Consider the following 55,371-nt stretch of genomic DNA (forward strand, 5'->3'; position numbering starts at 1 on the left):
GACCCGGTCGGGGATCAGCTGATCCCCGACCGGGTCTTCGTGTTTTCCGCCCCCGACGGCGGGTTCCAGGGACTTCACCGGCCCGCGCCCCGGTCGGCCCCGACGCTTTTCAGGGTTAATTTACCGATTGAGGCTTTTGGTAAATATGGAGGGGTTTCATGTTTTATTAACCGGTGGATTCGGTGTCCACTGCTAATTTGCGAAGAAAATTAGTAATCAGTGGTCCGGGTTTCGGTCCTCAATTCAGAGGGTTCTTTGAGCAATGCGGGCCATGGCCTCTTTGGTGCCCCTGTTGCCATGTAGGGTCGTTCTGACTAGGGGAAAGATGGAAGCTCCAGCCGTTAAGCGGCAACCGTCCAGCTTTCGAGGGGATTTGAACAAAAATTCCCGACGTCCCACAGAAAGCTGCTAGCGTTGCGGACCGTCAGCAAATGAGAGCGCAACGTTGCGTTATCTCCGGCGACTCGTACCGGTAATCGGTCGGTTGGCTGCTGTCATAAGAAAAAGGCTAAATCCCCCAGGCTTCCAGTATTGGGTTTGCGATTCACGATCCCGCTCGTGGTGACGCTATGCCCTCAAGTGGTTACGTCTCGTAACGCAGTCAGCGAAAGGCCATGCCTGAACATGCGTAAGAAAATGCTCGCCACCGCCTCCACCGCCCTGCTCACCGCAGGTCTGGTCGGTGGCTTTGCCCCCTTCGCCCTCGCCGACCAGGTGACCAGCGGTTCCGGCAGCATCGCCGGTGGCAACCAGGTCAACGTCCCGGTGGACATCGAAGCCGCGATCTGCGGAAACTCCTTGGCGGTCCTGGGAATCTCCCAGGCCCAGTGCACCAAGGTCTCCCGGGTCGTCTACGCCGCCAGCGACGAGGGCAAGAGCGCCCAGAAGACCAGCGGTTCGGGCAGCATCGCCGGCGGCAACCAGATCAACATCCCGGTCGACACCGCCGTGGACGTCTGCGGCAACTCCATCGCCGTGGCCGGCCTGTCCCAGGCCAAGTGCACCAAGGTGGTCGAGGAGATCGCCGAGAGCTCCACCACCACGCAGCAGACCAGCGGTTCGGGCAGCATCGCCGGCGGCAACCAGGTCAACATCCCGATCAACGTCGCCCTCGACATCTGCGGCAACTCGGTGTCGGTCCTGGGGGTCTCCAAGGCCGAGTGCACCACCATCGTCAACATCATCCACGCCGCGCCGGAGAACGAGGGCGGCGCCGGTGAAGGGTCCGAGGGCGGTCAGCAGACCGACGGTTCGGGCAGCATCGGCGGCGGCAACCAGGTGAACATCCCCGTGGACACCGCCGTCAAGGTCTGCGGCAACGCCATCAGCGTGCTGGGCATCGGCGAGTCCGAGTGCGTCGAGAAGATCAGTCAGGGCAAGCCCGAGAAGCCCGAGAAGCCCGAGGAGCCCAAGCCCTCCGAGACCCCGGAGAAGCCCAAGCCCTCCGAGAAGCCCGAAGACCCCGACGGCGAGCGCGAGGAGCCCGAGGGCCCCGGTGAGCCCGAGGGACCGGGGGACACCGACAAGCCCGAGCCCCCGGCCGACGAGAAGCCCGTCGCCTCCGGTGGTCTTCCGGTGACCGGAGCCGCCCTCGGCGGCCTGGTGGCAGCCGCGGTCGCGGCCGTCGGCGGTGGCGGTGCGGCGATGTACCTCAGCCGTAAGAAGAAGGCCGCCGCCGCGGCCTCCGAGAGCTAGCCCGTACTCCTGCCTCCCATCTCATCTCGCGCGTAGCGTGTGCCCCCCGACAAACCGGTCGGGGGGCACACGCGCGTTGCAGGAAGGTGTCATGCGCATGTGACGCCGTGGTTCACCGCCTCCGCCTTCGGAGGGGGTGCTGCGCAGGGGGCGGAGGAGTCTCATAGCCTCAAGGGGTGCTCCGCGTTCTGATCTCACCCCGGATGCTGGCGTTCCACGCGCTGGTTCTGCTGGTCATTCCCTCTTTCATCGTGCTCGGCCAGTGGCAGTACGACCGCTCGGTGCTCAAGTCCGAGGCGGTCGCGTTGCAGGAGGCCAACCTGAGCGCCGCTCCGGTCCCGGTGGAGGAGTTGGCCCAGGTCGGTGCCGGCTTGCCGCGTGAGGACCGGTGGCGTTCGGTCACCGCCACCGGAACCTTCGATTCCGAGCACGAACTCCTGGTCCGCAACCGCGACGGTGCGCGCGGGGTCGGTCTCTACGTCGTCACGCCGCTGGTCACGTCCGAAGGCACCGGGCTGCTGGTCAACCGGGGGTGGGTGCCCCAGCCCCCCACGTCGACGGAACAGCCGGAGGTCCCTGCGCCGCCCGCCGGTGAAGTGACCGTCACCGGGCGGCTCCAGTTCTCCGAGACGCCCGAGAACACCGGGATCCGGGTTCGGGACGGGCTGCCCGAAGGGCAGATCATGCTCATCGACGTGGACGCCATCGCCGGGACGGTCCCTTATCCGCTCTACGGTGGCTTCGCCGAATTGACCGATCAGGAGCCGGTCTCCGATCCGGCACCCGAGCGGGTCCCGGTGCCGGAGGTCGACACCGGTATGAACTTCTCCTACGCGGTCCAATGGTGGGTGTTCTCGTTGATCGCGGTCGTGGGCTGGGTCTTTCTGGTCCGGCGCGAACTCAAGGATGCCGAGAACGGCACCGCCGGTCCGCCCGCGTCGGGCTCCGGCCCCGATCCCGGACCGCCTCCGAGCACCGGTCCGCGGACGGGGCCGCCTGCCAAGATGGGCGCATGACCGATGACCTGATGGACGCCGCCGTCGAACGGATCGCACGCCGCGCACCCGGCGCGGGGGAGAGTGCCAGCGCAAGCCGGGTGTGGTGGGAACGTGAGGCTGACGATTACCAGGCCGAGCACGGTGCGTTCCTCGGCGACGCCGAATTCGTATGGGGTCCGGAAGGTCTGACCGAGTCCGCGGCCCGACTCCTGGGCGACCCCGCGGACCTGGCCGGCGGCCGGGTGTTGGAGATCGGCTGCGGGGCCGGGCAGTGCGGGCGGTGGTTGCGCGGACAGGGAGCGACCGAGGTGGTCGGCATCGATGTCTCTCTGCGCCAGCTCCACCATTCCCGCCGTATCGACGAGGCGACCGGGTGCCGGTTGGCAACGGCCCAGGCCGATGCCCAGTTGTTGCCCTTCGCCGACGCCGCCTTCGATGCGGTGTGCTCTTCCTACGGGGCGTTTCCCTTCATTCCCGACGCCGCCGCCGCGCTTCGCGAGACGGCCCGGGTGCTGCGCCCCGGTGGCCGACTGGCTTTCTCCGTCAGCCATCCCGTCCGCTGGTGCTTTCCGGACTCGCCCGGTGAGGAAGGGTTGCGGGTGCGCGACTCCTACTTCGACCGCCGCGCCTATGTCGAGGAGGACGAACAGGGGCGCGCGCTGTACGTGGAGTCGCACCAGACGGTCGGCGACTGGGTGCGGGCGATCAGTGGGGCGGGGCTGTTCCTGACCGATCTCGTCGAGCCTGAATGGCCTGCGGACAACACCGAGGTCTGGGGTGGCTGGAGTCCACTCAGGGGGAAACTGATCCCTGGAACCGCGATCTTCGCAGCCCGCAAACCGGAAGGGGCCTAGCCCGGTGAAACTCAAGCTCGACCTGCACGACGTCTACAACCGGGGCTCCGACATCGATCGTGCTCTGCGCGATGTCATCAACGAAGCCGTGCGCACCAAGGCCAAGACGGTGGAGATCATTCCGGGAAAGGGCTCCGGGCAGCTGAAGAAGCGGGTGCTGCGCTTCCTGGAATCCAAGGAGATCAAGCCGCTCTACCACCGGGTGGAGAAAGACTCCAAGAACTTCGGCCGGCTGTTCGTGCACTTCAAGCACTGAGAAAGCCGGCTGGTCCGGGCGTGGCCGCTTGCTGGTCGGGGTGGCGTCGACGCTTTGATGGCCCGGTCCTTCTGCTCGACGCGGCCCGAATGCAGCGACTGCCCCGGGGGGTTTCCCGCCGGGGCAGTCGCTATTGACAGCGGGAAAACGCTGTGACTATCGTCACGGGAAGCGCTTTCCGGGAAAGTCTGCCCCCCTCTTCCCCCATAGCGAGGACCGCGCACGTCATGCCCTCGGCCGGGGCGAGGACGGGTGCGCTCCCGCGGCAAGGAGCCCTGATGCGACGGACGATCGGCTACGGCCTCGCCCTGTCGATGCCTGTACTCCTCCTGGCGGCCGGTGCCGTCGCGGCCGACGAGAGGCCCGCGCCGGACGTCTCGCCCAGCGCCGAGCGGGTTGCCCGCCAGGTACTGGGACCCGACGACGGCTGGGCCTCCGCAGGAGCCGGGACCACCGGCGGCTCCGCTGCCACCGCGGACCAGGTGCACGTCGTCAGCGACTACGCCCAACTGCAGGCCGCGCTGGCCGGCGGACGCGCCAACGACACCCCCAAGATCGTCTTCATCGACGGCACCATCGACGCCAACACCGACGAGCAGGGCCGACCGGTCAGCTGCGACCACTACGCCGACCCCGATTACGACTTCGCCGCCTACCTCGCCGAGTACGGTCCCGAGAACTGGGGGACCGACGAAGAGCCGCACGGCCCCCTTGAGGACGCCCGCGCCAGGTCCCAGGACAATCAGGGCGAGCAGATCATCTTCGAGATCGGTTCCAACACCACCCTCATCGGCCTGGGTGACGACGCCCGGCTGCTCGGCGCGCAGATGATGGTCGAGAGCGTCCACAACGTCATCATCCGCAACATCTCCTTCGAGAACGCCTACGACTGCTTCCCGCAGTGGGATCCCACCGACACCGCCGTGGGCAACTGGAACTCCGAGTTCGACAACGTCTCGGTGCGCCGTTCGACCAACGTCTGGATCGACCACAACGAGTTCAGCGACGGCGACCTGCTCGACCGGGACCTCCCGGAGTACCTCGGCCGCGAGTACCAGCAGCACGACGGGCTCCTGGACATCACGCACGGGGCCGACCTGGTCACCGTGTCCTACAACCATCTGTACGACCACGACAAGACCATGCTCATCGGAAGTACCGACTCGCCCACCCACGACGTCGGCAAACTCCGGGTCACCCTGCACCACAACAAATGGGAGGACATCCTCCAGCGCGCGCCCCGAGTGCGCTACGGCCAGGTCCACATCTACAACAACCATTACGTGATTCCCCGGACCCCGCCGGGCGAGAAGGTCTACGAGTACTCCTGGGGCGTCGGCGTGGAGTCCCAGATCTACGCGGAGAACAACTACTTCGAGGCCTACCGCGAGTTCGACCCGGCCGAGGTCATCGCGCACTGGAAGGGCACCGCGATGCATGAGTCGGGGACCTACCTCAACGGCAGCGCGCCCAGGCACCGGGTGAGCCTGCTCGACGCCTACAACGCGGCCCGAGAGCCCGTCATCGGTTCCGGGGTCTCCTGGACGCCGGCCCATCACAACCGGATCGACCCGACGCGATCGGTGCCGGCCACGGTCCGCAAGGCGGGGACCGGCCAGATCCTCTGAGGCCGGCCGAGCGGCTTCGCCCCTGACGATTCCCCTGAGCAGCGCCCCTGGTGTCTCCCCTCCGCCGGGGGCGCTCGCACGTCGTACACGCGAACCGGCCCCGTCGCCTATGGGGTCGGGGCCGGTTCGGCCACAGGTCAGTCCAGCGGTTTGCGCAGGTGAAAGATCCACGCGGGCGGCAGGTTGAGCAGGATGCGGTCCGTGCCGATCCCGTAGCGGTTCACCCACTCCTCGACGACCCAGCTCGACTGGGCCTGGCGCAGGTACTGCTCGCGCGGCGCGATGACCGCCTTGATCTCCTTGGTGTAGAGGTAACCGAAGAAGGACAGGCGTCCGCCGGGACGAAGCACGGTGAAGTAATAGTCCAGGATCGTGCGGACCTCATCGGCGGTGAAGTTGGCGAAAGGCAGTCCGGAGATGATCGTGTCGAAGCGGCGGTCGGTTCCCAGGTCGTTCACCAGGGCGGTGTGCACGGTCGTACGGTCGCTGGCGTTGCTGAAGACCGGGTCGGTCTTCACCATTTCCTCAAGGTGCCGGGTGAAGCGCGGGTTCGCCTCCACCATGTCGAGGGTGTCGCCCTCGCGCATGTGCGCGGCGATAGCCCGGGACACCGGCCCGGTTCCCGAACCGGCCTCCAGGATGTTGATCGGGGCGGTCGGGTCGTCCCGTTGGGTGACGAAGCGGGTCAGTGCAGTGGACAGTGCCGTTCCACTGGGTGCGATCGCACCCGTCGCGCGAAACGTCTGAAATGCCTGCTGGATGAATAATCCGGCGTCACGCAGTCGGTGGTCGAGGCGCAGGGGCTCAAAAGGGCTCTGGGTCGCTGCCATAGAAGAACGCTACTGCCTGTCCCGTTAAGACGGTGGTTAGTTGATCGTCCGTTTTTCTCCCACTGCGTCGATACGGGCTGGTGGGGCTGTTCCCATCTCCCCACCGAACAGAAGGCGGCAACGGTCCTGTTCGGGCGCGTCGAGAAAACCGTCGTGGGCGGGACCTGCCGGATGGGGGCGGACACGGACGTGCCCCGGCCGCCAGGGCATGAGGATCCCGTGGTTTCGGGACCGTGCAACCGATGGCCAAGCGGATAGCATTGCCGACTATGAGTGACCACCGGACCCATCCCCGTACCGCTCTGATCACCGGTGCCTCCACCGGTATCGGGGAGGAGTACGCTCGCCAACTCGCCGAGCGCGGCTTCGCGCTCGTACTGGTCGCACGCCGCGCCGAGGCCCTCTCCGCGCTCGCGGCCGAGCTCTCTGCGCAATACGGCGTGGTGGTCGAGGAGATCCCCGCGGACCTCACCGACCCCGACTCCCTGGCCGTGGTCGAGGAGCGGCTGCGTGTCGGGGAGGGAGGCGAGCTCACGCCGATCGACCTGCTGGTCAACAACGCAGGACAGGGCCACGGAGGCGAGTTCGCCAGGCAGGACCCCGCGGACGTGCAGAGCACGATCGCGCTCAACATCACCGCCCTGACCAAGCTCGCGCACGCGGTGCTCCCCGTTCAGATCGAGCGCTCGAACGCCACGAGCGGCCGACGGCCGCTCGGGGGCCCCAACCGGTCGTCGGCCGTGGAGGGGCGGCAGCTGCTCGGGATCATCAACGTCGCCTCGATCGCCGGACTGATGCCGTCCTCGCCGGGCGGTGCGATCTACGCGGCCACCAAGGCGTACGTCCTCTCGTTCTCCGAGACGGTGGCCGTCGAGGCCAGTCGCAACGGAGTCCGGGTCACCGCCGTGGTCCCCGGTTACGTGCGCACCGACATGAGCCGGTACGCCCAGGAGGCCGGTGTCCCCGACATCGGCTTCGTCGCCAAGGACCACGTGGTCTCCGAGTCGCTGCGCGCGTGGGCGGCCGGCCGTTCCCGTGTGGTTCCGGGGCCGCAGTACAAGGTCGCCAGTGGTCTGCTCGGGGTGTTTCCCCGCGGACTTTTCAGCGCGGTCGCCGACCGGTTCACCCGGTAACGGTCTCCGACCCGCGGGCGGGGGCCAGAAGCGGGTGATGGAGTGTGGGCGTATCCCCCTGAACATGCCTTTTTCGTTCTCCGATGTGACACCGGTTCAGTTCCTATCGGACGGTCCGGGTCACGCCGGGGGACGGCTGCGCCTAATGTAGAAGGGCACGTAGTCGAGGAAAGTGATCATGAAGACCTTCGAAGAGCTGTTCGCCGAGCTGTCCGAGAAGGCGCGCACCCGACCCGAGAACTCGGGCACGGTCGCCCAGCTCGACGCCGGCGTGCACGCGATCGGAAAGAAGGTCGTCGAGGAGGCCGCAGAGGTCTGGATGGCCGCCGAGTACCAATCGGACGACGAAGCCGCCGAAGAGATCTCCCAGCTCCTCTACCACCTCCAGGTTCTGATGCTGGCGCGCGGGTTGCGCCTTGAGGACGTCTACAAGCATCTGTAGGCCGGCCTCGCGCTTTGCCCGCGCAGACCGGCCCCGCCGTGGCGTCCGTCCAGCAGGCTTTGAACCAGGAAGCAGAGGAACACCTCCAATGCCCGATCAGCTCCGTATCGCCGTGCCCAACAAGGGGCAGCTCTCCGAACCCGCGAGCGCCATGCTGCGCGAGGCGGGTTACCGCCAGCGCAAGGACTCCCGCGAGCTCGTCCTCATCGATCCCGAGAACCGCACCGAGTTCTTCTTCCTGCGCCCCAAGGACATCGCCGTCTATGTCGGCGAAGGCATCCTGCAGGCCGGGATCACCGGTCGCGACATGCTTCTGGACTCCGGTGCGCCGGCAGAGGAGATCCTGCCGCTGGGCTTCGGGCACTCGACCTTCCGGTTCGCCGCACGCGGCGGAGCCTCGATGAAGGTCGAGGACCTCGCCGGCAAACGCATCGCCACCTCGTTCGAAGGACTGCTGGAGGGATACCTTCGGCAGCGCGGAATCGACGCCCGGGTGATCCACCTGGACGGCGCGGTCGAGAGTTCCATCCAGTTGGGTGTGGCCGACGCGGTCGCCGACGTCGTCTCCACCGGCACCACGTTGCGTCAGGCGGGGCTGGAGATCTTCGGGGACCCGATCCTGGAGTCCGAGGCCGTCGTCATCGGCAGGCAGGGCATCGAGGACGATCCTGGTGTGCAGCAGTTGCTGCGCCGGTTGCGCGGGGTGCTGGTGGCCCGCGACTACGTGATGATGGACTACGACGTGAACGCCGAGCGCCTCGACGACGCGTCCGCGCTCACCCCCGGTATGGAGGGTCCCACGGTCTCCCCGCTGCACCGGGAGGGCTGGGTCGCCGTCCGTGCCATGGTTCCGCGGCGCGACGCCCAGCGCATCATGGACGACCTCTGGCAGATCGGCGCCCGCGCGATCCTGGTCACCGATATTTACGCCTGCCGTCTGTAGGCCGTCGAAAGGTCCTGCGCCTGATGCGGTTCCCCGCCCAGCCCCCCGAGCCCGCCATTGTCGAGCGCGCGACGGGGGTGACGGGCGGGGAGCTGGTCTTGCGGAGAGTCGGTGACCACTACGAGATCATCAGCAACGGCGTTTTCCTCATGGACACCCGTGACGGTTCCTCCGAGCGTGCGCTGGTGCGCGCCTCGCTGGCAGTGCTGCCCCCCGATCGGGTCGACCTGACGGTGCTGGTCGGGGGGCTGGGCGTGGGCTTCTCCGCCGCCGAGGCCCTGGCCTGCGACCGGGTCGCGCACGTGCAGGTGGTCGAGCTGGAGCCGCAGGTCATCGCCTGGCACTCCGGACCGCTCGGTGCGGTGGCGGGGCACCTGCCCGAGGAGCCTCGGTGTCGCATCACCCGCGCGGACCTGGTCGAGTGGCTGTCCGCGGCCGAGGGATCCTTCGACGCGATCTGCCTGGACATCGACAACGGCCCGGACTGGACCGTCGTCGAGAGCAACGGACTGCTCTACGAGCCGGCCGCACTTGACCGGCTGGCCGCCATCACCGCGCCGCAAGGCGTCGTGGCGTTCTGGAGTGCGATGCCCGCCCCCGGGTTCGCCCGGCTGCTGCGCGAGCGCTTCGGTGCGGTCGAGGCGATCGAGGTTCCGGCCCCCAGGGGTACCCCCGACCTGGTCTACCTGGCCCGTTCCGAGGACTGAGGGCATCGTCGGGCTCCCCGGCAGGGCTGCGGACGAAGGTTCCGGGCGCGGGTGGCCGTCCTGCGAACCGGTTCGCAGGACGGCCACCCGACGGCGGGGCACAAGCCGACGGGTCCGGCTCCGTGGAGTGCTGTGTCAGGACGTACGGGACAGGACCGCCGGAGAATTTGCGGCCGGACCGTCCCGGCGCGAGCAGAAGGGGTCGTCGTCCGCGTGGGACGGCGACCCCTTCAGGGCTCTTTGGGGTCAGACCGGCGCGTCGGTCTCGCCCTCTTCCTTGTCCTTGGCGATCTGGGCGCGGACCTCGTCCATGTCCAGATCGCGGGCCTGCTTGATCAGGTCCTCAAGAGCAGCCTCGGGCAGCGCGCCCGGCTGCGAGTAGATGACCGTCTTCTCGCGCACGATCATCAGGGTCGGGATCGACCGGATGTCGAAGCTTGCGGCGAGCTCCTGCTCCGCTTCGGTGTCGATCTTGGCGAAGGTGAGGTCGTCGTGCTTCTCGGCGGCCTTCTGGAAGGTCGGGGCGAACGCCTTGCACGGCCCGCACCAGGACGCCCAGAAGTCGATGAGGACGAAGTCCTTCTGCTCCAACGTCTCGTTGAAGTTTTCCTTGGTCAGCTCGATGGTGCCCACAAAATCTCCTGCGCTCGGGTCTCTGCTCTCTTCTAGAGCGGTCCTGCCCCCAGTTTTGTTCCACAAGCCCCCTGCGCGAAGGAAAGCGCGCGAGGCGCGGCGGACTGCGGTGGGTCGTCCCCGGGAAAACGCCCTAACACCACCGAGTTGGGAGGAAAACCCGTTCGTGCGTACATTCGAGCACAGAGGGGGCAGGTCAGTGCGCCCACGAGGCGAGAGCAGGGAGGTGGATCCGGTGTCGCATCCGCCGCCGTCGGGGGGAGAAGAGAACGGCGGCAGCGAACCCGACTACCGATTCACCCTTGCCAACGAGCGGACGTTCCTCGCCTGGATCCGCACCGCCCTGGCCCTGATCGCCGGAGCCGTCGCGGTACTGCACCTGGTGCCATTGGAGTGGAACACCTCGCTCCAGCTCACGCTTGGTCTGGCCCTTGCCGGACTGGCGGTGGTCATCACCGCCTACGCGCCCCTGCGCTGGCTGCGGGTGCAACGCGCCATGCGTATGGACCGTCCGCTGCCCACCAGTCCGCTGCCGTTGATCACCGCGGTCGGGGTCGCCCTGGTCTGTGTGGTCGTCATCGCCGGGAACTACTGGCCGTGAGAACCCGGCCGGATCGCGACCGTGGGTTGCAGCCCGAACGCACGCTGCTGTCCTGGCAGCGCACGGTCTTCTTGCTGGTCGGTGTCGCGTTGCTCTATCTGCGCGGGCCGTTGGTGGCGACCGGCGAGGCGTTCACCGCGCAACTGGTGAGCCGGGCGTTACCGGTTCTGGCCGTCGCCCTGGTGGCCGTCGTGGTCATCGTGCACCTGCGGCGGCGGTGGCGCCGGACCGATCACGGACTGCTCGACGACGCCACCGGATCGCCGCCGGCCCCGCTGGCGCGGCCCTGGGCGATTCTGCTCATCAGTGGTTCGGTGATCCTGCTCAGCACCGCGGTCGTGCTGACCGCGGTGCCGGGATGACGGGCCGGCCCGGTTGCGGCGGCGCCGACCCGTGGATCAGGCCACCGCAACCTCGGGGGAGGGGGCGGGTGAGGCGACGGGTACGGCGGGCTGCCCGTGCGCGATGATCGAGGTGATGATGTCGTCCAGTCTGCGGCTCGGACGGTAGTCGATCAGTTTTCCGGCCAGCGTCGTGTCGGGCATGCGCCGTCGCATGTCCTCGTACCCCTCTCCGTACGCCTCGTCGTAGGGAACGTACTCGATGGTGCTGGTCGAACCGGTCAGTTCGATCACGCGCTCGGCGAGGCCGCGGATCGAGATCTCTTCCAACCCGCCCAGATTGACCGCCTGGTTGTAGGCCGCAGGGGTCTCCATGAGCTGTACGACGGCCGGGACGACGTCGAAGACCGACCCGAAGCAGCGTCGCTGCGCACCGTCGCCGTAAACGGTGATGGGCTCGCCGGCGAGTGCCTGGGAGACGAAGCGCGGTACGACCATGCCGTAGCGGCCGGTCTGGCGCGGACCGACGATGTTGAAGAACCGGGTGATGACCGTGGGCAGACCGGTCTCCTGGCCGTAGACGTAGGCCACGAGCTCGTCGAGGCCTTTGGCCGCGGCGTAGGACCAGCGGCTCTTCAGTGCGGACCCCAGGATGCGGTCCGAGTCCTCGGTCAGGCCGTCGGCGTCGTTCTTGCCGTAGACCTCGCTGGTGGAGGCCACCATGACCCGCGCACCGTGCGCGGCGGCCGCCTCCACCACGTTCTCCGTCCCGTGCAGGTTGGTGCGCAACGACTGCAGCGGCCGGTCCACGATGGTGTGGACCCCGACCGCCGCCGCCAGGTGGAACACGGTGTCGCAATCGCTGATGAGGTCGTCGACCAGTCCCTTGTCCAGGATCGAGCCCTTGACCAGTTCGAAGGAACTGTTGTCCCGGAGCTGCTTGAGGTTCGTCTCGGAACCGGTCGACAGGTCGTCCAGCACCACGATCCGGTGTCCGCGGGCGACCAGGTAGTCGCTCAGGTGCGAGCCGATGAATCCGGCGCCGCCGGTGACCACTGCTTTCACGTGCATCCCTCCAAGGGAGCTGGTGGAATTTCTGGGACTTCTCGAACTTCGCCGAATCGGGCAGAGGTCCGTGGTGATGCGCGACCGGGAGTTCAGGTCAGCAACCGGAGCGTGTGGTAGCCCTCGGCGAGGGCCACCCCCGTCTGCATGCCGCGTAGGGCGGCCAGGCTGCGCAGGGTCGTCTCGGATCGGGTGTGCGGGTGCTGGTGGGCCTGGGTGCAGTAGAGCCCCATGGCTTTGACCTTCGCCGAGAGGTGTTCCTCGGTCAGTTCCACGAGGAGGTTCGGCGACGGGACGGCGTCGTAACGCCACTGGTCGGCAGCCTCCTCATAGGCCAGTACGACCCGGGGGTGGTGGCGGAGGCTGTTATTGGAGGGGCGCAGCGCGGTGTGCGCGGCCTCGGCTGTGACCTGGTGATCCTGGTTGTAGCTCGTCCAATGCGGTGTGATCACGACGGTCGGCCGCAGCGTCGCGATGGACAACGGACTGTGCTGCTCGATCGTGTTGGCGAGTTCGAACCGGGGAATACGGTCCAGTTTCAGGTGGTATTCGTCGCCCGGGAAGGCGATCTCCCAACCGTCCCACTCGAAGAAGTCCGCTACCTGCTTGATCTCGCTGTACCGCTCCTGGGCCGTCGAGATGCCCCTCGCCGAGTTGTCGGCGGTGTCCCCGACCGTCATGAATTGGACGTAGACCTCTGCTCCAGCCTCTTTGGCCTTGGCCATCAGGCCCCCGCACCCAAGTGTCTCGTCGTCTGGATGAGGGGCGAGGATAAGGAGGCGTTCCCGCTGCCAGTCGATCGTCATTCCACGTCCTTCACGGTTGTCGAACTCGGGGGATGGTCGGTCGGGCGCGTGCGGTGGGGGACACGAGAACCTGCGGTTGCGAGGGCGGACAGGTGTCAGGCGCCGGCCCCGCACGAACGGGCGGCCCGGACCAGCTCCATGCCTTCGGGTCCGGCGTTGAAGAGCAGGTCCAGCGCGGCCATCCGCGGCAGGAACGCCCGGTTGTGCCGGTTGGCTTGGTGATATTCGGGGTGGTTGAAGTTCTGCCACTCGACGGCCACCCCGTGGTGTTCGAAGACCGCGGGGTCGACGTAGCCTTTGGCGCCGTCGCCCGACAGCATGGTCGTGGCCCCGACCTTCGTGCTGATCTGGGCGAGGAGCTCGCTCTTTTGGCCTGGGAATTCGCCCAGTTCACTGGAACGCATCACGGGGGTCGCGATGTCGAACGCGTCCAGGACGAAGCGGGTGGTGGTCAGGGACAGGTCGACCAGGTTCTTCCACTCCGTGGTGTACACGTCTGCGAATGCCTCTCCGAAGTCGCCGTGAAATGGGGCGCTTCGATAGCAGTGCTCGACCAGGGTGCGCCGGTGTTTTTCGCGCCAATCGGAGTCATTATTGATAGATTTGTCCATTATTCGCTCGTCCCGGCTGCGTTGGATTACCGGGACGGTGAGCAGTAGTGGACCATTCTTTGACGCCACATAGTTGCGATGCTGCCACCCTTTGCGTTCGAACTGGACGTGGTCCAGGACGATGAACAGATCGCACCGGTCGATCTTGTCCAGGAGTCCCAGCCAGGGCAGATAGTGAGGCTGGTGCATGGCGACGCGCACGGTGGTTCCCTTTCGCGGCGGTGTCTGTGACGCACTGTGTCCGGTGGCGGGGGTGCCGGGCCGGCCCGGCACGTGGCCGTCTCCATCCTCACGCCGGGCAAGGTTATTTAGTTCTCAAGTCATATCTTTGTGACTTTTGGCTCCGACTCATCATCAAATACGAGGAAAAATCGTGCAGCTCCACCTGCGGCGAAGAAAGGTCCTTCGGATATTGGATCAATGGGGCAGACTGGTCGCAAGCCCGATGCTTGCGATTCCCGTGGCCTGATCAGGTCGCAAAGTCCGGTGAACTAACACCTTGGGCGAAACGTCAACTTAACGACCACTTGTCGATTATTGCTGGCCCGAAACCTGTTACCACCGGAGGTTCTCCAGTGCGCACCGCGCGTTTCCTCGGAAGTTGGCTGGCCGGTCTGACGGCGCTCTCCACCGGAGTTCTCCTCTTCTTATGGTGGCTGGACTTCGTGCTCGGAGCCGGCGCCGCAGGCACGCCTGCCGTCCTGCTGCTGTGGATCGCCTTCGGCGTCAACCTGTTGGTCTGGTCCCTGATCGGCCTGCTGCGCCTGGGCGACGAGGCGATCCATCGGGTCAGGGGCGGTGGGGGAGCCCCGGCCCGTCACCGGGCCTCGGTCCGTCGTACCGATGCGGCGCGGGAGCGGGTGCTGGTGGGGACGGGCGGTGGTACGCACCGTGGCCAGCACGTTTTTGCCACCGGGGGCGAGGCCGGTGTCGCCGGCGAGTGGCCGGGAACCGATGGTCGGGCCGCGGCCGCGGCCGCACACCAGACGATCTCGCTGGCCGTCGTCATCCCCGCGCACAACGAGGAACCCGTCATCGACGGCGCGATCAAGTCGGCCCTGCGGCTGTTCAACCGCTGGGACATCTACGTCGTGTCCGACAGTTCCAGGGACGCCACCGCCGACATCGCCGCGGAGACCGGTGTCAACGTCCTCGAACTCCTCACCAACCGCGGGAAAGCCGGAGCCATCGAGGCGGTCATCCAGGAATTCGACCTGACCGAAAACTACGACGGTGTAGTGATCTTGGACGCCGACACCGTGCTGGACGAGAACTACGTCAAGGGCGCGCGCCGCCAGCTCGCCGACCCCACGGTGGCCGCAGTGGCCGGATTCGTCGTCGCCGAGTGGAAGCCACAGGAGAGAAGCGTCGTCGGCCGGCTCATCTCGGCCTACCGGGACCGCCTCTACTGGCTCTTGCAATACTTGATCCGGTTCGGGCAGACCTGGCGTTTCACCAGCGCGACCTTCATCGTTCCGGGGTTTGCCAGCGTCTACCGCAGCAGCGTGCTCAAACAATTGGAGATCAACCCCAAGGGGTTGGTCATCGAAGACTTCAACATGACGTTCGAGGTGCATCACAAACGCTTGGGGCGTATCTCGATGCGTCCGGACACCAAGGCCTACTCCCAGGACCCGTTCAGTCTCGGCGACTACACCAGCCAGGTCCGCCGTTGGAGCCTGGGGTTCTGGCAGACGGTCCGGCGCCACGGGATCTGGCCGAGCCTGTTCTGGTTCGCGCTGTTCTTCTACATCCTCGAAGTGGTGTTCGTCGCGCTCGCCCTCATCGCCACCGCACTGGTCGGCCTGTTCGTGCTGCTTCCGATGCTCACCGGCAGTGCGGTTCTGGGTATCGACTGGTACGCCGACAGTTACGCGACGGTGACCGCCGTACTGCCGCTGAGCGCCATCGCGGTCGGTCTGTTCGTGCCCGACTACATCCTGACCTGCGTCATCGCGACGGTTCGTCGCCGTCCCAGCTACCTCTTCTACGGGCTGTTCTTCCTGCCCGTCCGGTTGCTGGATTCCTGGTTGACCCTGCGCACCATCCCCCAGGCGTGGACCGCGCGATCGGACGGTCGGTGGAAGAGCCCCACGCGCAAGGCACTCAATAGCTGATCGGACGCCCCGATCAGGGGGCACCCGGAACGACGCTTAGGCTCAGTGGGCAAGAGGTCTCGCGGTCGGGTCCCAGCAGGTGACCGCCGCGAGGCCGTATCCGTTTCCGATTGCCGCAAGTGTCGAGGTGTCCCCGTTGGGCAAGAAACGTCTTCCCTTCACGCTGTACCGCGTGTTGGCCTACATCACGTCGGTCTGGCTGCTGCTCCTGACCTTCCTGGCGATGCCGGCCAAATACCTTGTCGGCGAGAGCGCGCGCTTCTCGCTCGTGGGAGCCCCCGCAGGAACGGAGCGGTGGTTCGGCGACGACACCCCGCTGATGATGTTCATCGCGGTCCCGCACGGCTACATCTACATGGCCTTCGTGCTGGTCGTGCTCTGGTTGTCGCTGAACCGCCGGTGGAGCGCACCCAAGACCGTCGGCGTGATGCTCTCGGGGACCATTCCGGTGGTCGGTTTCTTCGTCGAGCGGCGGGTGGCCGCCACAGAGCAGGCGGCGATGGACGCGGAGGCCGCGTCCCCTGCTCCTGCTCAGTCGGTGACCGCGCCTGCTGCTGAGGGCTGAGGGCCGGCAGACCCGTGGCCGTCCTCCGATCCGTCCGCCGCTCGCCGGTCTGCCAGTTCCCGGCGTACCAGGGAGGCCCAGAACGCAAGTGCGGCGACGGCGAACACCCACCACTGTGCGGCATAGCTGAGGTTCCTGAAATTCCAGGAGATCTCCTCAGGGGGCTGCGGCGGCGGAATTTCACGCAGTCCCTCGGCGGCGCCCGCGGTCGGTGCGGGGGTCTGCCCGGCCAGGGTGACGTAACCCTCGTAGAGCCGATAAGGCCATTCGTTGACCAGCAGGGCAGGAGCGATCCTGGCGACCTGCCCGTCGGGCACCGACATCGCGGTGTAGCCCTTCTCGACCTCGTTCTGTGGTGGCAGCAGCCAGCCCTCGACCGTCACCTCTCCCTCTGCGGCCGGCGGGGGGGCGTCCGCGGCTTCGGCCGGCAGCCAGCCGCGGTTCACGATCACCGCGGTGTCTCCGGAAGTCACCAGCGGGGTGATGACGTAATACCCCTCCTGCCCCTCGGGCGACAGCGCGGGCGCGAGCAACTGCGCGTTTGTGTCGAACGCCCCGGTTGCCCGCACGGCCTCGTTGGCCAGGCTCTGGGGCATGTAGTCGCCCGGGGCGAGCAGGTCCTCGATGGCGTCGGCCTGGTTCAGGTCCTCGACCGGATTGGTGATGGTCGCCCGGTCGGGCTGCTGGGCACTCTGGTACTGCCAATAGCCGAAGCTGATGCAGCACAGCACGGCGAGCAGTGCCGTCAGGTGGATGCCCAGCCAGTTGGGCCGCAGAAGGGGAAAGCGCACGTGCCCAGGCTATGTCCGACACGTGAGCGGGGAAGCGGGACCCCCTGTTGTGCGTTCGGCGACCGACTTGGCGTTGTATAGAGACGCGAGTGGCGATTACTTTAAGTAATTCGCTGTGACGTAGGGTTGTCTTGCCAGGTGGACTGTGGGTAATCTAGCTACCAGAGCGGGAGAGATACAACGAAAAAACCCGCTACGTGAACTTTTTGAGGCCACGACTCCTGGGGGGAGGAGTCGCAGGCCGTTCCCAGAGCGAGGGTCGTCTCCGTGGTTTCGAGGGGGGACATGGAGCCGGTCTTCGCGTACACATCGGTCGCCGTCTGCGGAATTGGGGGATTTCGCGGACGGCGGCCGATGGTGTTTTTCGGGGTGGGCCCGACGGTTCCCGAGTGGGAAAACCGAGTGCGGTCCCGGCCCGCGAGAAGTTACGGTTGCCCGGTCACATATGCTCTCGCACCCGCGGTCGCTTCAGATCCCGGACGCGAGACGGACGAGGGCAAAGGAGGTACCGCCATGGCACGCACGCGCAACAGCCTGCTCGGGATGGGTGGGCAGCGCAAGAAGCTGTCCAGGACGGACCTGAAGGGCGCCGACGCGGCAGCCGGCGGCAACGGGTCGGATCCGCTGGCGCACAAACGCGAACTGCTGGAGAAGCTCAAGGAGCAGGCCGCCAAGAAGGCCGACCAGAGCGGGGAGTCCGGCGCGAAGAAGTGACGTGATCCGTGCCCGGGCCGCCGTCGTGTGGGCCCGGGCACTCGGCGTTTGCGGACGTGGTCGGTCCTGTCCCGCCATAGCGTTTGTTCGCCCTGAAAAGTGTTGATTTCTCCTCCCTTTCAGGCCGCTCGCATGTGACCTGGTGGGACGGTCGACAGTGGGGTTCGCCGGCCGGTGACGGCCGCACCGGACGGGGCGGTTCGGCCGAATCTGCCCGCCTGGGCCGGTAGCGTGGCGAATTCCGGGGCCTTTACTCGGGCCCGCCCACGTCAGTGCCGCGTGGAGGAGGGAACCCCCATGACCAGTCCGCTACTCCCGGCCGACCCGTCCGGCGTCGGCGGTTACGAACTGCTCGCCCGCATCGGTCAGGGCGGTCAGGGTGTCGTCTACCTCGGGCGCGCTCCCGGTGGCGGGAAACCCGTCGCGATCAAGGTGATGAGCGGCTCCTGGGCGACCGACGACCGGCTGCGCCACCGCTTCGTCAAAGAGGTCGAAGCAACCTCCCGGGTCGCGGCCTTCTGCACGGCTGCCGTGCTCGACCAGGACGTGGACGCCGACCCGCCCTACATCGTCAGCGAGTACATCGAAGGACCCTCGCTGCGCGAGGCGGTTCTGGGCGAGGGGCCGCACACCGGTACCGCGCTGGACCGCCTCGCCATCGCCACGGCCACAGCGCTGGTGGCGATTCACCAGGCCGACGTCGTGCACCGCGACTTCAAGCCGGCCAACGTGCTCCTCGGGCCGGACGGGCCCCGCGTGATCGACTTCGGGATCGCGCGGTCCACCGACGCCACCATCACCGCGACATCCTCCATCGTGGGGACACCCGCCTACATGGCGCCCGAGCAGGTACGCGGACACGAGGTCACCTTTGCTGCCGACGTCTTCGCCTGGGCCGGGGTCATGGTGTTCGCGGCGACCGGCGTCTCACCGTTCCAGGACGAGACCCTGCCGGCCGTGATCAACCGGGTCCTCAACGAGAGCCCCCGGCTCGACGGGGTGCCCGATCCCCTGCGCACCCTGTTGCAGGCATGTCTGAACAAGGAACCGGGGAGCCGGCCCACCGCGACCCAGGTGCTGGGGGTCCTGGTCGGGCACGAACCGGCCACGATCGCCTCCCTTCCCGTCGCGACGGTCCTCTCCCAGGGGTATACCGCCGCCACCAGCGCACAGCCCCGGATCGCCTCGACGGCAGCGCTACTGCTGTCCGGTCCTAACGGGGGGACCGCAGCCGCGCAGGAGCAGGGGGAAGCCCCACCGGCCACCGGTCTTGCCGGCCTGGCCGCCGCCACCCGCAGGTACGAGAAAGGGACGGTCGGCAGCCCCCTCCCCATTCCCAGTCCCACCACCGGTAGCAGGCCGATGCGCACGAGCAGTGGGCTCGCCGCCCTGGTGACCGGTGACGTCGCCGCTGGACGCGCCGCCACGCCTCCCCCGGACAGCGGGGCACTCCAGCGCGGCTCCGTTCCGGAGCGCGGACAGGCTCCGGTGACGGCCGCGCAATCCGTTGCCGCGCCGACCACCGGCCCTCTCCCGGCGGAACAGCCCACCGGTCGGTACCGAAGCACCCGATCAGGGGCAAGCGGTGGCCGGTCCAGAACCCTGTGGTCCTGGTCGCTTGCGGCCGGGCTGCTCGTGGTGGGCGGCTTGGTCGGCTGGACGCTCTACGGTCAGCTCACCGACTCCTCTGGCCGTTCGGAAGTCGAGTTCGTACGGGAGGACGTCGGGCCCGAGCCGTCCGCGCCCGAGCCCGCATCCGGTGTTCCGCCAGTGGTGGAGCCGAATCCGGGGGAGCAGGACCGCCCCGGTGCCACACCGGTACAGGAGTCGCCCTCCGCGCCCGCCTCCGAGCCGGATTACCCGCCTTCGCCCGGCGTTCCCAGCGAGGGCTCCGATTGGAGCACCCCGCCCGACGTGCCCGGAAGCCCGGGTGCCCCCGACTCCCCCGATGCGCCCGACGTGCCCGAAGAGCCGGAGATGCCGCCGGGAGGCCCCGATGGCACGGACGACACCGATGTCCCCAGCGAACCCGACGCCCCTGATGCCGGCGGGGCGCCGCTCCCCCAGACCGGGGAGCTGACGGACTGATCGCCTGTCCCCCCGTTATGGGGGGTCATCCCTCCTCCGTACGTGGCACGGTGGGGAAAGCTCCTTGTGCACGTGGGGATACCGGTAGGCTTTCGGCCAGCTGTCCCAGGAGGTCACAGATGACCGTTGTTCCCCTTCAGTACCGTTTTGACGGGCCTCGGAACGCGCCCGTGGTGGTGCTCATTCCGGCACTCGGCGCGAAGTGGTCGATGTGGGAGCCGCAGATGCCCGAGCTCACCCGCAGTCTGCGGGTGCTGCGGGTCAACCACCGAGGCCACGGGGACTCGCCCGCGCCCAGCGGCGCCTACTCGCTGCAGGAACTGGGTGGGGACCTGTTGTCCCTGGTGGATCACTGCGAGCTGGAGCAGGTGTCGGTCGTCGGTGCTGGCCTGGGCGCCATGGTCGGGCTGTGGGCCGCCGCAGCGGAACCCTCCAGGGTGACCCGGTTGGCCCTCATGTCCTCCACCTCGTGGGCGCCGCGCGACCATCGCTGGAGACGCCTGGCCGCGGAGGCCAGGGCGTCAGGAACGGTCGGCGTCTCCGACGCCGTCACCCGCTCTTGGTTCACTCCGTTGTTCCGGGAGCAGCGGCCCGATATCGTCTCCCGTTTCGTCGAGGAGTTCGAGCGCGTCGGTTCAGACGGTTACGCCGGGTGCTGCGACGCGGTGTCCGACCTCGACCACCGTGCGATGGCGGCCAAAGTACAGGCGGCCACCCTCGTCGTCTCCGCTGCCCACGATCCGGAGACTCCCCCCGGACACGGTCGCCGTCTCGCCCGCGCCATCCCGGGCGCGCGGTTCGAACTGGTCAATGGTGCCGCTCATCTCGCCAACATCGAGCGCTCCGACAGGGTCAACGATCTCCTGATGTCCCACTTGGCCCCTGCACGGCTGTTTCCCGACAGCGATCAGTTCTGATCGTGCGGAAGCCGGTGCGGGCGAACGCCTGAGGCGATGCCACCGCGGGGCCGGTGCGGTCCGGCTGCCCGCGCGGCTCAGACCCTCAGGGGACGGTTGATCTCCAACAGGTAGCCGTCGGGATCGCGGAAGTGGGCCGCGCGAATTCCCCAGGCGGTCCAGTCCTTTGCGGGGGAGGCCATCGGCACACCCGCCGCGAGGAGCTCGGCGGCCTTCGCGTCCACGTCGTCCACTTCGAAGATGACGGCTATCCGGTCCTGGCGCGGCAGATGGGGGTCGTCCGCGTCGGTTCCCAGAGCTTCGGCCACCACCTCGCGCTGGTTGAGCGCGAGCTTGGTCGACGACCCCACCTCGAACTCTGCGTAACGCGTCTCCTCCGATCCCCAGAGCACGGGGAACTTCAGCACGTCGGCGTAGAAGCGGAAGCACGCCTCGTAGTCGTCGGCAAGGAGCCGGATGTAGCTGAACCGCATGGGGTACCTCCGCGGGGACGCTGATCGGCCTGATGGCCCATTCTGCCTTCGCGGGGGCTCGCGTCCAGGGACCTCGGCCCGTCCAGGGTGTCCGGAACCGGACGACAGGCGAACACCAGCAGACATGTAGTCCCATGTTTTCATTATGTAGTACATCTGCTATCAATTGAAGTAGACGAGCAATGAGGAGGTGGGGTCATGGCAATGGCTCCCGAATCCGCCCCCCGGACGGAGCAGGCTGCTGTCCCCGAGGGGGACACGGTGATCGACGTTCGCGACCTGCGGATGCGCTACGGGGTGTCGGACGTGCTCAAGGGGGTGGACTTCCAAGCCGTGCGGGGTGAGGTGCTGGTGCTGCTGGGCCCCAACGGCGCGGGAAAGACCACCACCATCGAGATCCTTGAGGGGTTTCGGATGCGTTCGGCCGGGGCGGTGCGGGTCCTGGACACCGACCCCGCTCAGGGCGGAGAGGCATGGCGTGCCCGCCTCGGTGTGGTCCTGCAGTCCTGGCGCGACCACGGTAAGTGGACCGTCGGTGAACTGCTGGAGCACTTCTCGCTGTACTACCGGCCCTACTCGACCCCCGACCGTCGGCGTCCGCGCGACGTCGCCGAGCTCATGGACCTGGTCGGCCTCACCGGGCACGCCCGCAAGCGGGTCAAGTCGCTCTCGGGCGGCCAGCGCCGCCGCCTCGACGTCGCGGTCGGCATTGTGGGAAGCCCGGAGCTGCTCTTTCTGGACGAGCCCACTGCGGGCTTCGACCCCGAGGCCCGCCGGGACTTCCACGACCTGGTGCACCGGCTCTCGGACCTGGAGGACACCACGATCCTGCTCACCACGCACGACCTGGACGAAGCCGAGAAGCTCGCCGACCGCATCATGATCCTCGCCGACGGCCGGATCGTGGCCAACGGTACCGCCGCGGACCTCGCCCGGCAGGTGGGCGGACAGACCGAGGTCCGCTGGATGCGTGGTGGCGAGCGGTTCGTGCACGCAGAGAAGGACGGCACCCGCTTCGTGCGCGAGCTCTTCGCCCAGCACGGTGACGAGATCACCGACCTGGAGGTGCGCCGCAGCACGCTGGAGGACGTCTACATATCGATGGTGCGCAGGCACGAGGACGGCGGCGGGCCGGCCCGGAGCGGAGACGACCGATGAACACGACGCTTTTCGCTGTTCGGCTCGGTCTCGCCCGTGGCTGGATCGAGTTCCGACACACCCTGACCAGCCCCACCGACCTCGCCAGCTACTGCCTGAACTCCGTCGTCTTCCTGGTCGTGCTGCTGTTCCTCGACGGCAACGCAATGGAGGCGACCGACCTCGCCGGGACGGACGTCTCCCAGGCCACGATCGCGATGCCCGGTTTTCTCGCCATGACGCTCGTGCTCGGCGGGGTCCTGTCCATGGCCCAACTGCTGGCCTCCGAACGCGAGGACGGGACCTTGCTGAGGGCCAAGGCCACCCCCAAGGGCATCCTGGGCTACCTGGTCGGCAAGGTGCTCACCATCGCGCTGATGAGCGGGATGAGCATGCTGGTCATCCTGGTTCCCGCCGCGTTCCTGGTGAGCGGATTGCAGTTCAGCGCCACAGGGTGGCTCGTCCTGCTGGGGATCACCGTGCTGGGATTCCTCGCGGTCCTGCCGCTCGGTGCCATCGCGGGAGCGCTGTTCCCCAACCCGCGGGTGGTGGTGGGCACCCTGATGCTGGTGATCATGGGACTCGTCGTCATCTCCGGCGCGCTCTTCCCCATCTCGATGCTCCCGGACTGGTTGGCCGGGGTCGCACAGGTGTTCCCGGTCTACTGGATCGCCCTGGGGATGCGTTCGGCCATGCTTCCCGACTTGGCGTTGGTCGAGGAGATCGGCGAGTCGTGGCGCCACCTGGAGACCCTTGGCGCCCTGGGAGCCTGGGCGGCCCTCGGACTGGTCATCGCCCCACTGGTCCTGCGTCGTATGGCAAGGAAGGAATCCGGTGGCAGCGTTGCGGAACGCCGCCACAAGGCCATGCAGCGCTTGACGTAGGCGCGGTATCCGGGAAGAAAGCACGGCGATGAGCAACGAAACCGTCTACAACCGAATCGCGATGCTGCGCGCCGAGCGGGGGGTGTCGCGCCGCCAACTGGCGGAGGCCCTGGGAGTGCACTACCAGACGGTGGGCTACCTGGAGCGCGGAGAGTACAGCCCGAGTCTGCATCTGGCCTTGCGGCTCGCAGGGTACTTCGAGGTCCCGGTGGAGGTGGTCTTCTCGATCACACCCTTCCCCAGGATCGGAACCACGGAGAGGACGATCTGATGGCCGCGAACGGCAAAGGCGGACGGCGCAGCGCCGGCGAGGCGCTGGAGCAGACAGTCGAGCACGGTCCGGCGCGCCGCCGGTGGGCACGCCGGAGCAGACGGCGCTTGCTGGTGGCTGCGCAGACCGCGGTTCTGGCGGGAGCCTCCGCGCAGATCGTCGCCTTCGACCTGCAGCCGCCGGGCGTGGCACTGACGCTCTTCCTGGTACTGCTGTCCCTCTACGCACTGCTGGGCACCCAGCTCAATCTCGCGTCCCGCTGGGTGGTCGGGCTGAGACTGGACGAGCGCCAGAGGGAGGACCGGGAACGGGCGCGCTCGGTGGGGTACCGCACGACCACGGTCCTGCTGTTCGGGCTGATGATGCTCGCAGTGGTGCTGTGGTCGGGGCGGCCGGACCTCGCGGTGCCGATGAACGCATTGGCGGCGCTGACGTTCCTGCTGGGTGGCGTACACACCGGGTTGCCCGCGGCGGTGCTCGCGTGGCGGCTCCCCGACGAGACCCGGGACGACGAGTGACCGTCTTCCCGGGCGGCGGTCAGAAGATGTCGGGGCCGCCCCAGGCATAGGTGTCGCGATGGCGGATCTCGGCGAGCTCGTCCTCCGACAGCACACGCGGTGCCCCCAGGCGGCTGGCATCCAGGTACAGGGCCGCGAGCCACTCCAGCAGTCGAGCGTGTTCAAGGGCCTCGGCCAGGTCGGTGCCGGTGGCCACGCCGCCATGGTTGGCCAGCAGTGCGGCGCGTTTGCCCTTGAGCGCTTTGCATGCCTGGTCGGAGAGGTCGGCACTGCCGTAGGTGGCGTAGCGGGTCACGGGCACCGCGCCGCCCAGTCTTGCCGCCAGGTGGTGGATCGGGGGAAGCTCGGCCAGCACGCTGGACACCGCGGCCGCGGCGCGTGAGTGGGCCTGGACAACGGCGCCCGCGTCGGTCGCCCGGTAGATCCCCATGTGCAGAGTGGTCTCGGCCGCGGGGTCGCGTCGGCCTTCCAGCAGACGACCGTCGGTGGACAGTACCGGGCAGTCGCCCGGCTGAACGGAATGCAGGGCGGCACCCGTGGGTGTCGCCACGACCAGGTCGCCCGAGCGCATGCTGACCGTGCCGCCCTCGCCCACGGCCAGGCCGGTCTCGGCCAGTCGCCGCGCGGTCAGGCAGACGTCGCGGCGTTCTTGCTCCAGCAGCATTTTTCCTCAACGGGGTCGTACGGGCAGAGGGCTTTATACGGTCAGCCTTACCTAAGGTACGACACGCTTCCGCTCGTCTCCATAGGTGGCCGTAGTCGGCCGTCGCCGGCAGTACGGCTCCGCACCTGCGCGAGGTGACGATCACGCGCCCAGGACGCGATCAGAAAAAATAACGGAGAGTGTTCGACTTGGAGGCGAGGGGGTGGCTGCAATAGTGCCAAGAACTGCCGATTTGTTGAATATTTGCAGGTAGTGGCTTCGTTATGGATAAGTGTCGGAACGGTAAAGAACACAAAAGTGCCGTTTGTTACCTTTTTCCCCGGGCACACACGAGCCGTGACGCAACCCTACGTAACGCTTCCCGAGAAGCCCTATCTGTCCCGACCAGGCGCGGAGAAGGCTACCGGGCTCTATATCGACGGCTCGTGGCGTGCCGCCGCCGACGGCGGGCTGCGCGAGATCATCGATCCGTTCGACGCCAGTGTGCTGACCGTGGTCAGCGAGGCGACCGCCGATGACGCCGCCGCTGCCGTCACCGCCGCCCGGGCCGCCTTCGACACCGGACCCTGGCGCCAGGTCGGGGCAACCGAACGCGGCGCGATCCTCGACCGCATCGCCGACCTTCTCATCCGCGACCGCGCCGAGATCGCGCTGATGGAGTCGCTGGACACCGGAAAGACCGTTGAAGAGGGCGGTATCGACGTCGACGACGTCACAGCGGTGTTCCGCTACTACGCCGGCCTCGCTGACAAGGATCCGGGACGGGTCATCACCGCGCCCGAAGGCGTCTTCAGCCGGGTCGTCTACGAACCGGTCGGGGTGTGCGCGATGATCACGCCCTGGAACTACCCGCTGCTCCAGCTCTCCTGGAAGATGGCCCCGGCGATCGCGGCCGGCAACACCATGGTGGTCAAGCCCAGCGAGGTGACCCCGGTGACCACCCTCAAACTCATGGAGCTCGTGGAGGAGGCAGGCGTCCTCCCCGGGGTGGTCAACCTGGTTCCCGGTTCCGGAGCGGTCGCCGGAGCGGCCTTGGCCGCGCATCCCGACGTGGACCTGGTGTCCTTCACCGGCGGTCTGGCGACCGGTCGGCGGATCATGGCTGCTGCCGCGGGCACCGTCAAGAAAATCGCTCTGGAGCTCGGCGGCAAGAACCCCAACATCATCTTCGACGACGTCGAACTCGACACCGCCGTGGACTACGCACTCAGCGCCGCCTTCTTCCACTCCGGCCAGGTCTGCTCCGCGGGCGCGCGGCTCATCGTCCACGAGTCGATCCATGACGCTTTCACCGCGGAGCTCGCCCGTCGGGCCGACGCGATCGTCATCGGTGACCCCAGAGCCGAGGGGGTGCGCTGCGGTCCGCTGGTCTCTGCCGAGCACCGCGCCAAGGTCGAGGCCGCAATCGCCCGCGGGATCGAGGAGGGCGCCCGGGTGATCGCCGGCGGGGGCCGACCCGACGACCCCGCGCTCGCCCAGGGGTACTTCCACCGCCCCACGGTGTTCGTCGACTGCCATCGCTCCATGGACATCGTCCAGTGGGAAGTGTTCGGGCCGGTCGTCACGGTCGAGACGTTCAGCACCGAGGCCGAGGCCGTCGAATTGGGCAACGACACCGACTACGGCCTCTCCGGCGCGGTGTGGACCAACGACACCGGCCGCGGCGAACGGGTCGCCGCGGCGCTGCGGCACGGGACGGTCTGGATCAACGACTACGGCCCCTACTTCCCGGCCGCCGAATGGGGCGGTTTCGGCCGCTCCGGGATCGGTCGCGAACTCGGCCGGGCCGGGCTCGACGAGTACCGCGAGGCCAAGCACATCTACCGCAACCTCGCTCCCGAGCCGCAGCGCTGGTTCGGCTGAGACCACGGCGGCCGCGGGGGCCGGCCGCCGTATCCGTTCCACCACGATGCCCGTGACTCCCAGGCCACCCAGCACGCGCGAATGAGCTGAAGAGGAGACTCCTGTGTCCGCAAGCGGATCCACCTTCGACTACGTGATCGTGGGCGGGGGAACAGCAGGTTCGGTGATCGCCAACCGTCTCACCGAGGACCCCGGGACCACCGTCTGCGTGATCGAGGGCGGGCCCTCCGACGTCGGACTGGATCGCGTCCTCAAACTCCGCGAGTGGCTGGGCCTGCTCGGCAGCGATCTCGACTACGACTACCCGACCGTCGAACAGCCCCGCGGCAATTCCCACATCCGCCATTCCCGGGCCCGGGTCCTCGGGGGCTGCTCCTCCCACAACACGCTCATCAGCTTCCGCCCCTTCCCGCAGGACCTCGACGACTGGGTGGCCGCGGGTGCCGAGGGCTGGGACAACGCCACCGTGCAGTCCTATGCCGACCGCATCAAGTGCAACATCGTCCCGGTGGCCGACAAGGACCGCAACGAGGTCGTCAAGGACTGGATCACCTCTGCATCCGAAGCCACCGGAGTACCGGTGGTCGAGGACTTCAACGCGAGGATCTCCCACGGCGGTGGTTTCCGCGACGGGGTCGGATTTCTCTCCATCGCCTACGACCCCTACTCCGGCAACCGGTCATCGGCCTCGGTCGCCTACCTGCACCCGATCATGGGGGAGCGCACCAACCTCACCCTGATGTTGGAGACGTGGGCCGAGAAGCTGGTGTTCGAAGGCGATCGGGCCACGGGAGTGCAGGTCAAGCCGGCCTCCGGGGAGTCGACGACCGTGCGCGCCGCGCGCGAGGTGATCCTGTGCGCCGGGGCGATCGACACCCCCCGGCTGTTGCTGCTCTCGGGGGTGGGGCCGGCGGCAGATCTCGCGGAGGTGGGGATTCAGGCCCGCCACGACCTGCCCGGGGTGGGGGAGAACCTGTTGGACCACCCGGAGTCGATCATCATGTGGGAGACCGACAAGCTTCCCGATACCACCGTCATGGACTCCGACGCGGGGCTGTTCGTCCGGCGCGACACCAGTGACCCGCGCCCGGACCTGATGTTTCACATCTACCAGATCCCTTTCGCCGACAACACCGAACGGTTGGGTTACGACCGCCCCGACCACGCGATCTGTATGACGCCCAACATCCCGCGCTCCCGTTCACGCGGCAAGCTCTGGTTGACCAGCTCCGATCCGTCGGTCAAACCGGCCCTGGACTTTCGCTATTTCACCGATCCCGACGACTACGACGCCACGACAATCGTCGACGGACTCAAGATCGCCCGCCGGATCGCCGCGACCGAGCCCTTCAAGTCCTGGCTCAAGCGCGAGGTCGCACCCGGGCCCGAGGTCACCACCGACGAGGAGCTCAGCGAGTACGGGCGCCGCGCGGCCCACACCGTCTACCACCCGGCCGGAACCTGCAAGATGGGCGCCGCCGACGATCCCACCGCGGTCGTCGATCCGGCTCTGCGTGTTCGCGGGCTTTCGGGTTTGCGCATCGCCGACGCCTCGGTGTTCCCGACGATGCCCTCGCCCAATCCCATGGTCACCGTCCTGGCGATCGGAGAACGCGCCGCCGATCTGATCCGCGCCGATGCTCGCCGAGCAGGAGCCGCACGGTAGAGAACTCACCCGTTGACAGGCCGCACGGGCGGCTGATCCAAGGAGAGAGATCCGATGAGCTCCCCCAGTACCGAAGAGACCGAGCGGGAGACCGCCGAATCCAGGCCCAAGATCGCCGTCCACAATCTCTGGAAGATCTTCGGAAAGAACGCCGATTCGATCCTCGGTACCGATTCCGAGAACCTCGACCACGAGACCATCCGGGAGCGGACCGGGTGCACGGTCGCGGTCCGTGACGTCTCCTTCGACGTGGCTCCGGGAGAGATCTTCGTGGTCATGGGCCTGTCCGGATCGGGCAAGTCCACCCTGGTTCGTTGTCTGACCAGGTTGATCGAGCCGACGGGCGGCCAGGTCCTGCTGGACGGGGAGGACATCGGCAAGGCCGATGCGCACGCGCTGCGCGAACTGCGCCGCAACAAGATCGCCATGGTCTTCCAGCACTTCGGCCTCCTGCCCAACCGCAAAGTGATCGACAACGTCGCCTACGGCCTGGAAGTGCGTGGCGCAGGCAAGGACGAGCGCTACGCGAAGGCCCGTCAGATGATCGAAATGGTGGGTTTGTCGGGGTACGAGGATTCCCGGCCCGGCCAGCTCAGTGGCGGTATGCAGCAACGGGTGGGCCTCGCCCGCGCGCTCGCGGTCGAACCCGAGGTGCTGCTCTTCGACGAGCCGTTCAGCGCACTCGATCCGCTGATCCGACGCGACATGCAGAACGAGGTCATCCGGTTGCAGCGCGAGCTGGACGTGACCGCGGTGTTCATCACCCACGACCTCTCCGAGGCGCTCAAGCTCGGCGACCGGATCGCCATCATGCGCGACGGGGAACTCGTGCAAATGGGCACCCCCGAGGAACTGGTCGGCAGTCCCGCCGACGACTATGTGCGCGACTTCGTCGCCGACGTCGCGCGCACCGACGTCCTCACGGTGAGCTGGCTGATGCGCGCACCCGCCGAAGGCGAGCCGTTGGACGGCCCGGTGACAGCGCCGAGGACCGTGGTGCGCGACATCGTGCCGTTGCTCGCCAAGGGCACCGCACCCGTGCGGGTCATGGCCGGCGACCGGCTGCTGGGGGTGGTGGGCCGTACCGACGTCCTGCGCATCATCGCCGAGGACCAGGAGGATCCGGAGCAGAACGATCTGCCCGCTACCGCTGCCCCCACCGCTGACGCGGACACCGGCCCCGACCGGGCGACGGGGGTCTGAGCCGTGGTGACCGTCGTCCCGGCCGCGTCCGGAATACGCAGCGGCCCGCCCCCGTGGCTGACCAGCCGCTGGACGTGGGCGCTGCTCGTGCTCGCCGCCCTGCTCGTCGGCTTCGCGATCCTGCGCGGCCAGCACTCTTTCCCCGACCTTCCCGAGGCCTACCAGGTCGGTCCGTTCTTCGACCGCATCTACGACTGGGTCGTCGCCAACCGCAACACCAGTCCGCTTTTCCTGTACGGCTTCAACTACCTCTCCGTCGGTCTGGGTTCGGCCGTCATCCTGATCAACCAGGTGCTGACCCTGCTGGGCTGGCCGGGCGTCGTCGTCCTCGGAGTTTTCACCGCGTGGCGGGTGGCCGGACCGCGGATCGCGGCGTTCGCCCTGGCCACATTTCTTTCCTTTGGCCTGCTCGGGTTGTGGAGCGAGGCGATGACCACGCTCTCGCTCATTATCACCTCGGTCCTGCTGGCGCTGCTCGTGGGGATTCCCCTGGGCATCCTCGCCGGCCGCAGTGACGGCTTCAACGCCGCGATCCGCCCCGTCCTCGACTTCCTTCAGGTCATGCCGGCCTTCGCCTACCTGATGCCGATGCTGCTGCTGTTCGGTATCGGCAATCCGGCGGCAGCCGTGGCCACCACGATCTACGCGATTCCACCCGCCGTGCGCATCACCGCCGTGGGAATCCGCGGTGTCGACCCGGGAGCGCTGGAGGCCGCGGCCTCGCTGGGCTCCACCCGCTGGCAGCTGCTGACCAAGGTCCAGTTGCCGCTGGCCAAGCGCACGGTTTTCCTGGCCGTCAACCAGACGCTGATGCTCGCGGTGTCCATGGTGGTCATCGCCTCTGTCATCGGCGCGGGCGGACTCGGTGACGCCATCTTCCAGGCACTCAACAAGGTCAACGTCGGGCAGGCGTTCGAGGCCGGACTCGCGATCGTGCTCATGGCCATCGCCCTGGACCGGGTCACCGCGGCCGCGGGCGAGGGTGATCGGGGGCCAGGCGCCGCCTCCGGCCGCCGGGGCCTGCCTTTCATGCTGGTCGGCTTCCTGGCCACGGCGGTCGCCGTGGTGGTCGCCCGCCTGGCCAAAATCGCGGAATGGCCCAAGAGCTGGACCGTGAGCGTCGCAGAACCCATCAACCAGGTCAACGACGCGGTGCAGGCGCTGATCGGCGGAGCCACCTCCGCGTTGGGCACGTTCACCCTCGGGTGGGTGCTGGATCCGCTGCGCACGGTGCTCACCGATTCGCCGTGGTGGCTGGTGGTGCTGGCCGCGGCGGCGTTCGGCTGGGTCCTGGGCGGCTGGCGGATCGCCCTGGTGGGAGGGTTGTCCATCCTGGCCACCGGGTTGCTGGGAGTGTGGGGCCTCAGCATGGACACCCTCTCGCAGGTGCTTGTCGCCGCGCTGGTCACCGTTGCCCTCGGCTTCGTCATGGGCATCCTCGCCGCGCGCAGCGACGTCTTCGCCCGCATCCTGCGCCCGGTGCTCGACGCCATGCAGACGCTCCCGCCCTTCGTCTACCTGATCCCGGCCGTCGCGCTCTTCGGTATCGGCCGGATCCCGGCTCTGGCCGCGGCCGTCATCTTCGCGCTGCCGCCGGTCATCCGGCTCGTGGAGGACGGAATCCGTGGCGTTTCGCCCTCTGCGACCGAGGCGGCCCTGTCCCAGGGGTCCAGCCGTATGCAGTTGCTCACCAAGGTGCAGTTGCCACTGGCGCGCTCCTCCCTTCTGCTGGCTGTCAACCAGGGGATCATGATGGTCCTGGCCATGGTCGTGATCGGTGCCCTGGTGGGGGCCGGCGCACTGGGTTACGGAGTGGTGTTCGGCCTGGCCCAGAACCAGTTGGGACTCGGCCTGACCTCCGGCCTCGCCATCGTCTGCCTCGGCCTGTTCCTCGACCGGCTCACCCAGAGCGCCGCCAGGCAGGGGGAGTAGAACATCATGTCCACGCAGCCCACGTATTTCGCCGTTTCCAGCCGCACAGGAGACCCCATGTCCACCACGTCGGGGACCAGGCGGGTGGTCACGGCTCTCGCGCTGCTCATGGTGCTGGTCATGACCACGTCGTGTGCGGTGCGCACCACGTCGATCCTGCGCGACCCCGGGACGGTGCGCATCGCGCTCAACGCCTGGGTCGGGTACGAGGCCAGCGCCGCCGTCCTGCAGTACCTGCTCGAAGAGGAGCTCGGCTACCAGGTCCAGCTCGTCCAGATCGACGAGCAGCCCTCCTGGCAGGCCCTCGACCAGGGGGCGGTGGACGTGATCGTGGAGAACTGGGGTCATGAGGACCTGATGCGGACCTACGGGCCCGACGGCAACGACACGGTCGTCGACGGCGGCCCCAACGGCAACATCGGTCACATCGGCTGGTACATGCCGGCCTACCTGGTCGACGAGTATCCGGGCATCAACACCGTCGACGGGCTCAAGGAGAACGCCGATCTCTTCCGGACCCCTGAGAGCGGCGGCAAGGGGGAGTTCCTGTCGGGTGCGCCGGGCTTCGTCACCCAGGACCAGGGCATGATCAACCACTTCGGTTTCGACCTCAGCATCGTCTACGCGGGTTCGGAGGCGGCGCAGATCACCGAGATCCGCAATCGCTATGCCGCGAAGGAGCCCGCGCTGTTCTACTTCTACGAACCGCAGTGGTTGTTCAACGAACTCGACATGGTCAGGGTGGAGTTCCCCGAGTACACGCAGGGGTGTGACGCCGACCTCGACAACGTCGGTTGCGACTACCCCCTGTACCACCTGAACAAGATCTTCCGGAAGGATTTCGCCGAGCAAGGGGGCCGGGCCTTCCAGCTCATCGACAACTGGAAGTGGTCCAACGACGACCAGAACGCCGTCGCTCAGCTCATCGCCGACGACGGCATGGACCGGGACGAGGCCGCCGCCCGGTGGGCCCGGGAGAACCCGGACGTATGGCGGCCGTGGATTCCCGCCGGCGCCTCCCCGGAAACGGACTAGTCGAGGCGCCGAGCGCGCACCGCGGGGGCTGTCCGATGGCGTTCATCGGACAGCCCCCGCGGCGTCCGCACCGTCGCCATTTGCACGGATGGGTTACGTTTGCCAACGACGGCCCGGTCACCCCTGTGGTCGGGTGTCCGTCGTCGCCGTCTCGGGCCCGCCCGTTTTCCCGGCTGCCCGTTGACGTCATCTTGTCAGACAACACGGACATTTCGTCTTATGATTCGTAGTGGCCGAGGTCGTTGCCCGGCCCGTGGACTCCGTACGGACCTGACCTGCTCGAAGGCGGGTACCTTCGGTTGTGTGGATACCTTCACAGTGCGCTTGCCGAGGTCACAGCCCTGGACGGCGCAAACCACTGCTGTGTTCGGGTGACCTATTCTCAAAAGGCTGGGCTGCCTCCATGGTTGAGGTGCACGCTTCAAGGAGTGGTGAGTGGTCGAGATGGAAATTCAACCGGTGACCCCGCCGTCGGCGAACGAACGGTACGGCGACGTCGTCGGCGCGCTCAGCGAGCTCACTCAGGCCCTGGCCGTCGAGGAGGGGATGCCCGAGACACTGCAGCGCATCCTCGACCTTGCCTTGAAACTGATCCCCGGCTGCCACGCGGCGAGCGTCACGGTCCTCGACGCGAGCGGAGAACCCGTGACGGCCCTCGGCACCAGCGAGGAGACCTATCGGCTGGACCAGAGCCAGTACGCCTTCGGAGACGGCCCCTGCCTGGACGCCGCTCGCAGGCACACGATCAACCGCTGCCACATGGAGGAGGCCGAGCAGGCCTGGCCCGACTTCACCGGTGTGGCCAAGTCGATGGGGCTGCGCAGCTACCTGTCCGCCGGCCTGATCGACAACGGCACCCCTGTCGGTGCACTCAATCTGTCCAGTCGGGACCGCGACGGATTCGACGCCCTCGACGAGGCGTTCATCGCGATGTTCAGTATCCCCGCGGCCTCGGTCATCGCCGGCCGCGACCGCTACGAGCGCACTCGTGAACTCGCCGACCAGCTCAAGCGCGCCATGGACTCCAGGGCCGTCATCGACCGGGCCATCGGGATCGTCATGGTCCAGGCACGCTGCAACGGAGACGAGGCGTTCGAGCGGCTGCGCCGGTCCTCCAACAACCAGAACGTCAAACTCCGCGAACTGGCCGAGCGCATCGTGCAGCAGGTCGACGCCAGCAGCCTCGGATCAGCGGTGTGACGGTGACAATCGTGTGGCCAAAAGGTCCTGTTCTGTGTCGCTGACGTGCGCTTTAAAGACCACCACCGCGATCAGGGCCTATAGGGGTTAGACTCGACGCAGCACCGGGGTCCGGATCAGGGCCCTGAGCGCGGTCCCCCATACCGCGCTTCCCGGTAATTCGGTGCGACGCTGATCCTGTTCAGGAGTCAGCCATGCACGCCCGTAAAACCAGTGACGCCGCTTCGGTGTCCTCCGCAGCGCCCGCACAGTCCCGCCCTCAGCGCGACGTCCAGGTCGCCGAACTCTTCACCCAACTCGCCGAATCCGCCGAAGGCAGCCTGGAACGCGACGAACTGCGTGCCGCCATCGCCCGTGAGCACATCGGCCTCGCCCGGCATCTCGCGTCGCGCTACGCCAACCGCGGTGAGCCCGTCGAAGACCTCCAGCAGGCCGCGCTGCTCGGCCTCGTCAAGGCCATCAACGGCTTCGACGCCGATCTCGGCTACGACTTCATCGCCTACGCCATGCCGATGATGGCCGGTGAGATCAAGCGACACTTCCGTGACAAGACCTGGGCCGTCCGTGTGCCGCGCCGGCTCCAGGAACGACGCGGCGAGCTCAACCAGGCCACCCGGAGACTCACCCAGGTGCTCGGGCGCTCGCCCACCACGACCGAGCTCGCCGAGGAGCTCCAGATGACCCGGGACGACCTCGCCGAGCTGATCGAGGCGTCCACCGCCTACAGTGCCCTGTCACTGGATTCGCCCACGGGCGACGACGGGCACGAGCGGATCAACCTCGGCGACACGATCGGCGGGCCGGACCACCTGTTGGAACTCGTGGACTATCGCGAGTCCCTGCCCCCGCTGTTGGAGGGGCTGCCCGACCGCGAGCGCCGCATCGTCATACTGCGCTTCTTCGGCAACAAGACCCAGAGCGAGATCGCCGCCGATGTCGGGATCTCCCAGATGCACGTGTCACGGCTGCTGTCCAACGCCTTGGCCACGATGCGCGAGGGGATGCTGGTGGAGGAGTGATCCGAGGAGTCAGCGCTCGTAGCGACGGCGCCGGCTCACCCAGTAGACATTGAGGCAGGCGGCCAGGAACCCGGCGCCCAGCACTACCGTCAGCGACGCGGAGTGGGCCCACAGCACGGCCAGTACCGCGCCGATCAGACACACCGCGGCCCCGAAGACGGCAAGTACGAGACGGAAGGTCAGCGCGCTGGCCGGCCGTTCGGGACTGCCGATGGGGCCCTTGAGCCGCCCGCCTCTCAATGTCTCTCCTCCTGGTTATCCGGTCACGCTGAAGCGCAACAGAGCGCCCGTGCCCTCGGTGGCTCCCCGCGGAGACGCGAGCGGGAGGAACTCGGCATCGCTGAGGGCGGCGGCCCGGATCAGGGCCGTGTCCGCCGGCACCTCCAGCGCCGTCCCGGCGTCCGTGAGCTGCTCACGGGTGGCCGACACCTCCATCGGATCAGTGGGCGAAGTCCACAACGTCCCACCCATGTCCCGGCCGGTCCCCAGGAGCAGCGTCTGGACCTGACCGCGACGAAGGGCCTCTGCGGTCTCGGCTCGGCCCTGTACCGCGTCTCCCGTCCCCAGCGCGTCGGCGAAGTTCTCCGCCTCCTGGGCGCTTCCCTGGGCGACAGCGGTCGACAGCGCCTCGTCCACCGCCTCGCGGAGGCGCGCCAGCGCGGCATGGTCGGAACGGCCCCCGCCCGGCAGGTCCACCACGATGCCGCGAACGGGAGTGCTCAGGTGGTTTCGGAGCTTGCCGACGGCGCGCTCGTCGCCGCCGACGAACACCAGTTCCGCCTTCACCTCGTCGACCGCGGCCATGACGTCCTTGGCGACCTCCTCGGCGTTGGTGTCCCAGAGGTTCTCCGCTCGACGCTGGTACTGCTTGTGTGCCCAGCCTCCCTGGCGGATCTTCTGGATGTGCAGGGTGCTGCCGCTGAAACTGCGTTCGGAGACGGGGTCGTGGCGGTCCAGGGTGTAGGCGTCCACGTCGGCACCCTCCCGGTCGGCCGCGACGACGACGTAGGGCAGTTGGAGCGCGCGGTCGGCGACCAGGTCGGAGGGATCGGGAATGGGCAGCCACGAGGCCCGGTCACTGGGCGGAGGGCTGGTGAGCGTGTACGTGGCCAGCACCTGCCCCTCCGCGGCGAAGAGAGCTTCTCCCTGGGGGCCGGGAACTCCGGACGCACCCCCGACGACGCGGTCCAGCGCGCTCAAGGTGTCGTCGTCGGCGCCCTGTTCGGCGAGGTGCTCGCGCAGTCCCCGCCAGCGCAGCTCGATCTCCTTGTCGGAGTTCTCCGAGGTCCGGGTCGTGTCCAGAAAGACCGAGGCGACGGGACCGGGGACAGCGTACAGCGAGCGCAGAAATCCTAGTTGCATGTAATTCGGTGGGCCGGCCTCCGCCGGGGCCCACTCACCTCCCTCGGACTGTGTGGCCGTCTTCGTCCTGGCGGCTGCCCGCGCGGGGGAGCGACATGCATGGGGTAAGGCATGGCTAACTGAAAGGTTAGTGTCGCTGCGGTCTGCTCCGACCGGGTACACGAAGTGGTGTTTTGCCCGGGACGAGTCGGGTAACCCGGCGAGTCCAACCGGTTTCGCCGGCCAGACCGAGAAAGGGCGGACGCTCATGCAGCGCGGCAGCGACAAGCACAGTCCCAGGCTCGACGACCAGATGAGCTCCGAGATCGACGGCGTCCTCCGGAGCGGGCAACCCACGCGCGTCCACGAGGACCTGGAACCGGAACCGCTGGTCGACGACGATGGCATTCCGGCCACCGACCCCAGGGCCGACCGCACCAACGAGACGGGCACATAACCGGGGAGAGCACCGCACGAACAACGGTGGCCCGGCCCCTCGATCAGGGGCCGGGCCACCGGCGCGTTCTCAAGCGGTCGAGCCGCTGCGGTTACCGCGAAGCGTTGAAGATCTGGGGCAGGGTGGACTCGTGCGCCGTGCGCAGTTCGGCCAGACCGATGCGGATCTCACCGTTCGCGTGGGTCAGGGCGAGGTCCGTGCCGCCCACGATGCCGATCGGCGTCGCCGGAACACCGTGCCGCGCGCACAGCTCGCCGAACGCGCCCTCGGCGTCGGCGCGCACGGTCACGATCGCCCGCCCCGCCGATTCGCTGAACAGGGCAAGGAACGGCTCTTCGCCGAGCTTGACCTCGCACCCCACCCCGCCGCGCAGGCTCGACTCGGCGAGTGCCACCGCCAGACCACCGTCGGACAGGTCGTGCGCACTGGCCAGCAGACCGTTGTCCGCACCATCGGCCAGCACCTCGCCCAGCGAGGCCTCGGCGACCAGGTCCACCTGCGGCGGCAGTCCGCCCAGATGACCGTGCACGATGTCCGCCCACGCGGAGCCGCCCAGTTCCTCGCGGGTCTCCCCGAGCAGGAAGATCTTGGCGCCTTCATCGGAGTGGCTGAACGAGCTGGTCAGCCTGTTGTGCACGTCCTCGATCACCCCGAGGACACCGATCACCGGGGTCGGGTTGATCGCCGTGGAGCCGGTCTGGTTGTAGAAGCTCACGTTGCCGCCGGTCACCGGGGTACCCAGCTGGAGGCAGGCGTCGGCGAGGCCCTTCGCCGACTCGGAGAACTGCCACATCACCGCGGGGTCCTCGGGGGAGCCGAAGTTCAGGCAGTTGGTCACCGCGAGTGGGCGGGCCCCGGTTGCCGCGACGTTGCGGTACGCCTCGGCATACGCCAGCTGAGTCCCCGCGTAGGGGTCGAGCCGGGTGTAGCGGCCGTTGCCGTCGGTGGCCAGTGCCACGCCCCGGTCGCCGTCGTCGGTGATCCGGATCATCCCGCCGTCGTGCGGGTTGGCCAGCACCGTGTTGCCGAGAACGTAGCGGTCGTACTGCTCCGTCACCCAGGCGGGGTCGCAGATCCCCGGGGCGGACAGGACGCGCAGCACCTGCTCGCGCAGCTGTGCGTCGGTCGAGGGACGCTCCAACTCGGTGGGGTCGTCGGCCTGGAGACCGTCCAGGTCGTCGGGGCGGGCCAGCGGGCGCTCGTAGACCGGGCCCTCGTCGGAGGCGGTGCGCGGCGGCATGTCCACGACGGTCTCGCCGTGCCAGGTCATCACGAGACGGCCGCCGCGTGCGGCCTCCTCCTCGGTGACCTCGGTGACCTCGCCGATCACGCTGGCGAGGATGTCCCACTTGGCGCAGGTGGCGAGGAAGTCGTCGAGCTTGCCCGGCTCGACGATGGCCATCATCCGCTCCTGGGACTCGCTCATCAGGATCTCTTCGGGCGTCAGCCGGTGGTCGCGCAGCGGGACGCGGTCCAGTTCCACCCGCATGCCGCCGGTGCCACCGGCCGCGAGCTCGGTGGTGGCGCAGGAGACACCGGCCGCCCCCAGGTCCTGGATGCCCACCACGAGGTCCTTGGCGAACAGTTCGAGGCTGCACTCGATGAGCAGCTTCTCCATGAACGGGTCGCCGACCTGCACGCTGGGCCGCTTGGCCTGGCTCTCGTCGTCGAACGTCGCGCTGGCCAGCACGGAGGCGCCGCCGATCCCGTCGGGGCCGGTGGTGGAGCCGAACAGGATCACGTGGTTTCCGGGGCCGGGGGCCTGGGCGAGTTTGATGTCGCCGTGCTTCATGACACCCACGCAGAGCGCGTTGACCAGGGGGTTTCCGGAGTATCCGGCGTCGAAGCCCAGTTCGCCGCCGATGTTGGGCAGCCCGAGGCAGTTGCCGTAGAAGGAGATGCCGGAGACGACACCGGGCAGCACCCGCTGGGTGTCGGGGGCGTCGGCCGGACCGAAGCGCAGCGCGTCCATGACCGCTACGGGGCGGGCGCCCATGGTGAGGATGTCGCGGACGATGCCGCCCACACCGGTGGCGGCACCCTGGTGCGGCTCCACGTAGGAGGGGTGGTTGTGCGATTCGATCTTGAAGGTGACGGCGTAGCCGTCGCCGACGTCCACCACACCGGCGTTCTCGCCCATCCCGACCAGCAGTGCGTCGGTTTCGGGGGCCTTCTCGCCGAACTGGCGCAGGTGGACCTTCGAGCTCTTGTAGGAGCAGTGCTCGCTCCACATGACCGAGTAGATCGCCAGCTCGGCAGAGGTCGGCCGGCGGCCCAGGATCTCGCGGACCCGCGCGTACTCGTCGTCCTTCATGCCGAGTTCGGCGAAGGGCTGCGGGGTGTCCGGCGTGGTTTCGGCCTTGGTGACCGTGTCGAACTGGGATACTTCAGACATTACTGGTCATTCCATTCGAGATGCTGGAGCTGATCAGGGCTTAAGAGGCCGGAGGAGAAGGCGGAACCGAGTGCGCGAGGATCAGGCCGGCCGTCGACTCGGGGGTGTAGGGCTGGCGGCTGGCCTGGACGAGGAGTCCACCGTCGCTCAGCGCGGAATCGGCGAGCGGGACCGTTTCCGGGTCGCTCTCGCCTTGGGGAAGGAGCCTCCCCCAGCCTCGGTCGAGCAGTTGGGTGTAGACGGCCTCGATCGCCTCGTCGGCGTCGCGGCCCTCCGCGGTTACGGCGATCGGGCGGAAGCACTCTGCCTGGTCGCACTGTTCGCCCAGGTCGGTGTACTCGATGCCCTGCGGCGGGGTGCCCAGCATCTCCACGCCGGGTGCGTCCGGCGGCTTGACGGCGTTGCCGGGGGTCTCGGTGGAGGTCAGCAGTCCCACGGCCATGGTCGCGACCAGGCCGACGATGACCACGGCGACCAAAGCGACCATCGTCATCCTGGACCGCAGCAGCGCCATCATCGAGAAACGTCCCCCCGCCGGATGGTCAACGCGCTCAGCTCGCTGCCGCGCCCACCGGGGCGCCCTTGGCGAGGTGCGCGAGGATGGAGGTGAAGAACCCCACACCGTCACGGGAGGGGCCGGTCAGTGCCTCGACCGCGTGCTCGGGGTGCGGCATGAGCCCCACCACGTTGCCGTGCTCGTTCGTGATTCCGGCGATGTCGCTTTGGGAACCGTTGGGCGCGGAGTCCACGTAGCGGGCCACGACACGGCCCTCGCGCTCCAGTTCGGCGATGGTGTCGGCGTGGGCCGCGTAGCTGCCCTCGCCGCTCTTCAGCGGGATCAGGATCTCCTGGCCGGAGCTGTAGGAGTTGGTCCACGCGGTGTCGGCGGCCTCGACGCGCAGGAGCTGGTCGCGGCAGATGAAGTGCCGGGAAGCGTTGCGGGTGAGCGCGCCGGGCAGAAGGTGGCTCTCGCACAGGATCTGGAACCCGTTGCAGATGCCCAGCACCGGCAGGTTTCCGGCGCGAGCGGCGGGAACGAGCTCGGTCATGATCGGTGCGAAACGGGCGATCGCACCACAGCGCAGGTAGTCGCCGTAGGAGAAGCCACCGGGCAGGACGACGGCGTCGACACCCTTCAGGTCGGCTTCGTCGTGCCAGAGCGAAACGGTTTGTGCGCCGGCGAGGCGCAGTGCGCGCGCGGCGTCCCTGTCGTCAAGGGAACCAGGGAATGTGACGACTCCCACGCGGGGGGCAGTCATGATGGGCACTCTCCGAACGGTGTGGGTGGGAGCAAGGCCGGCCGGTCGGATTCCGAACGGTCCGACCGGTCACGAGATTACCTGGTGACCTCACCCGGCGGGGTCGGGAGGTGCAGGCGAGGCCCGTCACTTGGCCGCGGGCTCCCTCCATGACGAGCACGGACGTCTTCGTCCCGTTGATGTACGGTTCGCGGCGGTTGATTCGTTATTCCTTGGCCGACTGCGCCGATTTGGATTTCCGATTTCCTCCGATCCCTTTTTTGTTTTCTGCGGTCAATTAAATGGTCGAAATCATTTCGGGTCAAATTTCCCGTTCTGGCTCCCGGGGTGACTCGGATTCTTCGGGTGCATGTATTTTTGTCGAATTGGCGATGGTTCAATGAATAAAATTCATTGCGAGAGTGGGGCCTTTTTGCGGGGTATGGCAACTTTCCTGCCGCGCCTGGGGGTATAGGGTCGTTCCGAAGTGGAATGTCGAGTCGTTCTTCGACCTGGGGTAAACGAGGCGGGCGATACATATGCGCTTCTCGGGGAGTTCAAGAAATCCCTCGACAAGGAGTGCGGCCCCACGGGTACACCATAGTCGTGAACGCGGGGCGTGTCGTAGGTAGGAGTGTCGGCCGTCTCCGTATCCATCTGGTTCCTCATCGCGAGGACGATGTATCCGATGCCGGAGGGGAATTTACGACCGCTCCCAACTGTGATCCGGATAGCTGGGTCCGCCTTTTGGTCAAAAGGATTTGGGGTGGTGGCGGCGAACCACCCGCTACGGCCCACCCGGTGTCTCTGAGCTTGTCCGATTCCGGCGACGGCCACCACGCTGGAAACTCGGTGGATTTCGAGCTGGTGTTCACCGTCGGTGCCCACGACGTCAGTGCTGTTCGTGCCCTTTTCGCCGACAACGGATCGGAGTTCTTCGAGATCGGTCTCGCGACCAAGGGCCCCGGAGTCGTCTTCCGGGGGCCCGACGGCGCGGAAAAACCACTCCCGGGGGCCTCCTGGCGGCACGCGAGCTAGGCGGCGGTCACATCTGCTGTGTGGCCAGGGGCTGCTGCCAGAGCGAGAGCTGGCTCACCCTGGTCGCGCACAGCCGCTTGGCCATCCACACGGTCGTGCGCTTGGTCGCGTCGGAACCGAAGGACACCTGGTCCATCAGTTCCCGCATCATCAGGATGCCCCTGCCCGACTCCGAGTCCGGATCGGGGAGGGGCACACTCGCGGGGTCGAACTTGGGGCCGGCATGCACGATCTTCAGGCTGCAGAACCCATCGCGTACCCGGGCGACGACTTCGTAGTGGGGAGCCGGGTCGCCGTGGTCGATGACGTTGGCGCACGCTTCGGTGGTTGCCACGAGGATGTCGGAAAGACACTCCTCGCAGACCCCTTTCGTCTCCAGCGCCCCGCCCATGAAATCCCGCATCACCGGGACGGTGTAAGCCGCCCGAGGTAACGCGATTGAGAAGTTCTCGTCCATCCTCGCCCCTCACGCAGCCTTAGGCACGATAGAAGACGTTCCCAACATGGTTTCTGTGAAACCGCTGTGTTTTCGGACGGACTGCCGGGTTTACTCGGCGTGCAGTTCGAAGTCCTCGATCACCGGGTTGGCGAGCAGGGTCTCAGCGAGCTTGCGGACCTCGGCGAGCTTGGCGTCATCCGCCTCGCCGTCGATCTCGACCACGAAGCGCTTCCCCTGTCGCACCTGGGTCACACCGGGAAAACCGAGGCGGCCGCACGCCCCGACGATGGCTTGGCCCTGGGGGTCCAGGATCTCCGGCTTGAGCATGACGTCAACGATGACGCGGGCCACGGGTCCTCCACGGTTGTGCCGCATACGCGTACAGGGAACCGCTGCCGCGCGAGCAGCGGTATTGCAAGAGCAGCAAGAAGCGTACGGCACCCAGGCCCAGGTGACCCACCCGAGGCATGTGGGGGCACATGTGTGCGGTGCCGCGTGACGGGCAGGGGACGGGGACAAGTCGGGTGAGAACGGTCGCCCGACAACAGACGGCGAAGTGGCGGTCGGTGCGGGAGGCGTCATCGCCTCGCCATACGGCGGGGCGAAAGCTTCTTTACCCGACTCTCACCACTGGAAGGGGCGGAAATTATCAGTTCGTGACCCTAATCACCATGTTTGCTGTCATCACTGGCCGTCCTTTTACGCGTCTACGTAAGTGTCAGCATCCACGGTCGTTCCTAGGGGGAGATTTGGCGACCATCGAACTTCAACGTCCGGCGGACCCCGCGGAAGTCACGGAAACCCCTGACTTCGCCGAGGCGGTCACGCCCTTCGCGGACCAGCTCTATCCGGCTGCGCTGCGGATGACCCGCAACACCGCCGATGCCGAGGACCTCGTCCAGGAGACCTTTGCCAAGGCGTTTGCCAACTTCCATCAGTTCCGGGCCGGTACCAATCTGCGCGCCTGGCTCTATCGGATCCTGACCAACACCTTCATCAACGGCTACCGCAAGAAGCAGCGCGAGCCGCGTCAGGAAGCCACCGATGAGATCAAGGACTGGCAGTTGGCTGCTGCCGACACCCACGCGTCCACCGGGTCGCGGTCGGCCGAGGCCGAAGTGCTCGACCGGCTTCCCGACTCCGCGATCCGCCATGCCCTGGCCGAACTCCCCGAGGAGTTCCAGCTGGTGGTCTACCTGATCGACGTCGAGGGCTACTCCTACAAGGAGGTGGCCGCGCGGATGGGCACTCCACTGGGGACAGTGATGTCGCGCCTGCACCGCGCCCGCCGTCAGTTGCGTGTCCTCCTTGCCGACTACGCAAGGGAACGCGGCCTCCAGCCCGCCTGACCTGCCGTTTCGACGGCCGGCCGGTAAGCGGCCCCGAACGTCGTTGTGCTTTTGTTTCGTCACTCTCCGTCTCCGTCGTAAGTATTTGGGTGACCGTCGGCCCCCTGGCGCCATCCGAGACGACGAGCTGGTCGCCATACAGTTCGGACTTCCTTAGGAAGTCCGACTTTTTCTTTTGATGGCCTTGCATTATTTATTGAAGCCTGGTATTTGCGGTTTCGGTGTTCTGCGGGATCATGGGGTGATCGTTTAAAAGGTGTCGCAGGGGCCTTGCGCTGCCCGTGGTGAGTTCTGTCACGATGTCGGTAGGGCCGCCCGCTCGTACCCGTTACCCCGGGTGAGCAGGTGGATCGTCGGCCGACCAGCGGTACCCCGTGTCATCGGCCCCAAGACCCGAGGAGCGACCGGTGCCTGAAAACACCTCGCACGAGGAGCCGGATCTCATCCAGCTTCTGACCCCCGAAGGGGAGCTCGTCGAGCACCCCGACTACCCGATCGACCTCACCCCCGAGGAGATCCGCGGCCTCTACCGCGACCTCGTGCTGGTTCGACGCATCGACACCGAGGCCGTTGCACTGCAACGCCAGGGCGAGCTCGGCCTCTGGGCCTCCCTGCTCGGCCAGGAAGCCGCCCAAGTGGGTTCCGGTCGCGCGCTCCGTCCTGGTGACATGGCCTTCCCGTCCTATCGGGACCACGGTGTCGCCTGGTGTCGCGGAGTCAGCCACAAGAGCCTGCTCGGGCTCTACCGAGGGGTCACCAACGGCGGCTGGGACCCAGCGGAACACGGCTTCCACCTGTACACGATCGTCATCGGCAGCCAGGCGCTGCACGCCACCGGCTACGCCATGGGTGTCCAGCGTGACGGAGCGGTCGGGGAGGACGGCGAAGCAGTCATCACCTACTTCGGTGACGGAGCCACCAGCCAGGGCGACACCAACGAGGCGTTCAACTTCGCGGCTGTGAACAACGCGCCCGTCGTCTTCTTCTGCCAGAACAACCAGTGGGCCATCTCCGAGCCGCTGGAGCGGCAGTCCCGGGTGCCCATCTACCGGAGGGCCGCCGGATTCGGTTTCCCCGGCGTACGCATCGACGGCAACGACGTCTTCGCCTCCCTCGCGGTGACTCGCAAGGCGTTGCAGAGCGCCCGTGAAGGCCAGGGACCGACCCTCATCGAGGCGTTCACCTACCGCATGGGCGCACACACCACCAACGACGACCCCACGCGTTACCGGATGTCGGCGGAACTGGAGGAGTGGCGGCTCAAGGACCCGATCAGCAGGTTGTGGGCCTATCTCGCCAACACCGGCCTCGCCGACGACGCCTTCTTCGCCTCCATCGAGGCCGAGTCGGAGGAGCTCGCCGAGCAGGTCCGCCGCGACTGCCGCTCGCTGCCCGACCCCCGGCCGCTCGACATCTTCACCCACACCTACGCCGAACCCCACTCCCATCTGGACCGCCAGCGCTCGGAGTTCGCCGATTACCTCGCATCCTTCGAGGGCGCGGGCACCGAAGGAGGCCGCTAGACCATGTCGACGAAACTCACGATCGGCAAGGCCATCAACGCGGGCCTGAGACGGTCCATGGAAGCCGACCCCAAGGTCCTGATCATGGGGGAGGACGTCGGCAAACTCGGCGGAGTCTTCCGGGTCACCGACGGTCTCTACAAGGACTTCGGGGCGGACCGGGTCATCGACACCCCGCTGGCGGAGTCGGGCATCATCGGTACCGCGATCGGCATGGCCCTGCGCGGCTACCGCCCGGTCTGCGAGATCCAGTTCGACGGGTTCTTCTTCCCCGCCGCCAACCAGACCTTCACCCAACTCGCCAAGATGCGGGCGCGCTCGGGCGGCACCCTGAAGATGCCCGTCGTGCTGCGCATCCCCTACGGCGGCGGTATCGGCGCGGTCGAGCACCACAGCGAGTCACCGGAGGCGTACTTCGCCCATACGCCGGGGCTCCGGGTGGTCACGGTGGCCAACGCGGTAGACGCCTACTGGATGATTCAGCAGGCGATCACCTCCGACGACCCGGTGATCTTCTTCGAGCCCAAACGCCGTTACTACGAGAAGGCCGACGTGGACACCGAGCCCCCCCTGGCCTCGGCCTACCGGATGGACGGTGCGCGAGTGGCACGTCCGGGAGCCGATATCACGCTTCTGGCGTACGGGCCCATGGTCAAGACCGCGATCCAGGCGGCCGAAGCAGACACCGAGCACGACATCGAGGTGGTCGACCTCCGCTCCCTCTCACCGGTGGACTACGCGACCCTCAACGCCTCGGTCCGGCGTACCGGTCGCCTGGTGATCACCCATGAGGCCCCGCTGAGCAGCGGCCTGGGCGCCGAGATCGCCGCCCGTGTCACCCAGGACTGCTTCTACCACCTGGAGGCCCCGGTCATCCGGGTCGCCGGCTTCGACACCCCCTATCCGCCCTCCAGGCTGGAGGAGCACTACCTCCCCGACCTCGACCGGGTGCTCGACGGTGTCGACCGCTCGTTCGCGTTCTGAAGTCACAGAGAGCCAGGTGAAGCAGGGAATGTCCCAGTTCCAAGGGATCCAGCAGTTCCGCCTGCCCGATGTGGGCGAAGGATTGGTCGACGCCGAGATTTTGCACTGGACCGTCCAGCCGGGGGACGAGGTCAAGGTCAACCAGATCATCTGCGAGATCGAGACGGCCAAGGCGGCCGTCGAGTTGCCCAGCCCCTACGCGGGGACCGTCCGCGAGCTCTTGGTCGAGGCGGGTCGCACGGTCGACGTCGGCACCCCCATCATCAGTGTGGACACCGGAGGAACGGCCGACTCTGCCGGGGCGACCAAGCCGAAGGCCGAGGCTCCCGCAGAGGCCGACGACGAGGTCCGCGAGAAACCCCTGGTCGGATACGGGGAAAAAGCCGGAGCAACCCGACGCAGGGCGCGCAGCAGGCCGGTGGCAGTCGAGGAGTCGGCACCCGTGCCGACCGCGCGTGCGGTCGTGCTCGCCAAGCCGCCGGTCCGCAAGCTCGCCAAGGACCTCGGCATCGACCTGGGATCGGTCACCGCAAGCGGTCCGGGGGGGATCGTGACCCGGGAGGACGTCCGTCGGCACGGAGCCGCGGCCATCCCGTCGGCCCCGGTCGCGGAGGGGAAGCCCCGGGCGGTGCCGCCGGAAGCGGATGTCGCCGCGGAACCCAGGGAGACCCGGGTCCCCATCAAGGGAGTGCGCAAGCACACGGCCGCGGCCATGGTCAACAGTGCGTTCACCGCACCGCACGTGACCGAGTTCCTCCAGGTCGACGTCACCAAGATGATGAAGTCCGTACGCAAGCTCCGGGAGCGTCCGGAGTTTGCTCAGGTACGGGTTTCGCCGCTTCTACTGGTGGCCAAGGCGCTGCTGACGGCCGTCCGGCGTTATCCGGGGGTCAATGCGTCCTGGGACGAGGCCGCCCAGGAGATCGTGGTCAAGCACTACGTCAACCTCGGCATCGCCGCCGCTACCGAGCGCGGGCTGGTGGTGCCCAACATCAAGGACGCCCACACCAAGGCGCTGCCGGAACTGGCGCAGGAACTGCGCGCTCTGACCGAGACGGCCAGAGCGGGGCGGACCACTCCGGCGGATATGAGCGGCGGGACGATCACCATCACCAACGTCGGCGTTTTCGGGGTGGACGCGGGCACCCCCATCCTCAACCCGGGGGAAGCCGCGATCTTGGCCTTCGGGCAGATCCGGGACATGCCGTGGGTGCACAAGGGACGGATTCGGATTCGCAAGGTGACGACGCTGTCGCTGTCCTTCGACCACCGCCTCGTGGACGGGGAACTGGGTTCTAAGGTCCTGCGCGATGTCGGTCTGATGCTTGAGGACCCGGAGACGGTTTCTCTGGCCTGGGGTTAGGTGCTGGACAAGGCCCTCGTTTTCCGGTGACGACCGGGACGGGGGCCTTTGCATGCGCTGTCGAGGCGCGGCGCCGTGCGCATCAGGGCGACGTACAGCGGGGCGATAGGGCCCTTGAGGGAGAGAGGCCTGACCGTGGCCGGGCGGGCCTCTGCGTGGCGTACCGGGCCGTAGGGGAGCCGTCCGGTGCCGTCCGCCGTCCGGGCCGGCTAGGACTTGTCCGGCCGATCATGTGACTACTTCGCAGTCGTGTCGTTGATGTGCGCATGGGGCGGGGCGATCTGACGGATGTCGAGTGGGAACGCCTGCAACCGTTCCTGCCGGTCAGTAACAGGCGTTGTGGCAGGTGACGGAATCACCGGCAGGTGATCAACGGGATTCTGCGCCGGGTGCGGACCGGCGTTCAGTGGCGTGACCTGCCCGAACGGTTCGGCCCGTGGAAGACGGTCTATTACGAAACACCGATGACAGCCGTCGGTATGTGGCTGGGAGTGACGCGGAGGGATCGCCTTCAGGATTCCTCAGACCCGAAACCATGGAAGAAGCTTCGTGCCAGCTCGTGGATGTCGAGCTGTGCCGGGTCGCGCCCGCTCATGATCCAGAAGAAGGTGGGTCCGATCAGCAGGTCGATTGCATAATCGCCGGCCGGTCGGTGCGGGTCGATGCGATGCAGGACCGCCCGCGCGCTGTCCCTGAGAACGTCCTTGGTCGCGATCAATTGTTTCACCGCCGGATCGTGCTGTGCGGCCGCGAGCAGGGCGCGGTAGCCGGCTCCAGCCGGTGAGTAGGCGAGGAAGCGCATCAGCGCGTCGAGGTAGGACGTGACATCGTCGAGCCGGGTGCCCGCCGGCTCGACGAGGAGTTCCTCCTCGGCGTCGTCCACACACGCCTCGAAGAGGATCTCCGCCTTCGTCGACCACCAGCGGTAGACCGTCTGCCGCCCGACGCCCGCCCGTATAGCGATGCCCTTCATGGTCATCGCCGCGTAGCCGACCTCAAGCAGCAGATCGTCGACGGCGTGCAGGACGGCCTCGCGCGCCTGCTCGCTGCGGGGTCGGCCGCCGCGGCGTTTCGTCTCGATCATCCCGCCATGGTAGCGAGGCTGCCCGTCGGGATCAGTGTCTCACCGAATAACTAGACATCGTGCATCGAAACCCTTACTGTTTCGGTGCACGGTGAACCGAAACCGGTTGGTGAAGGTCACGTCCGCCCTCATCGCAGGGGTCGCGGGCACCCGCAAGTTTCCCGGCTGGAATCCGACCTTCCCGGCCCGGTCGAGGCTCATCGTGACCACTGTCCAGCACCCCGCGAGGAGATTCCCCATGTCCGACTTCGAGCCCGCCGTAACGGCGTTCATCCTCCTCAAGACCAATCGAGCCTGGTTGGAGCTGTCCGTACCGGAGCGCGTGGCCGCCTTCCAGGAGAGCGTTCTGCCCGCCGTCAAGGACAAGGCCGAGGACGTACGTTGGCGCTACTTCGACACCGAGTTCTACACGGCCCGCGTCACCGATGTCTGGGTTTGGGAGGCACGCGATCACCAGTCCTTCCAGTTGGTCGTCGAGGCGTTGCGCGAGACGCCGTTCTGGGACCACTACTTCGAGGTCGTCGAAATTCTCGTGGGTGTCGAGAACGGATATGCCAAGAACTACGACCCCGGCATTCTGGCGACCGTCAACGCCTGAGTGCCCGCCCGTCGGAGCTGCGCGGTAGGCGACCGTCCGGCGAACCGTGGTTCGACCTTGGGCGAACCACGTACTGGAAGTGCGCCTGCTGACTTCCGGCCGTCTCGGCCGGCACCTATCCGGCCGTGCCAGCACTCGCCCACAGCGCGGCGGCCTCGCCTCTCGCCGCGCCAGGCGGACCTGGACTCCGGTCCGGGCATCACAGCCCTGGATGCCCGCACCGCCCTCGGCGCTGCGGCCCGCCAATACCGTCCTGTCCGCCCCCGCCGACCTGGCCTCCGGCCTGTGCCGGTCACTCTGCCGCTGGTGCCGCCGGCCGTGTTCACCGGCTACGGGGACGCCGCCCCAACGCGCACTCTCTCAAATGCGTAATATCGCGTCTTGCCTCCCGCTGAGTACGACACCCCGTCCCGTTGAGGAGCCTTAATGCCCGCTGTTTTGAACCCCGTTCTCGATCTTCTGACCGTACGTGGCACCGTCACCGAGGCCGAGCAGGTCACCGCCCGGATGCGTCGGCTGCGCATCGAGAGCGGGCAACTGGCCGGTCTGGAGGTCCAGCCGGGCCAGCAGGTACGTGTCCTGGTCGGTGGACTCACTCTCCGTACGTACTCGGTCTGGCACTACGACCCGTCCGGCGTCGTCGAGTTGTGCGTACTGGACCACGCCGCGGGTGGTCCTGGCGCCCGGTGGGGCCGCACCGTCGCACCGGGCGAACAGGTGCGGCTGCGGCGCCCCGAGGGCACCTTCACGCTGCGTCCCGACGCCACCCGCCACCTCTTCGTCGGCGACGAGACGGCCTCGGTCGCGTTCGGTGCGATGCTCGCGGCACTGCCCGGGGACGCCGCGGTCTCCGGGTGTATCGAGACGGCGACAGCCACGGACCGGCTTCCCCTGCCGGGTGGCGACCGGCTGGACTGGGTACTCCGGGGCGAGACGTCACTGCCGGACGCGATACGACGACTCGCCCCCGAACCCGGCGGGATCGCATATGTCGCCGGAGAGGCACGGGACGTGCAAGCAGTACGGCAGGTGCTCCGGGAAGCGGGCTGGGACCGGCGCGCGGTCCTGACCAAGCCGTTCTGGACACCGGGCAAGAAGGGCATGGAATGACGGCAAGGGCATGCTCCTCCGCCCGCCGTCCGGGCCGGCTAGGACTTGTCCGGCCGATCATGTGACTACTTCGCAGTCGTGTCGTTGATGTGCGCATGGGGCGGGGCGATCTGACGGATGTCGAGTGGGAACGCCTGCAACCGTTCCTGCCGGTCAGTAACAGGCGTTGTGGCAGGTGACGGAATCACCGGCAGGTGATCAACGGGATTCTGCGCCGGGTGCGGACCGGCGTTCAGTGGCGTGACCTGCCCGAACGGTTCGGCCCGTGGAAGACGGTCTACGAACGTCACCTTCTGTGGTCGGCCGACGGAACCTGGGAACGCCTGCTCCGGCAGGTCCGGGCCGAGGCCGACGCGGCTGGGGAGATCGACTGGGACGTCTCGGTCGACTCCACCGTCGTGCGGTCCCAGCAGCATGCCGCCGGCGCCCGAACCGGACCACCGCCCGCCTTCAAAGGGGGACGCAGCGGCAGAACACATAGGACGAGACGGCGTGGCAGAGCCTCCTCACCCGCCTGGCGGAGGTGGTACAGGAGGTGAGGGCCCGGGTCGCTCGCGGGGCGGGTTCACCACCAAGCTCCACCTGAGCGCGGACGGCCGCTGCCGCCCGCTGTCCCTGATCGTAACTCCGGGACAGCGGGCGGACTGCACGCAGTTCGAGCCCGTGCTGGAGAAGATTCGCGTCCCTCGGACCGGTCCGGGCAGACCGCGCAAGAAGCCCGACAGCGTCGCGGCAGATAAGGCTTACAGCAACGGCCCGTGCCGTGAGTATCTGCGGCGACGGGGTATCCGGCACTGGATCCCGGAAAAGACCGACAGCGAGGCTGGCCGCCAGCACAAAGGGTCACGCGGCGGACGGCCACCTGGCTTCGACGAAGAGCGGTACAAGAAACGCAACACCGTCGAACGGGCCATCAATCGGCTCAAGCAAGCCAGAGCAGTAGCCACCCGCTATGACAAGCGCGGCTACCTCTTCCTCGGGACCGCAACTGTCGCAGCCCTCGCCATTTGGCTCCGTGCATGATCGACGGGACACGTCCTAGGCGGCGCTGAGGCGGTAGGGCTGATGGCGTCGGTGCCGTTGCGGGACACCGGTGGTCGCGGGGACCGTGGTGTAGCGGAACAGGGGGCCCTGGAGAAGGGTGGCAGCTCCGGAGGCGTCGCTCGCGGGGTGCGTGATGGTGAAGCCGAGGACATCGCTCCAGATGAACTTGCCGTCCCGGCACCAGATGTTGCGTCCGCAACGGGTGGAGACGAGTGCGACGTCAGCGCTGCCGCCCTGGTAAACGGGGCGGGCGGCGCGCGCGTTCAGTTCGCTGAACAGGGCCTCGACCGCCCGGTCGGCACGGAATCCGTGCCTTGGCGCCCGCTTCACACGGGCCGCCGCCGTCAACTTCGCCCGGTAGGTCCGGGGGTTGTTCAGGCGCGGGTGACTCAAGACTTCTCCTGGGTAGGGCTAGGGGTTCCGCCGTTACTGCGGCAACGCTCCGTTCGTCGTGTGCGGCGCGTCATCGCCGCGACCCGATACCCGGGTCCTACGTCCGCTTTGGTGGCCGCGTGCGGTGGCCGCCAAGATCGCACCCGATTAGAGGCTTGATCGGAGAATCCTCAGTTTTTAGGAGGAGCGGGGTTCGTCGTTACCTCGCAGTTATTCTCGCGATTTCGGATAGTAGCAGGGTTGAGCCAGCAGGAGTCGAGAGTCAAAAATGTGACCCATGGCACATTGTGATCATCCTGAGATCGGGGTACTTGGGCATTTTGCCTGTTCATAGGCTTTTGGTGGGTTTTTTGAGAGAAGCGGTGGCCGGTTGCGGCGGAAGGATTGCGCGGCCGGCCCCCGGTCGTTTCCTGGTGGCCCTACTGCTGTCACCCCTGTGGGGTAAGGGATTGAGCGCGGGCGTACCCCCTGGTCAGGTGGCCAATCGGCCTGGCCGGTGTGGTCTATCGCTCAATGGGGTCTTTTGGGCGTATTGCGACGAAAGGCCTTAGCTGTCGGCGTTAGCATAGATACAACATGTATTCAAAGGCCTCCGCCGCAGAGCGCACCTATGTCCACGCCAAAAACGCCATCCTCAGTCTGCGCTATCCCGGCGGAGAGCTCGTCAGCGAGGGGGACATCGCAGCCGACGTCGGGGTGTCCCGCACTCCCGTGCGCGAGGCGCTGCTGCGCCTCGAAGCCGAAGGGCTGGTCCGCCTCTACCCCAAACGCGGGGCGCTGATCGTCCCGGTCTCCCAGCAGGAGATCGACGACGTGATCCAGACCCGCCGCCTGGTCGAGGGTTTCACCGCTGAAGCGGCGGCCTCCTCCGCGCCGGCGGACCGTGCCGCGCTCGCAGAGGTGCTCACCGGCCATCTCGCCCGGATGGGCGAGAACCTGGAGCCGAGAAGCCAGGCGTTCATCCACGCCGACCGCGAGTTCCACCGTGCAGTGGTCGCCGCGGCGGACAACCGCATCCTCACCGGCCTCTACGACTCGTTGCGCGACCGCCAGTTGCGCATGATGGGCCTCGGCACCGATGCGGTGGAGCGGATGCGGCGAAACCTCGCCGAACACGCCGCGATTCTCGCCGCGATCCGTGACGGCGCCCCTGCCGAGGCCGCGACCGCCGTGCGGGTCCACATGGACCACGCGGCCCGACTGCTGGGAGCGGCCCGATGACAGCGGACACGACACGTGCGAGGGCAGGGCTGCCAAGATCCGACGATGGGATGTCAATGGGGGCCGGGGAACCGCCCGGCGGTGCGCGGGCCTGGCTGGTCTGGGGAGTCGCGGCAGCGGCCTATTTCCTGGCGATGTTCCACCGCAACGGAATGAGTGCAGCGGCCCTCCAGGCACAGGAGCGGTTCGACGTCGGTCCCGCCCTGCTGTCCGTGCTGCCCATGGTCCAGCTGATCGTCTACGTGGCGCTCCAGGTGCCCGCGGGGGTACTCGCCGACCGCCTGGGGCCGCGCCGGTCGCTCCTGATCGGTCTGGGAGTCATGGCGTGCGGTGTGCTGCTGTTCGCGGTCGCCCCGAGCATCGTTCCCGCGGTCGCCGGCCGGGTGCTCATCGGTGTCGGCGACGCGCTGGTCTTCCTCAACGTCATCAGGCTCGGCGCGCTGTGGTTCCCCCGCCGTCAGTACGCGGTCATCAGCGCACTCACCGGACTGACCGGCAGTCTGGGGCAGATGGTCAGCGTCGCGCCGCTGTCGGCGCTGCTCCGCGGTTTCGGCTGGGAGACCACTTTCCTCGGTGCCGGAGCCGTCAGCGTGGCCGTGGGGTTCCTGGTCCTCCTGGTGGTCCGGGACGGGCCCGTCGGCGCCGCTGCCGCACGCCTCCACCCCATATCGCTGTGGGCCAGTATCAAGGAAGCGCTGTCCGCGCGGGGGCCGCGGGTCGGTATGGCCGTGCACGCGGTTCTCATGGTGCCGTTCTGCGTGCTCGGCATCCTCTGGGGATACCCGTTCCTCGAGCAGGGCTACGGGCTCACGGCAGGGAGGTCGGGCATGTTGCTGACCGGGGTGGCGCTGCCTCCGATGATCCTCGTCCCGTTCCTGGCGCGGCTCACCGGCACCCACCCCAACCTGCGCAAACCGATGGGGCTGACCCTCGCCTGGTCCATCACCCTGGCCTGGTTCCTGGTTGCCGCATGGCCCGGGGGACTGCCGCCGATCCAGGTCGCCGGTGCGACCATCGCGTTGAGCGCGGTCGGGGCGGTGCTGGCACCGGCGATTGCCTTCGACTACGCCAGGGACGGACTGCCCGCTTCACGGACCGGGGCCGCTTCCGGCCTGGTCAACATGAGCGGGTTCACCTCCGTGGTGGGCGGCATCGTTTCCGCGGGCGTCCTGTTGGACATCTACGGTCCCGATGCCTTCCAGATCGCCTTCGCTCCGATGGCGAGCCTCTGCCTGCTCGCCTCCAGCGTGCTGACGGTGCTGCTGTGGCGCTATCCCAAGCGAGCCGGGTAGCGCGCGGCCACTTCCGCGAACATCAGCGGAGTCCGGGCCGGCCCCGCGTCAGAGCGTGCGGTTGTCGCCCGGGAGGCGTTCCTGGTTCTCCTTGCCCCCGCGCATCGCGGTGAGCATGACGGTGAGGACCACGATTGCGCCGCCGGCCAGCATCAGGATGATCCCGATCGCGCCGAGGTCGATGCCCTGGACGTCGGCGGTGATCCCGAACCTGAGCACGGCTCCGACAACGACCAGGAAGATTCCGAGCCCGATGCCCATCGGTCTACCTCCGGGATTGTGCGTGGGGGGCGTTCGTACGAGGTGCTACTACCCTCTGGCGCGCCGTACAAGACTGGAATTCGCTGACACTTCAAAGAAGGCGTTCGGGGTGGACCGCCCCCATGGGCATGACGGTGGGGACGGACCCGTCGGACCCGTCCCCACCGTCACGGCCGTGACCTAGAACGCGGACTCGGGCACGTCCATCAGGTCCAGCGTGGTGCGCTCGGTGATCGCGCGCTCGGTGCTCAAACGCGGCAGGACCTGGTCGGCGAAGAACCGCGCGGCCGCGATCTTTCCGGTGTAGAAGTCCCGGTCCGTTCCGGTCGCGCCGTCGACGCGGGTCAGCGCCACTTCGGCCTGGCGCAACAGCAGCCAGCCCAGGACGACGTCGCCCAGTCCGAGCAGCAGGCGGGTGCTGTTGAGACCCACCTTGTAAAGTTCGCGGATCTCCTCGCTGGAGCGCATCGCGTCACCGACCATCAGTTCCACGATGGCCTGGACGTCGGCTGCCGCCTGTGCCAGCAGCGCCCGCTCGTTCTTGAGCTGGCCGTTGCCGGCCTCACTCGTGGCGAACGCCTGGATCTCTCCCATCACCTGGCCCAGCGCCTGGCCACCGTTCTTCACGATCTTGCGGAAGAACAGGTCCATCCCCTGGATGGCGGTGGTGCCCTCATAGAGGGTGTCGATCTTGGCGTCGCGGATGTATTGCTCGATCGGGTACTCCTGCAGGTAGCCCGACCCGCCCAGGGTTTGCAGCGACTCCGAGAGCAGGGCGTAGGAGCGTTCCGACCCCACGCCCTTGACCAACGGCAGCAGCAGGTCGTTCACGGCCTCGGCCATCGGGGCGTCCTGCCCCGCGGCCTTGGCGATCTGCACCGCGTCCTGCTGGGTCGCCGTGTAGACGACCAGGGCGCGCAGCGCCTCGGCGTAGGACTTCTGCATCATCAGGCTGCGACGCACGTCCGGGTGGTGCGTGATGGTGACACGCGGTGCCGACTTGTCGCTCTGCTGGGTGAGATCCGCGCCCTGCTTGCGCTCCTTGGCGTACTCCAGCGCGTTGAGGTAACCGGTGGACAGCGTCGCGATCGCCTTCGTCCCGACCATCATCCGGGCGTACTCGATGACGAGGAACATCTGCCGGATTCCGTCGTGCTTGTCCCCGACCAGGTAGCCGACGGCAGGGTGCCTGTCGCCGAAGGTCAGCTCGCAGGTGGTGGACGCCTTCAACCCCATCTTGTGCTCGACGTTGGTGACATAGGCGCCGTTGCGCTCGCCCAGTGAGCCGTCCTCCTCCACCAGGTATTTGGGGACGAGGAAGAGGGAGAGACCCTTGGTGCCGGGCCCGTGGCCTTCGGGGCGGGCCAGCACGAGGTGGAAGATGTTCTCGCTCATGTCGTGCTCGGCGGAGGTGATGAACCGCTTGACGCCCTCGATGTGCCAGGTTCCGTCGTCCTGCTGGACCGCCTTGGTGCGGCCGGCGCCCACGTCGGAACCCGCGTCGGGTTCGGTGAGGACCATGGTCGCCCCCCATCCGCGGTCGATCGCCAGTTGGGCGAACCTCTTCTGCTGCTCGTTGCCCTCGTTCCAGAGGACGCTGGAGAAGTTCGGGCCGGCGGAGTACATGTAGATGGCCGGGTT

At 67.4% G+C, this 55,371-nt stretch carries 56 protein-coding genes and 2 pseudogenes (1 of these 58 cut by a window edge); 39 read left to right on the top strand and 19 right to left on the bottom strand.

Translation table 11 applies throughout. The features are described from left to right. Window positions 1-624 precede the first annotated feature (624 nt). The 5 genes from QSJ59_RS07865 to QSJ59_RS07885 all read left to right on the top strand — a co-directional run bounded on the left by QSJ59_RS07865 (window position 625) and on the right by QSJ59_RS07885 (window position 5,431). On the top strand, window positions 625-1,695 hold the full coding sequence (locus QSJ59_RS07865) for a chaplin family protein (RefSeq protein ID WP_285758268.1): 1,071 nt from the start codon (window positions 625-627) through the stop codon (window positions 1,693-1,695). Window positions 1,696-1,871: 176 nt separating this feature from the next. Next, window positions 1,872-2,711, top strand: coding sequence for an SURF1 family cytochrome oxidase biogenesis protein (locus tag QSJ59_RS07870; protein WP_285758270.1), 840 nt, complete (start codon window positions 1,872-1,874; stop codon window positions 2,709-2,711). Beyond that, window positions 2,708-3,547, top strand: a complete 840-nt coding sequence (locus QSJ59_RS07875) for a class I SAM-dependent methyltransferase (protein ID WP_285758271.1) — start codon at window positions 2,708-2,710, stop codon at window positions 3,545-3,547. Before QSJ59_RS07870 ends, QSJ59_RS07875 begins: the two co-directional genes overlap by 4 nt. A 4-nt stretch (window positions 3,548-3,551) precedes the next feature. Beyond that, window positions 3,552-3,803 (top strand): Smr/MutS family protein, encoded by a 252-nt coding sequence (locus tag QSJ59_RS07880; protein WP_285758272.1) that lies wholly within the window; start codon window positions 3,552-3,554, stop codon window positions 3,801-3,803. 278 nt (window positions 3,804-4,081) lie between these two features. Beyond that, entirely contained in the window at window positions 4,082-5,431 is a 1,350-nt protein-coding gene (locus QSJ59_RS07885) for a pectate lyase family protein (protein WP_285758273.1), read from the top strand. Between the two features lie 137 nt (window positions 5,432-5,568). Here the strand turns inward: QSJ59_RS07885 and QSJ59_RS07890 are convergent, their stop codons facing one another. Continuing rightward, a complete protein-coding gene (locus tag QSJ59_RS07890) occupies window positions 5,569-6,261 on the bottom strand; it encodes a class I SAM-dependent methyltransferase (protein ID WP_285758276.1) in 693 nt (230 codons plus the stop codon). Between the two features lie 269 nt (window positions 6,262-6,530). Here QSJ59_RS07890 and QSJ59_RS07895 point away from each other — a divergent pair, with 269 nt between their 5' ends. From QSJ59_RS07895 to QSJ59_RS07910, 4 genes are all read left to right on the top strand, one after another. Further along, window positions 6,531-7,394 carry an SDR family NAD(P)-dependent oxidoreductase gene (locus tag QSJ59_RS07895; protein ID WP_285758278.1) on the top strand — a complete coding sequence of 288 codons (864 nt, stop codon included), beginning with the start codon at window positions 6,531-6,533 and terminating at the stop codon, window positions 7,392-7,394. 178 nt (window positions 7,395-7,572) lie between these two features. Beyond that, a complete protein-coding gene (locus QSJ59_RS07900; protein WP_285758279.1) occupies window positions 7,573-7,836 on the top strand; it encodes a phosphoribosyl-ATP diphosphatase in 264 nt (87 codons plus the stop codon). 88 nt (window positions 7,837-7,924) lie between these two features. Continuing rightward, the gene (gene hisG, locus QSJ59_RS07905) at window positions 7,925-8,779 is read left to right on the top strand and encodes an ATP phosphoribosyltransferase (protein WP_285758281.1); all 855 of its coding nucleotides are present in this window, start codon (window positions 7,925-7,927) and stop codon (window positions 8,777-8,779) included. A 23-nt stretch (window positions 8,780-8,802) separates the two neighbouring features. Continuing rightward, complete coding sequence (locus QSJ59_RS07910; RefSeq protein WP_285758283.1) at window positions 8,803-9,486, top strand: spermidine synthase family protein; 684 nt, start codon at window positions 8,803-8,805, stop codon at window positions 9,484-9,486. A gap of 246 nt (window positions 9,487-9,732) precedes the next feature. Here the strand turns inward: QSJ59_RS07910 and trxA are convergent, their stop codons facing one another. Then, window positions 9,733-10,119 (bottom strand): thioredoxin, encoded by a 387-nt coding sequence (gene trxA, locus QSJ59_RS07915; RefSeq protein ID WP_285758284.1) that lies wholly within the window; start codon window positions 10,117-10,119, stop codon window positions 9,733-9,735. 235 nt (window positions 10,120-10,354) lie between these two features. On the opposite strand from trxA, the gene QSJ59_RS07920 reads away from it, so the two are divergent. Both QSJ59_RS07920 and QSJ59_RS07925 read left to right on the top strand, forming a co-directional pair. Then, a complete protein-coding gene (locus QSJ59_RS07920; protein ID WP_285758286.1) occupies window positions 10,355-10,720 on the top strand; it encodes a YidH family protein in 366 nt (121 codons plus the stop codon). Beyond that, a complete protein-coding gene (locus QSJ59_RS07925; RefSeq protein ID WP_285758288.1) occupies window positions 10,717-11,082 on the top strand; it encodes a DUF202 domain-containing protein in 366 nt (121 codons plus the stop codon). Before QSJ59_RS07920 ends, QSJ59_RS07925 begins: the two co-directional genes overlap by 4 nt. Before the next feature lie 36 nt (window positions 11,083-11,118). Here QSJ59_RS07925 and QSJ59_RS07930 read toward each other — a convergent pair whose 3' ends face one another. From QSJ59_RS07930 to QSJ59_RS07940, 3 genes are all read right to left on the bottom strand, one after another. Then, window positions 11,119-12,126, bottom strand: coding sequence for an NAD-dependent epimerase/dehydratase family protein (locus QSJ59_RS07930; RefSeq protein ID WP_285758760.1), 1,008 nt, complete (start codon window positions 12,124-12,126; stop codon window positions 11,119-11,121). Window positions 12,127-12,218: 92 nt separating this feature from the next. After that, window positions 12,219-12,932 carry a PIG-L deacetylase family protein gene (locus QSJ59_RS07935; protein ID WP_285758290.1) on the bottom strand — a complete coding sequence of 238 codons (714 nt, stop codon included), beginning with the start codon at window positions 12,930-12,932 and terminating at the stop codon, window positions 12,219-12,221. A gap of 95 nt (window positions 12,933-13,027) precedes the next feature. Then, on the bottom strand, window positions 13,028-13,732 hold the full coding sequence (locus tag QSJ59_RS07940; RefSeq protein WP_285758291.1) for a WbqC family protein: 705 nt from the start codon (window positions 13,730-13,732) through the stop codon (window positions 13,028-13,030). 386 nt (window positions 13,733-14,118) lie between these two features. On the opposite strand from QSJ59_RS07940, the gene QSJ59_RS07945 reads away from it, so the two are divergent. Then, a complete protein-coding gene (locus QSJ59_RS07945) occupies window positions 14,119-15,660 on the top strand; it encodes a glycosyltransferase family 2 protein (RefSeq protein ID WP_285758293.1) in 1,542 nt (513 codons plus the stop codon). A 136-nt stretch (window positions 15,661-15,796) separates the two neighbouring features. Then, window positions 15,797-16,225, top strand: a complete 429-nt coding sequence (locus tag QSJ59_RS07950; RefSeq protein ID WP_285758295.1) for a DUF3817 domain-containing protein — start codon at window positions 15,797-15,799, stop codon at window positions 16,223-16,225. Here the strand turns inward: QSJ59_RS07950 and QSJ59_RS07955 are convergent. Beyond that, window positions 16,192-17,016 carry an SURF1 family protein gene (locus QSJ59_RS07955; RefSeq protein WP_285758297.1) on the bottom strand — a complete coding sequence of 275 codons (825 nt, stop codon included), beginning with the start codon at window positions 17,014-17,016 and terminating at the stop codon, window positions 16,192-16,194. The two genes, QSJ59_RS07950 and QSJ59_RS07955, sit on opposite strands and share 34 nt — an antisense overlap. A gap of 513 nt (window positions 17,017-17,529) precedes the next feature. Between QSJ59_RS07955 and QSJ59_RS07960 the strand changes: the two genes are divergently transcribed. The 3 genes from QSJ59_RS07960 (at window position 17,530) to QSJ59_RS07970 (ending at window position 20,735) form a co-directional block, all read left to right on the top strand. Next, window positions 17,530-17,730 carry a DUF6243 family protein gene (locus QSJ59_RS07960; protein WP_285758299.1) on the top strand — a complete coding sequence of 67 codons (201 nt, stop codon included), beginning with the start codon at window positions 17,530-17,532 and terminating at the stop codon, window positions 17,728-17,730. 297 nt (window positions 17,731-18,027) lie between these two features. Beyond that, complete coding sequence (locus QSJ59_RS07965) at window positions 18,028-19,818, top strand: serine/threonine-protein kinase (RefSeq protein WP_285758300.1); 1,791 nt, start codon at window positions 18,028-18,030, stop codon at window positions 19,816-19,818. 119 nt (window positions 19,819-19,937) lie between these two features. Next, on the top strand, window positions 19,938-20,735 hold the full coding sequence (locus QSJ59_RS07970) for an alpha/beta fold hydrolase (protein ID WP_285758302.1): 798 nt from the start codon (window positions 19,938-19,940) through the stop codon (window positions 20,733-20,735). A 77-nt stretch (window positions 20,736-20,812) separates the two neighbouring features. On the opposite strand, the gene QSJ59_RS07975 is transcribed toward QSJ59_RS07970, so the two are convergent. Continuing rightward, the gene (locus QSJ59_RS07975) at window positions 20,813-21,208 is read right to left on the bottom strand and encodes a VOC family protein (protein ID WP_285758303.1); all 396 of its coding nucleotides are present in this window, start codon (window positions 21,206-21,208) and stop codon (window positions 20,813-20,815) included. A gap of 204 nt (window positions 21,209-21,412) precedes the next feature. On the opposite strand from QSJ59_RS07975, the gene QSJ59_RS07980 reads away from it, so the two are divergent. Genes QSJ59_RS07980 through QSJ59_RS07995 form a run of 4 tightly spaced genes read left to right on the top strand, consistent with a single transcriptional unit; the run spans window position 21,413 to window position 24,018 of the window. Further along, window positions 21,413-22,366, top strand: a complete 954-nt coding sequence (locus tag QSJ59_RS07980) for an ABC transporter ATP-binding protein (RefSeq protein WP_285758762.1) — start codon at window positions 21,413-21,415, stop codon at window positions 22,364-22,366. After that, window positions 22,363-23,229 (top strand): ABC transporter permease, encoded by an 867-nt coding sequence (locus tag QSJ59_RS07985; protein ID WP_285758305.1) that lies wholly within the window; start codon window positions 22,363-22,365, stop codon window positions 23,227-23,229. Before QSJ59_RS07980 ends, QSJ59_RS07985 begins: the two co-directional genes overlap by 4 nt. A 28-nt stretch (window positions 23,230-23,257) precedes the next feature. Then, window positions 23,258-23,500 carry a helix-turn-helix transcriptional regulator gene (locus QSJ59_RS07990; RefSeq protein WP_285758307.1) on the top strand — a complete coding sequence of 81 codons (243 nt, stop codon included), beginning with the start codon at window positions 23,258-23,260 and terminating at the stop codon, window positions 23,498-23,500. Continuing rightward, window positions 23,500-24,018 carry a hypothetical protein gene (locus QSJ59_RS07995; protein ID WP_285758308.1) on the top strand — a complete coding sequence of 173 codons (519 nt, stop codon included), beginning with the start codon at window positions 23,500-23,502 and terminating at the stop codon, window positions 24,016-24,018. The genes QSJ59_RS07990 and QSJ59_RS07995 overlap by 1 nt, the downstream gene beginning before the upstream one ends. 19 nt (window positions 24,019-24,037) lie before the next feature. On the opposite strand, the gene QSJ59_RS08000 is transcribed toward QSJ59_RS07995, so the two are convergent. After that, the gene (locus QSJ59_RS08000) at window positions 24,038-24,682 is read right to left on the bottom strand and encodes a class II aldolase/adducin family protein (protein ID WP_285758310.1); all 645 of its coding nucleotides are present in this window, start codon (window positions 24,680-24,682) and stop codon (window positions 24,038-24,040) included. A gap of 336 nt (window positions 24,683-25,018) precedes the next feature. Between QSJ59_RS08000 and QSJ59_RS08005 the strand changes: the two genes are divergently transcribed. The 7 genes from QSJ59_RS08005 (at window position 25,019) to QSJ59_RS08035 (ending at window position 34,600) form a co-directional block, all read left to right on the top strand. After that, window positions 25,019-26,545, top strand: coding sequence for an aldehyde dehydrogenase family protein (locus tag QSJ59_RS08005; protein WP_285758312.1), 1,527 nt, complete (start codon window positions 25,019-25,021; stop codon window positions 26,543-26,545). A 103-nt stretch (window positions 26,546-26,648) separates the two neighbouring features. After that, window positions 26,649-28,211 (top strand): GMC family oxidoreductase, encoded by a 1,563-nt coding sequence (locus tag QSJ59_RS08010; protein WP_285758314.1) that lies wholly within the window; start codon window positions 26,649-26,651, stop codon window positions 28,209-28,211. Window positions 28,212-28,265: 54 nt separating this feature from the next. After that, a complete protein-coding gene (locus QSJ59_RS08015; RefSeq protein ID WP_285758316.1) occupies window positions 28,266-29,414 on the top strand; it encodes a quaternary amine ABC transporter ATP-binding protein in 1,149 nt (382 codons plus the stop codon). 3 nt (window positions 29,415-29,417) lie between these two features. Then, on the top strand, window positions 29,418-31,346 hold the full coding sequence (locus tag QSJ59_RS08020; RefSeq protein WP_432707446.1) for an ABC transporter permease: 1,929 nt from the start codon (window positions 29,418-29,420) through the stop codon (window positions 31,344-31,346). 57 nt (window positions 31,347-31,403) lie between these two features. Next, complete coding sequence (locus tag QSJ59_RS08025) at window positions 31,404-32,381, top strand: ABC transporter substrate-binding protein (RefSeq protein WP_285758318.1); 978 nt, start codon at window positions 31,404-31,406, stop codon at window positions 32,379-32,381. A gap of 444 nt (window positions 32,382-32,825) precedes the next feature. Then, window positions 32,826-33,581 (top strand): GAF and ANTAR domain-containing protein, encoded by a 756-nt coding sequence (locus tag QSJ59_RS08030; protein WP_285758765.1) that lies wholly within the window; start codon window positions 32,826-32,828, stop codon window positions 33,579-33,581. 194 nt (window positions 33,582-33,775) lie between these two features. Then, window positions 33,776-34,600 (top strand): SigB/SigF/SigG family RNA polymerase sigma factor, encoded by an 825-nt coding sequence (locus tag QSJ59_RS08035; protein ID WP_285758319.1) that lies wholly within the window; start codon window positions 33,776-33,778, stop codon window positions 34,598-34,600. A 9-nt stretch (window positions 34,601-34,609) separates the two neighbouring features. Here QSJ59_RS08035 and QSJ59_RS08040 read toward each other — a convergent pair whose 3' ends face one another. Continuing rightward, entirely contained in the window at window positions 34,610-34,840 is a 231-nt protein-coding gene (locus tag QSJ59_RS08040) for a hypothetical protein (RefSeq protein WP_285758320.1), read from the bottom strand. Between the two features lie 15 nt (window positions 34,841-34,855). Next, the gene (locus QSJ59_RS08045; protein ID WP_285758321.1) at window positions 34,856-35,962 is read right to left on the bottom strand and encodes a baeRF2 domain-containing protein; all 1,107 of its coding nucleotides are present in this window, start codon (window positions 35,960-35,962) and stop codon (window positions 34,856-34,858) included. Between the two features lie 247 nt (window positions 35,963-36,209). Here QSJ59_RS08045 and QSJ59_RS08050 point away from each other — a divergent pair, with 247 nt between their 5' ends. After that, the gene (locus QSJ59_RS08050) at window positions 36,210-36,398 is read left to right on the top strand and encodes a hypothetical protein (protein ID WP_285758322.1); all 189 of its coding nucleotides are present in this window, start codon (window positions 36,210-36,212) and stop codon (window positions 36,396-36,398) included. Window positions 36,399-36,489: 91 nt separating this feature from the next. Here QSJ59_RS08050 and purL read toward each other — a convergent pair whose 3' ends face one another. The 3 genes from purL to purQ all read right to left on the bottom strand — a co-directional run bounded on the left by purL (window position 36,490) and on the right by purQ (window position 40,052). After that, on the bottom strand, window positions 36,490-38,793 hold the full coding sequence (gene purL, locus QSJ59_RS08055; protein WP_285758323.1) for a phosphoribosylformylglycinamidine synthase subunit PurL: 2,304 nt from the start codon (window positions 38,791-38,793) through the stop codon (window positions 36,490-36,492). A 40-nt stretch (window positions 38,794-38,833) separates the two neighbouring features. Continuing rightward, entirely contained in the window at window positions 38,834-39,280 is a 447-nt protein-coding gene (locus QSJ59_RS08060; protein WP_285758324.1) for a hypothetical protein, read from the bottom strand. A gap of 64 nt (window positions 39,281-39,344) precedes the next feature. Next, window positions 39,345-40,052, bottom strand: a complete 708-nt coding sequence (gene purQ, locus QSJ59_RS08065; protein WP_285758325.1) for a phosphoribosylformylglycinamidine synthase subunit PurQ — start codon at window positions 40,050-40,052, stop codon at window positions 39,345-39,347. Between the two features lie 780 nt (window positions 40,053-40,832). On the opposite strand from purQ, the gene QSJ59_RS08070 reads away from it, so the two are divergent. Beyond that, the gene (locus QSJ59_RS08070) at window positions 40,833-41,069 is read left to right on the top strand and encodes a hypothetical protein (protein ID WP_285758326.1); all 237 of its coding nucleotides are present in this window, start codon (window positions 40,833-40,835) and stop codon (window positions 41,067-41,069) included. 7 nt (window positions 41,070-41,076) lie between these two features. On the opposite strand, the gene QSJ59_RS08075 is transcribed toward QSJ59_RS08070, so the two are convergent. Further along, on the bottom strand, window positions 41,077-41,472 hold the full coding sequence (locus QSJ59_RS08075; protein ID WP_285758327.1) for an ATP-binding protein: 396 nt from the start codon (window positions 41,470-41,472) through the stop codon (window positions 41,077-41,079). Window positions 41,473-41,616: 144 nt separating this feature from the next. Continuing rightward, window positions 41,617-41,859 carry a phosphoribosylformylglycinamidine synthase subunit PurS gene (gene purS / locus QSJ59_RS08080; protein ID WP_285758328.1) on the bottom strand — a complete coding sequence of 81 codons (243 nt, stop codon included), beginning with the start codon at window positions 41,857-41,859 and terminating at the stop codon, window positions 41,617-41,619. A 398-nt stretch (window positions 41,860-42,257) separates the two neighbouring features. Here purS and QSJ59_RS08085 point away from each other — a divergent pair, with 398 nt between their 5' ends. The 5 genes and pseudogenes from QSJ59_RS08085 to QSJ59_RS08105 form a co-directional block, all read left to right on the top strand. Further along, entirely contained in the window at window positions 42,258-42,857 is a 600-nt protein-coding gene (locus tag QSJ59_RS08085) for a sigma-70 family RNA polymerase sigma factor (protein ID WP_285758329.1), read from the top strand. 407 nt (window positions 42,858-43,264) lie between these two features. Further along, window positions 43,265-44,380, top strand: a complete 1,116-nt coding sequence (gene pdhA, locus QSJ59_RS08090) for a pyruvate dehydrogenase (acetyl-transferring) E1 component subunit alpha (protein ID WP_285758330.1) — start codon at window positions 43,265-43,267, stop codon at window positions 44,378-44,380. Between the two features lie 3 nt (window positions 44,381-44,383). Then, entirely contained in the window at window positions 44,384-45,364 is a 981-nt protein-coding gene (locus QSJ59_RS08095) for an alpha-ketoacid dehydrogenase subunit beta (RefSeq protein ID WP_285758331.1), read from the top strand. A 28-nt stretch (window positions 45,365-45,392) separates the two neighbouring features. Further along, entirely contained in the window at window positions 45,393-46,727 is a 1,335-nt protein-coding gene (locus tag QSJ59_RS08100; protein ID WP_285758332.1) for a dihydrolipoamide acetyltransferase family protein, read from the top strand. A gap of 266 nt (window positions 46,728-46,993) precedes the next feature. Continuing rightward, a pseudogene (locus tag QSJ59_RS08105) lies at window positions 46,994-47,179 on the top strand (transposase); the annotation flags it as partial. 59 nt (window positions 47,180-47,238) lie between these two features. On the opposite strand, the gene QSJ59_RS08110 reads toward QSJ59_RS08105, so the two are convergent. Beyond that, window positions 47,239-47,811: a TetR/AcrR family transcriptional regulator gene (locus tag QSJ59_RS08110; RefSeq protein ID WP_285758334.1), complete on the bottom strand. Its 573-nt coding sequence runs from the start codon at window positions 47,809-47,811 to the stop codon at window positions 47,239-47,241. 238 nt (window positions 47,812-48,049) lie between these two features. On the opposite strand from QSJ59_RS08110, the gene QSJ59_RS08115 reads away from it, so the two are divergent. The 3 genes and pseudogenes from QSJ59_RS08115 (at window position 48,050) to QSJ59_RS08125 (ending at window position 50,542) form a co-directional block, all read left to right on the top strand. Beyond that, window positions 48,050-48,409 (top strand): darcynin family protein, encoded by a 360-nt coding sequence (locus QSJ59_RS08115; RefSeq protein WP_285758336.1) that lies wholly within the window; start codon window positions 48,050-48,052, stop codon window positions 48,407-48,409. Window positions 48,410-48,835: 426 nt separating this feature from the next. Next, the gene (locus QSJ59_RS08120) at window positions 48,836-49,519 is read left to right on the top strand and encodes a siderophore-interacting protein (protein WP_285758338.1); all 684 of its coding nucleotides are present in this window, start codon (window positions 48,836-48,838) and stop codon (window positions 49,517-49,519) included. A 95-nt stretch (window positions 49,520-49,614) separates the two neighbouring features. Then, a pseudogene (locus tag QSJ59_RS08125) lies at window positions 49,615-50,542 on the top strand (IS5 family transposase). A gap of 15 nt (window positions 50,543-50,557) precedes the next feature. Here the strand turns inward: QSJ59_RS08125 and QSJ59_RS08130 are convergent. Then, window positions 50,558-50,956, bottom strand: a complete 399-nt coding sequence (locus tag QSJ59_RS08130; RefSeq protein WP_285758340.1) for a hypothetical protein — start codon at window positions 50,954-50,956, stop codon at window positions 50,558-50,560. A gap of 576 nt (window positions 50,957-51,532) precedes the next feature. Here QSJ59_RS08130 and QSJ59_RS08135 point away from each other — a divergent pair. Further along, window positions 51,533-52,177, top strand: coding sequence for a GntR family transcriptional regulator (locus tag QSJ59_RS08135; protein ID WP_285758342.1), 645 nt, complete (start codon window positions 51,533-51,535; stop codon window positions 52,175-52,177). 50 nt (window positions 52,178-52,227) lie between these two features. Then, on the top strand, window positions 52,228-53,469 hold the full coding sequence (locus QSJ59_RS08140) for an MFS transporter (RefSeq protein WP_285758344.1): 1,242 nt from the start codon (window positions 52,228-52,230) through the stop codon (window positions 53,467-53,469). 48 nt (window positions 53,470-53,517) lie between these two features. Here QSJ59_RS08140 and QSJ59_RS08145 read toward each other — a convergent pair whose 3' ends face one another. Together QSJ59_RS08145 and QSJ59_RS08150 are read right to left on the bottom strand one after the other, a co-directional pair. Further along, entirely contained in the window at window positions 53,518-53,730 is a 213-nt protein-coding gene (locus QSJ59_RS08145) for a DUF6458 family protein (protein WP_285758346.1), read from the bottom strand. 180 nt (window positions 53,731-53,910) lie between these two features. Continuing rightward, on the bottom strand, window positions 53,911-55,371 hold the 3' portion of the coding sequence (locus QSJ59_RS08150; RefSeq protein WP_285758347.1) for an acyl-CoA dehydrogenase. The gene runs 363 nt beyond the window's last position; the window shows 1,461 of its 1,824 coding nt (coding positions 364-1,824); the start codon falls outside the window, past its right edge; it ends in the stop codon at window positions 53,911-53,913.

Source organism: Nocardiopsis ansamitocini (assembly GCF_030268225.1).
GTDB classification, from domain to species: Bacteria; Actinomycetota; Actinomycetes; order Streptosporangiales; family Streptosporangiaceae; genus Nocardiopsis_D; species Nocardiopsis_D ansamitocini.

Bases quoted from the DNA above. Each gene is read 5' to 3' on its own strand.
- QSJ59_RS07900 (WP_285758279.1), top strand. From the start codon at position 7,573: ATGAAGACCTTCGAAGAGCTGTTCGCCGAGCTGTCCGAGAAGGCGCGC.
- QSJ59_RS08100 (WP_285758332.1), top strand. From the start codon at position 45,393: ATGTCCCAGTTCCAAGGGATCCAGCAGTTCCGCCTGCCCGATGTGGGC.
- QSJ59_RS07910 (WP_285758283.1), top strand. From the start codon at position 8,803: ATGCGGTTCCCCGCCCAGCCCCCCGAGCCCGCCATTGTCGAGCGCGCG.
- QSJ59_RS08050 (WP_285758322.1), top strand. From the start codon at position 36,210: ATGCAGCGCGGCAGCGACAAGCACAGTCCCAGGCTCGACGACCAGATG.
- QSJ59_RS08025 (WP_285758318.1), top strand. From the start codon at position 31,404: ATGTCCACCACGTCGGGGACCAGGCGGGTGGTCACGGCTCTCGCGCTG.
- QSJ59_RS07895 (WP_285758278.1), top strand. From the start codon at position 6,531: ATGAGTGACCACCGGACCCATCCCCGTACCGCTCTGATCACCGGTGCC.
- QSJ59_RS08030 (WP_285758765.1), top strand. From the start codon at position 32,826: ATGGAAATTCAACCGGTGACCCCGCCGTCGGCGAACGAACGGTACGGC.
- QSJ59_RS08000 (WP_285758310.1), bottom strand. From the start codon at position 24,682: ATGCTGCTGGAGCAAGAACGCCGCGACGTCTGCCTGACCGCGCGGCGA.
- QSJ59_RS08035 (WP_285758319.1), top strand. From the start codon at position 33,776: ATGCACGCCCGTAAAACCAGTGACGCCGCTTCGGTGTCCTCCGCAGCG.
- QSJ59_RS07965 (WP_285758300.1), top strand. From the start codon at position 18,028: ATGACCAGTCCGCTACTCCCGGCCGACCCGTCCGGCGTCGGCGGTTAC.
- QSJ59_RS07890 (WP_285758276.1), bottom strand. From the start codon at position 6,261: ATGGCAGCGACCCAGAGCCCTTTTGAGCCCCTGCGCCTCGACCACCGA.
- QSJ59_RS07985 (WP_285758305.1), top strand. From the start codon at position 22,363: ATGAACACGACGCTTTTCGCTGTTCGGCTCGGTCTCGCCCGTGGCTGG.
- QSJ59_RS07875 (WP_285758271.1), top strand. From the start codon at position 2,708: ATGACCGATGACCTGATGGACGCCGCCGTCGAACGGATCGCACGCCGC.
- QSJ59_RS07990 (WP_285758307.1), top strand. From the start codon at position 23,258: ATGAGCAACGAAACCGTCTACAACCGAATCGCGATGCTGCGCGCCGAG.
- purL (WP_285758323.1), bottom strand. From the start codon at position 38,793: ATGTCTGAAGTATCCCAGTTCGACACGGTCACCAAGGCCGAAACCACG.
- QSJ59_RS07960 (WP_285758299.1), top strand. From the start codon at position 17,530: ATGGCACGCACGCGCAACAGCCTGCTCGGGATGGGTGGGCAGCGCAAG.
- QSJ59_RS07995 (WP_285758308.1), top strand. From the start codon at position 23,500: ATGGCCGCGAACGGCAAAGGCGGACGGCGCAGCGCCGGCGAGGCGCTG.
- QSJ59_RS08140 (WP_285758344.1), top strand. From the start codon at position 52,228: ATGTCAATGGGGGCCGGGGAACCGCCCGGCGGTGCGCGGGCCTGGCTG.
- QSJ59_RS07980 (WP_285758762.1), top strand. From the start codon at position 21,413: ATGGCTCCCGAATCCGCCCCCCGGACGGAGCAGGCTGCTGTCCCCGAG.
- QSJ59_RS07970 (WP_285758302.1), top strand. From the start codon at position 19,938: ATGACCGTTGTTCCCCTTCAGTACCGTTTTGACGGGCCTCGGAACGCG.
- QSJ59_RS08120 (WP_285758338.1), top strand. From the start codon at position 48,836: ATGCCCGCTGTTTTGAACCCCGTTCTCGATCTTCTGACCGTACGTGGC.
- QSJ59_RS07935 (WP_285758290.1), bottom strand. From the start codon at position 12,932: ATGACGATCGACTGGCAGCGGGAACGCCTCCTTATCCTCGCCCCTCAT.
- QSJ59_RS08145 (WP_285758346.1), bottom strand. From the start codon at position 53,730: ATGGGCATCGGGCTCGGAATCTTCCTGGTCGTTGTCGGAGCCGTGCTC.
- QSJ59_RS08115 (WP_285758336.1), top strand. From the start codon at position 48,050: ATGTCCGACTTCGAGCCCGCCGTAACGGCGTTCATCCTCCTCAAGACC.
- hisG (WP_285758281.1), top strand. From the start codon at position 7,925: ATGCCCGATCAGCTCCGTATCGCCGTGCCCAACAAGGGGCAGCTCTCC.
- QSJ59_RS07885 (WP_285758273.1), top strand. From the start codon at position 4,082: ATGCGACGGACGATCGGCTACGGCCTCGCCCTGTCGATGCCTGTACTC.
- QSJ59_RS07865 (WP_285758268.1), top strand. From the start codon at position 625: ATGCGTAAGAAAATGCTCGCCACCGCCTCCACCGCCCTGCTCACCGCA.
- QSJ59_RS07940 (WP_285758291.1), bottom strand. From the start codon at position 13,732: ATGCACCAGCCTCACTATCTGCCCTGGCTGGGACTCCTGGACAAGATC.
- QSJ59_RS08135 (WP_285758342.1), top strand. From the start codon at position 51,533: ATGTATTCAAAGGCCTCCGCCGCAGAGCGCACCTATGTCCACGCCAAA.
- QSJ59_RS08060 (WP_285758324.1), bottom strand. From the start codon at position 39,280: ATGGTCGCTTTGGTCGCCGTGGTCATCGTCGGCCTGGTCGCGACCATG.
- QSJ59_RS07975 (WP_285758303.1), bottom strand. From the start codon at position 21,208: ATGCGGTTCAGCTACATCCGGCTCCTTGCCGACGACTACGAGGCGTGC.
- QSJ59_RS08045 (WP_285758321.1), bottom strand. From the start codon at position 35,962: ATGCAACTAGGATTTCTGCGCTCGCTGTACGCTGTCCCCGGTCCCGTC.
- QSJ59_RS08095 (WP_285758331.1), top strand. From the start codon at position 44,384: ATGTCGACGAAACTCACGATCGGCAAGGCCATCAACGCGGGCCTGAGA.
- purQ (WP_285758325.1), bottom strand. From the start codon at position 40,052: ATGACTGCCCCCCGCGTGGGAGTCGTCACATTCCCTGGTTCCCTTGAC.
- QSJ59_RS08110 (WP_285758334.1), bottom strand. From the start codon at position 47,811: ATGATCGAGACGAAACGCCGCGGCGGCCGACCCCGCAGCGAGCAGGCG.
- QSJ59_RS08015 (WP_285758316.1), top strand. From the start codon at position 28,266: ATGAGCTCCCCCAGTACCGAAGAGACCGAGCGGGAGACCGCCGAATCC.
- QSJ59_RS08075 (WP_285758327.1), bottom strand. From the start codon at position 41,472: ATGCGGGATTTCATGGGCGGGGCGCTGGAGACGAAAGGGGTCTGCGAG.